Origin of the sequence: Streptomyces sp. NBC_00096 (assembly GCF_045041305.1) — a bacterium.
GTDB lineage: Bacteria > Actinomycetota > Actinomycetes > Streptomycetales > Streptomycetaceae > Streptomyces.
In genome coordinates this window covers 6,105,781-6,161,611 of record NZ_CP108221.1, presented here as the reverse complement: position 1 = coordinate 6,161,611, position 55,831 = coordinate 6,105,781, and the positions used below count along the sequence as shown (strand labels likewise).

Genomic DNA, 55,831 nt, shown 5'->3' with positions numbered 1-55,831 from the left:
ACGCTGTGCACCCTGGTGCTGGGCGTGGTGGCCGAACCGGCCATCGCGCACCTGCTGACCCCGGCGTTCGACTTCTTCGGGGTGCCGTCCGGGCTGACGCACGCGATCTCCTTCGTGGTGGCGCTGGCGCTGGCCACGTACCTGCACATGCTCTTCGGCGAGATGCTGCCGAAGAACGTGGCGCTGGCCGAGCCGGTGCGGACCGCACTGCTGCTGGGCCCGCCGCTGGTGACCCTGACCCGGGGGCTGCGACCGGTGATCTTCGCGATCAACGCCTTCGCCAACGCCCTGCTGCGCCTGCTGCGGGTGGAGGTCAAGGACGAGGTCGCGGCGACCTTCTCGGACGACGAGCTGGCCCGCATCGTCAAGGACTCCAGCAACGCGGGGCTCATCGACGACCGCGCGCGCGAGCGGCTGCACGACGCCCTGGAGCTGGGGCGGCGGCCGGTGACCGATGTGGTGCTGTCTGCGGACCGGGTGGTTCCGGCCCGCGAGGGCATCACGCCGGCCGGGCTGGAACAGCTGTCGGCGGAGTCGGGGTACTCCCGTTTCCCGATGATCGACGCGCAGCACCGGATCCTGGGATACCTGCACGTCAAGGACGCCCTGGACGCGGCGGAGCGGGACGAGCCGTTCCCGGTGACCGCACTGCGGCCGATCGCGCAGGTGCGGGCGGAGACCCCGCTGGACGACGTGCTGACCGCGATGCGGCGCAGTCGTACGCACTTGGCGGCGGTGCTCGGACCGGACGGGGCCATGACGGGCCTGGTCACGATGGAGGACGTGCTGCGCGAGCTGTTCGGCAGGCCGGCCTCGGCCTAGGCCGTCTCTTTCGGATCTTGCCGGGCCCGGTGCCCCGGTCCCGCCTGCGGGACCGGGGCACCGGGCGGTAACATCGCTCCCGCCATGGAGATGAATGCGTCTTACACCAGTTTCGTCGCGGTCGGCGACTCCTTCACCGAGGGCATGTCGGACCTGCTTCCCGACGGCTCCTACCGGGGCTGGGCCGATCTGCTCGCCGACCGCCTCGCCGCGCGCGAGCCCGGCTTCCGCTACGCGAACCTCGCGGTCCGCGGCAAGCTGATCGGGCAGATCGCCGGGGAGCAGGCTCCCGCGGCCGCCGCGATGGGCGCCGATGTGGTCACCCTGGTCGGCGGGCTCAACGACACCCTGCGGCCCAAGGTCGACATGGGCCGGGTCCGCGGACACCTGGAGGAGGCCGTCGGACTGCTGGCCCCCTCCTGCAAGACGCTGGTCCTGATGCGCTCCCCGGGCCGCAACGGCCCCGTGATGGAACGTTTCCGCCCACGCATGGAGGAGCTCTTCGTCATCATCGACGAGCTCGCCGCCCGCCACGGCGCCCTCGTGGTCGACCTGTACGGGTCCGCCGCGCTCGGCGATCAGCGGATGTGGGACGTGGACCGGCTGCACCTGACGGCCGAAGGCCACCGCAGGGTCGCGGAGGCGGTCTGGCAGACGCTGGGCCTGCCGCCCGAGGCGGACTGGCGCACCGAGCTCCCGCCCGCCGCCGTGCCGGGCTGGGCCGCCCGCCGCGCGCAGGACCTCAGCTTCGCGCGGCAGCACCTGCTCCCGTGGGTCGGCCGCCGCCTGACGGGCCGCTCCAGCGGGGACGGCCGTCCGGCCAAGCGCCCGGAGCTGCTGCCGCACGAGGCCCCGGCGGGCGACCACCCCGCCCAGGCCGACCCTTCCGGGCCCCGCCGGCTCTCGTAGCAAGGCACAATCCCGGACGGGGTCCCTACCTGCGTAAACACACAGCCGCGGCCCAAGTAGAATCCCTACACGTGACTGCCAAGCCCCGCATCCCCAATGTCCTGGCCGGCCGCTACGCCTCTGCGGAGCTCGCCGTCCTGTGGTCCCCCGAGTACAAGGTGACGCTGGAGCGGCGGCTGTGGCTCGCCGTGCTCCGCGCCCAGAAGGACCTCGGCATCGAGGTCCCCGACGCGGCCCTCGCCGACTACGAGCGCGTCCTTGAGACCGTCGACCTCGCCTCCATCGCCGAGCGCGAGAAGGTCACCCGGCACGACGTGAAGGCCCGCATCGAGGAGTTCAACGCCCTCGCCGGCCACGAGCACGTCCATAAGGGCATGACCTCGCGCGACCTCACCGAGAACGTCGAGCAGCTCCAGATCCGGCTCTCGCTGGAACTGGCCCGGGACCGTACGGTCGCCGTCCTCGCCCGCCTGGGCAAGCTGGCCGGCGAGCACGCCGAGCTGGTCATGGCAGGTCGCTCCCACAACGTCGCCGCGCAGGCGACCACCCTGGGCAAGCGCTTCGCCACCGCGGCCGACGAGCTGCTGGTCGCTTACGGCCGTCTGGAAGACCTGCTGACCCGCTACCCGCTGCGCGGCATCAAGGGCCCGGTCGGCACCTCTCAGGACATGCTGGACCTGCTCGGCGGCGACGCCGCGAAGCTGGCCGACCTCGAGCAGCGGATCGCCGCCCACCTCGGCTTCGGCCAGGCCTTCACCTCGGTCGGCCAGGTCTACCCGCGTTCGCTCGACTACGACGTGGTCACCGCCCTGGTGCAGCTGGCCGCCGCTCCGTCCTCGATCGCCAAGACGATCCGCCTGATGGCCGGCCACGAGCTGGTCACCGAGGGCTTCAAGCCCGGCCAGGTCGGTTCGTCCGCGATGCCGCACAAGATGAACACCCGCTCCTGCGAGCGCGTGAACGGCCTGATGGTCATCCTGCGCGGCTACGCCTCGATGACCGGCGAGCTGGCCGGCGACCAGTGGAACGAGGGCGACGTCTCCTGCTCCGTGGTCCGCCGGGTCGCCCTGCCCGACGCGTTCTTCGCGCTCGACGGCCTGATGGAGACCTTCCTGACGGTCCTCGACGAGTTCGGCGCCTTCCCGGCCGTGGTCGCCCGCGAGCTGGACCGCTACCTGCCCTTCCTCGCCACCACCAAGGTCCTCATGGGCGCCGTGCGGGCCGGGGTGGGCCGCGAGGCCGCCCACGAGGTCATCAAGGAGCACGCGGTGGCCTCCGCCCTCGCCATGCGTGAGCAGGGCGCGGAGCGCAACGAGCTGCTCGACAAGCTGGCCGCCGACGAGCGGATGCCGCTGGACCGGGCCCAGCTGGACGCCCTGATGGCCGACAAGCTGTCCTTCACGGGCGCGGCGGGCGACCAGGTCGCCGCGGTGGTCTCGCGCATCGAGGAGATCACCAAGGAGCACCCCGAGGCCGCGGGCTACACCCCGGGGTCGATCCTCTGACCCCCGGACACCCCCAGAAGTACTGAACGCCGCCCGCGACCGTGTCCTCCCGGACCTGATCGCGGGCGGTCTTCGCATGCTCCTCCGTGCCGAATTCCGCCGCCCCCTCAGCCGATCACCCGCACCGACTGAGGGCCGCCGACATAGGACACTCCGCGGCCGGGGACCAAGGTCGTGACGAAGGTGTTGCAGCTCGTGTCGAGGTAGATGCTCACGCGCTTGTTCGTCTCGTTGGTGACGTTGGTCGCCCGCACCTGGAGTGTGAGACAGACGTTGTCCGGCGGATTGGTGATGTCGAATTCCTGGCCGCCGGCACTGAAGTACCGGATCGTTCCCGATGCGGCCTGCGCATTGGTGGCCAGGCCCGTGACCAGCACGGCTGCAGTGCCAACCGTCAGGCTGAGCCTGCCCAAGCGTGCGAGTGCATGACGGAGACGCATGGAGAATTCCCTTCCTCGTAACCAGAGTTCGAGCCTCTTAACGATCACCCGTCCAATCGCTTCGCCGGAAGCCCATTCAGTCGAATGCAGCAAGAAGAATCGTTCACGTGTCCGGAGACACCGACCGAATGGACCCAAGCCCACCGTGCCCATGGGGCGGTGTCCGCTTCTGGGCGCTGCCCAACCCCCTTGGTCTCAACGCCCGCTCCAGGCCGTCGATCCGTCTACCATCCGAGGATGATCATCAAGCCGATCGAACTCGTGATATTCGACTGCGACGGGGTTCTCGTCGACAGCGAACGGATCGCCGCCCGTGTCCAGGTCGCCCTGGGAGCGGAGTTCGGCTGGCCGCTCACCGAAGCCGAGGTCGTCGACCGGTTCATCGGGCGTTCCTCCGCCTCCATCCGCGAACAGATCGCCGAACGACTCGGTGCCGATGCGGCCGCTCTCTGGTGGGAGCGGTTCGAGGAACTCCACCGGGAGGCGGTGGACTCCGGGCTGTCTCCGGTCGAGGGGCTGCCGGAGGCGCTCGACGTGATCGATCTGCCGACCTGTGTCGCCTCCAGCGGCTCGCACGAGAAGATGCGCCACACCCTCGGCCGCACCGGCCTCTACGAGCGCTTCGCCGGGCGTATCCACAGCGCGACCGAGGTCTCCCGCGGCAAGCCGGCCCCGGACCTCTTCCTGTACGCCGCACGGCGGATGGGTGTGGACCCCGCCGCTTGCGCGGTCGTCGAGGACAGCCGTCCCGGCGTCCAGGCGGCCCGCGCCGCCGGGATGCGAGCCTTCGGCTACGCCGGCGGGCTGACCCCCGCCTCGCAGCTCGAAGGCCCCGGAACCCTCGTCTTCCACCACATGCGCGAGCTCTCCGCCCTGCTCACCGGGTGATGCCCCCACGACCCACCGGCAGCCCGTAGCCGGCAGGCGGTCCGGTGCTAGGCCGCCTCTTTCGGATCTTGCCGGGCCCGCGACGCCTGGCAAGATCCGAAAGAGACGGCCTAGGCGTCGCGCCCTCGCACCGATATCCATCCGCCGATCACCGCGACCAGTGCCCACAGGGCGAGTACCCCGAGACCGGTCCAGGGAGCGAGGCCCGTCGACGTGTCCAGGCGCATCATCATCTGCCCCGCACGGTCCGGCAGGTACTGGGCGACGCCTTCGGAAGCCGCGCCGAGTACGAACGACACGATCAGGGTGAGGGGTATGAGCAGGCTCAGGACCACCGTGGCACTGCGCAGCACCGCCGTCAGCCCGGCCGCCAGCAGAGCCATCAGCGTGAGGTACGCGCCGCAGCCGAAGATCGCACGGTAGCTGCCCGGACTGCCCAGCTCCAGGGCATAGGGCCCCATGAACGCCTGTCCGGCGACGAAGGTGACCAGCGCGGTGAGCTGGCCGGTCAGGAAGGCGAGTCCGCCCACCACGGCCACCTTCGACAGGTAGAGCCGCGCACGGTTCGGCACCGCGGTCAGGGACGTGCGCAGGGCGCCGTTGTGGAATTCGGAGGAGAGCGCGGTGGCGCCGAAGGCGAAGGCCGCTATCTGGCCGAAGTTGAGGCTGTAGAAGGCTGCGAGGAGCGGGTCGTCCCCCATGCTGCCGGCCTCCGACTGGCCGATCATCGCGGCCGTCAGCGCCTGGATCCCCACCGTGACGGCGAAGACGGATATCAGCGCCCCGAAGGTGCCGCGCAGGGACCGTATCTTGATCCATTCCGAGTGCAGGACAGGGATGGTGGGCAGAGCGGTGCTCATGGGGAGGCCTCCTTGGAAAGGGTGGGAAGGGATGGGGAAGAGGTGGGTCAGCGGGTGGCGGCGAACTGCGCGCTGCCTGCGGTCAGATCGAGGTAGGCCTCCTCCAGCGAGGCCCGCTCGTCGACCAGTTCCAGCAGCGGGATGCCTTCGCGGGCGGCGATGGCGCCGAGTCGTTCGGCCTGTATGCCGTCCACCGTCCACCGCCCGCCTTCGGCGGTGACGAGTGCGAGGTCCTCCCGGGCCAGGGTTGCCCGGAGCCGGACCGGGTCGGTGGTGCGCAGCCGCACCCTCGGGGTGCTGCGGGCGTCGATGAACTCCTCCATCGGCATGTCGGCCAGCAGCCTGCCTTCCCCCAGCACGACCAGGTGGTCGGCGAGGATCGCGGTCTCGGTCATCAGATGGCTGGAGACCAGGACCGTGCGCCCCTCGGCGGCGAGGCCGCGCATGAGCTCGCGGATCCAGATGATGCCTTCGGGGTCGAGCCCGTTGGTCGGCTCGTCCAGGATCAGCACCTCCGGGTCTCCGAGCAGCGCGGCCGCCATCCCGAGGCGCTGGCGCATGCCCAGCGAGAAGGTCTTGATCCGGCGCTTCGCCGCCGGGGCTGTCCCCGACTGCTCCAGGACCGCCTCCACCCGGCTCATCGGGATGCGGTTGGCCGCGGCGAGGAGGCGGAGGTGGTCACGGGCGGTGCGCCCGCCGTGCGCTGACTGTGCGTCCAGGAGCGCGCCCACCCGGTGGAGGGGATCGGACAGTTCGGTGAACCGCCGGCCTCCGATGGTGGCCGTCCCGGAGGTGATCCGGTCCAGGCCGAGCAGCAGCCGCAACGTGGTCGACTTCCCGGCCCCGTTGGGCCCGAGGAATCCGGTCACGCGACCGGGCATGACATCGAAGGTGAGGTGGTCCACGGCCCGGGTCCGGCCGAATTCCTTGGTCAGTTCTCGGATCTCGATGCTGTTCATGCCTCAAGGTTCGCCGTCGGCCCCCTCCCTCTTCCTCCCCCGAGCGAGGGTTCCTTCTCCCCCACGTGGGGGAGCCGCCGCGCCTCCCCTGCCTGCAACGATGAGGGGATGCACCGACTGTTCCGCGCCGCGCTCCGACCAGTGACCTATTCACGCTGGGTGCATCTGTGCGCGCCCATCCTGATGCTGGCCGTATGGATGTTCATAGCGCCCGAGGCCCCGTGGGTGCCGCTGCTCATCGTCATACCGATGGGACTCCTGCCTTGGATGCGGCTGGCCGAGGGGCTCCAGGCGCAGTTCCTCCTCGCTCCGCCCGCGCGCAACGCCCAGGGCAACGAGGAAGCCGAGGAGCACAATTTCAGCACCATCGCCTCCAGGGGCTGGAGCGACCGCTGGCGGACCTTGATGTGGCTGGAGATACGGCTCGTCGTTTCGCTGGCCGCCATGGCCGCCACGGTGTGGCTGCCGGTGCTCACGGTCCAGCTGGTCACGACCGCGCTCGGCGGGACGGTCACCGAGGACAGGCTGGTGCCGGCCTCCCTCCCCTCCTGGGCGGCGTGGCTGCTGGCTCCGCTGCCGCTCGTCCTGTTGCTCGTCGCCGTGGTCCTGCTCGGCGACATGATCACTGCCATCGCCCGCCGACTGCTGGGACCCTCGCCGTCGGAGCGGCTGACCGCGCTGGAGGTGCGGACCGAGCAGCTGCTGGAACGCACCCGCATCGCGCGGGAGCTGCACGACTCGATCGGCCACGCGCTGACCGTGGCGGTCGTCCAGGCGGGGGCCGCGCGCGCGGCGGGCGACCCGGAGTTCACGGACCGCGCGCTGTGCGCGATCGAGGAGACGGGCCGGGCCGCGCTGGAGGACCTGGAGCGGGTGCTGCTCGTCCTGCGGGAGTCCAGCCAGCGGCCGTCCCAGCGGCCGACGCTGGCGGAGGCCGACCGGCTGTTCGAGTCGGCCCGCGCCTCCGGCGCCGTCGTCGACGCAGAACTGCTGGGCCCGCTGGAGCAGTTGCCCGGCCCGGTCACCCAGGAGGGTTACCGGATCCTCCAGGAGGCGCTCACCAATGTGCTGCGGCACTGCGGCCCCGTGCCGGTGCGGGTACGGATCGGCATGGTCGCCGACCGGCTGGACCTGGAGGTGACGAATCCGGTGCCGGACCGGCCCTCCGTCATGACCGGCAGCGGGAGCGGACTGCGCGGAATGCGGGAGCGTGCCGCACTGCTCGGCGGGGAGGCCGAGACCGGCCTGTACAAGGGGGGTTGGAGGGTGCGCGCGCGGCTCCCGCTGGAGCGAATACGCTGACCGGATGCCGGTTACCGTACTGCTCGTCGACGACGAACCCCTGGTGCGCGCGGGTCTGCGCGCCGTCCTGGACGCCCAGCCCGACATCGAGGTGGTCGGAGAGGCCGCCGACGGCGCCTCGGTCGTCCCGCTCGTGCGGCAACTGCGGCCGGACGTCGTCGCGATGGACGTCCGGATGCCGCTGCTCGACGGAATCGAGGCGACCCGGGCGATCCTGCGGTCAGTGGACTCGCCGCCCAAGATCCTCGTGGTCACCACCTTCGAGAACGACGAGTACGTCTACCAGGCGCTGCGGGCCGGCGCGAACGGATTCCTCCTGAAGCGGGCCCGCCCGTCGGAGATCGTGCACGCGGTACGGCTGGTGGCCGAGGGTGAGACCCTGCTGTTCCCCGCGGCGGTGCGGTCGCTGGCCGCCGAGTACGGAAACCGGCAGGCCCGGACGGTGCTGGAGCGGGCGGCGCTGACCGAGCGCGAGGAGGCCGTGCTCCGGCTGATGACGAAGGGCCTGACCAACATCGAGATCGCCCGCGAGCTGATCGTGGGCACGGAGACGGTGAAGTCCCACGTCAGCGCGATCCTGGCGAAGCTGGGTGCGCGGGACCGGACCCAGGCCGTGATCACAGCGTACGAATCGGGCTTCGTCGCCCCCGCCTGACGGCAGGCTCGGCGTCACCGGAAAGCATCCGGAAAGCATTCGGCCGGGTGCACTACGGACGTGTGGGAGGAAGGGCGGATTCCGGCCGATGGGGGGCCGCTTCTCGCCGTTGCCCCTGGTCCGCAGTACGATCCGGCTGACAAGCTCGCTAGCTGGGAGGACACACGTTGGGGCAGCTGACCGGCGGGGACCCCTCTCTGCTCCGGCGGATCAACTCCGCCGTGGTGCTACGGGCACTGCGCGCGGCCGAGTCGCCGACCCTCACCGACCTCACCCGGATCACCGGACTCTCCCGGCCCACCGTCGAGGGCGTCGTCGAGGGACTCATCGGCACGGGACTCGTCGTCGAAGCGGGTGCGGAGGAAGGCGCGCGGCGCCAGGGGCGCCCGGCCCGACGGTTCCGCTTCCGCGCGGAGGCGGGGCACCTGCTCGGCGTGGAGATCGGGGCGCACCGGGTCGCGGTGCTGCTGTCCGGGCTGGACGGGCGGGTGATCGGCGCCGGCACCAAGGAGGTCGCCGAGACGGCCTCCGCCGACGAGCGGCTCGAGCGGGTCCGCGGTGCGGTGGCGGACCTGCTGCGCCGGGCCGGGGTACCCCGGGACTCCCTGCGGGCGGTCGGCGTCGGCAGCCCCGGAATCGTGGAGGCCGACGGCACGGTCCGCCTCGGCACGGCCCTGCCCGGCTGGACCGGGCTGCCGCTCGGGGAACGGCTCCGCCGCTCGTTCCGCTGCCCGGTGCAGGTGGAGAACGACGCCAACGCGGCGGCGGTCGCCGAACACTGGAAGGGCGCCGCGACCGACACCGACGACATGGTCTTCGTGATGGCCGGACTCAGCCCCGGCGCGGGCTCCCTGATCGGCGGCCGCCTGCACCGCGGCTTCGGCGGGGCGGCCGGAGAGATCGGCGCGCTGCACCTGCTGGGCCGCGAGGTCACGCCGGAGAGGCTGCTGTCGACGACCGGTGAACCGCTGCACCCGCTGGACGAGCGGGCGGTCGCGGAGGTCTTCGCCATGGCCAAGCGCGGCGACGAGCGGGCCGTGGCCGCGGTGGAGCGGTTCATCCAGCGGCTGGTGCACGACGTGGCGGCGCTGGTCCTGGCGATGGATCCGGAACTGGTCGTCGTCGGCGGCTGGGCGGCCGGGATGGACGGGGTCCTCGACCCCCTGCGCCGGGAACTGGAGCGGTACTGCCTCCGCCCGCCGCGCGTGGCCCTGTCCCTGCTCGGCGAGGCGGCGGTGGCCACGGGGGCGCTGCGGCTGGCGCTGGACCACGTGGAGGAAGAGCTGTTCGCGGTGGAGAAGACCGTCACGACCCGCCGCCGCTGAGCCCTCCGGGGGCGGCACGCCTCACTCGCGGACCCGGCCGATCGCCTCCGATAGATCGGTCTTCCCGCGCCCCCGCCGCCGATCCCGTCCGGGGCGACCGTGGATTCCGCAGCGGCAGCTCCGCGCGTTCCGTGGAGGCCGCGCCCGGCCGCGCGGCCGGGCGGGCTCCACCCGCGTTCCGCGAACTGCCGCCGGACGGGCGTTGCCCCTGCCCGGCGGGGCCTTCGCGTGGTGGCGGGCCTTCTCAGCGGGTCAGGACGCCACGCGCGCGTCGTGCGTTATTTCGACGTCGCCCGAGTCGCCGAAGGTGAGGCGGCAGGTGTCGGCGCGGTAGGTGGCCACCGAGACGGCCGCCGTGCCCTGGACCGTGAAGTAGCGGGTGGTGACCAGGAGGACCGGGGCGCCGGGCAGGCGGTCCAGTTCCTTCGCGTCGTCGGCGCGGGCCGAGCCGAGCTCCACCGAGCGGTCCTGCCCGTCGAGCGTGAGCCGCTGCAGCTCGCGCATGACGGCGCGGGCGCGCGCCGGGCCGGCCGGGGCGTCGATCGCGGAGAGGCCCGGCACCGAGCCGGCCGGTACGTACAGCAGCTCGGCGGCGACGACCTGGCCCTGCTCGACGCGGGTCCGGCGCACCGCGAGGACCAGCTCGCCGGGGGCGGTTCCGAGGAGTTTCAGGACGGCGGCCGCCGGTACGGCCTCGGCCGCGTCCACGGGCTCCCACCCGTCGGTGCTCTCGCCGGGCCAGCTGTGCCGCGCGTTGCCGACGTCGACGCCCACGCGGGGCGGGGCGACGGTGGTGCCGACGCCGCGGCGGCGCTGCAGGCGGCCTTCGAGCTCCAGCTGCTCCAGGGCCTGGCGCAGGGTCGCCCGGGCGACGCCGAAACGGGCGGCGAGCTCACGCTCGTTCGGCAGGACCTCGCCCACGGCGAAATCCTGGTCGAGCGCCTCGCTGAGGACGGTCTTGAGGTGCCAGTACTTCGGCTCCGGCACCGATTCGAGCTGTGTGGTCCCCACCCTGACTCCTCCTGCAATCGCTGCACTCGCCGTGTTCCAGCGGCAGTTCCGCGCCTTTGTTTATTAAAGGTTCCTGCACTATGCCTGCGACGATAGGACGGCGCACCCCCTTGGTCAAGACCAATCCTCATCCCTTTGCCGGGCAGATCGGGCATATGTATCAAGCCGTTCACGGGATGTTCGCGGGGAGAAGTCCTGCCGCTGGGGGCTACCGGTCGGTAATCAGTCGGGAGACACTACTGACAACCCGTCTCACAGACGCCGATGCCGCCGACCCCTACGAGGAGCAGCATGACCGCCACGATCTCCTTCACGATCGATTCGCCGCTGGGCCCCCGCACCACCACCGCCGCCTACGAGCGCAAGGGCGCGGGCGAACCGCTCCTGCTGCTGCACGGCATAGGCCACCACCTCCAGGCCTGGCGCCCGGTGAGCGACATCCTGGCCGCCGAGTACGACGTGATCGCCGTCGACCTGCCCGGCTTCGGCGTCTCGGAGGCGCTGCCGCACGGGGTCCCGTACGACCTCGGCACCGTCGCCCCGGCGCTCGGCGCGCTCTGCGCCGCGCTCGGTGTCCTGCGTCCGCACGTCGCGGGCAACTCCCTCGGCGGGCTCCTCGCCCTCGAGATGGGCCGCGTCGGCCTGGCCCGCTCGGTCACCGCCCTCTCCCCCGCCGGGTTCTGGTCGCAGGGCGAGCGCCGCTACGCCTTCACCGCGCTGCGCGCGATGCGGGCCGGGGCCACCGCCCTGCCCCACTCCGCCGTGGAACGGCTCTCCCGCAGCGCCGCCGGCCGCGCCGCGCTCACGGGCAGCATCTACGCGCGGCCGGGACGCCGCTCGCCCGACGCCGTGACGGCCGAGACGGTCGCCCTGCGCGAGGCCACCGGTTTCACGCAGACCCTGGCCGCGGGCGGCTCCGTACGGTTCACCGAGGACCTGCCCGGCCTGCCCGTCACCATCGCCTGGGGCAGCCGTGACCGGCTGCTCCCGCGCCGCCAGGGCGTCCGCGCCAAGCACACCATCCCCGGCGCGCGCCTCGTCCGGCTCCCGGGGTGCGGGCACGTCCCGATGAACGACGACCCGGCCCTGGTCACCCGCGTCATCCTGGACACGATCCGCCGCACCCCATGATCTCTTGACGGATGGTCATTCGCGGGTCGACGGGTCGCCGCTCCTCGATTGACGGGTCGTCAATCACGGGCCGGCGGGCCGTCAATGGCGGTCCGCCCGCGAGTGGCCCCGGGCATCGGCGCTCATCAGTGTTCACGCATGGTTCGCGTGCCCGACGCGGGCGGTCCGGTGTGCGGCCGGTGTAGGGCGGCACACTGGTCCGGCCCGTCCCCGCCGGCCTCTGGAGACGCACCGATGGCCCCTCTGCCGCACACCCGACGCTCCCTGCTCGGCGGTTCCCTCGCCGTCCCGGTGGGCCTCGCCCTGTCCAGCGCCCTGACCGGCGCCCTGTCCACCCCCGCGTTCGCGGCCGCGCCCGCCTTCGCCCGCGCGGGCCGCCCGAACGCTTTCTGGGGCGTCCAGTCCGGCGAGATCACCGCCCACTCGGCCACCGTCTGGACGCGCTCCGACCGGCCCGCGCGGATGGTCGTCGAGACCTCCCCGAGCGAGTCCTTCCGCTACGCCGTCCGCCGCCACCGCGGTCCGCTGCTCGGCCCGGACACCGACTTCACCGGCACCACCACCCTGCGCGAACTCCCGCCCGGCCAGCAGATCCACTACCGGGTCGTGCTCGCCGACCCCGACGATCCGCGCCGCACCGGCGAGCCGGTGCGCGGCACCTTCCGGACCACCCCCGCCTCCCGCCGCCGCGACGTGCGGTTCCTGTGGTCCGGGGACCTCGCCGGCCAGGGCTGGGGCATCAACCCGGAGATCGGCGGCTACCGCGTCTTCGACGAAATGCGGCTGCGGGACCCCGACTTCTTCCTCTTCAGCGGGGACACCATCTACGCCGACGGGCCGATCCAGGCCTCGGTGCCGCTGCGCGACGGAACCCTCTGGCACAACGTGACCACCGAGGAGAAGGCGAAGGTCGCCGAAACCCTCGCCGAGTACCGGGGCAACTTCCGCTACAACCTGCTCGACGCCGGCCTGCGCGAGTTCAACGCCCACGTACCGGTCCTCGCCCAGTGGGACGACCACGAGGTGCGCAACAACTGGTACCCCGGCCAGATCCTCGACGACCCCCGCTACACCGAGAAGGACGTCGACACCCTCGCCGCCCGGGCCCGCCGGGCCTTCGGCGAGTACTTCCCCGTCACCGACCTGCGCGGCGGCCGCGCCGAGGGGCGGATGTACCGGGTGATGCGCCACGGGCCGCTGCTCGACGTGTTCGTCCTCGACATGCGCACCTACCGTGACCCGAACTCCCCCGGCCGCCAGACCGACGACCCCATCGGCATCCTCGGCGCCGAGCAGCTGGGCTGGATCAAGCGCGAGCTGTCTCGCTCCCGCGCCACCTGGAAGGTCATCGCCGCCGACATGCCGCTGGGCATCGTGGTGGCCGACGGGGCCACGGACTTCGAGGCCGTCGCCCAGGGCGACCCCGGCGCGCCGCTCGGGCGTGAACTGCAGATCGCCGAGCTGCTGCGCCACATCAAGCACCAGCGCATCACGGGCACCCTCTGGCTCACCGCGGACGTCCACTACACGGCCGCGAACCACTATGCGCCGGAGCGGGCCGCGTTCACCGATTTCGCCCCCTTCTGGGAGTTCGTCTCCGGCCCCATCGGTGCGGGCGGCTTCCCCGCCGGGCGGCTGGACGCCACCTTCGGCCCGGAGACGGCCTACGTCCGGTCCGCGCCCTTCGCCAACATGTCCCCGTCCGAGAACCCCCCGTACTACGGCGAGGTGGAGATCGACGGGGACGGCGGCGAGCTCACCGTCCGTCTGCGGCAGCAGGGCGGCGGCGTACTCTTCACGCGCACCCTGCGGCCCGGGCGGGTGGGCCAGTAGCGCCCGGTATCTGAAATCAGCCGGAAAACAGGGCGAAATCGGCCAGATGGATCCTTAACCAGTCGGTCACAGATCGTTCGTGATCACGCAACACCCCTGCGTCACAGTGGTCTGCATGACTGAGCGTATTGCTGCCTCCGCCCACCGTCCCCACCGCCACCACTGGCGCCGGGACGTCGTCGAGCTCGCCGCCCTCTTCTGCGCCGTGGCGGTCGCCGACGGCATCGCCAATCTCGTCGTGCACGGTCCGCGCGGTCCCGTGCTGCTCGTGGCCTCGGCCGTCGCGCTCCTGGTCACGGCGGCGTTCCACACCTGGTGGGCACGGCGTCACAGCCATGCGCCGCCGCCCACGGACACCGCGCACCCGCACACCGCGCCCGGGCAAGCCGCGCCCGCCGGCCCGGGCACGGCAGCGACCGCCGCCGCGGACACGGACGCCGCGCTCACCTCCGCCCTGTGGCGGATGCGGACGACCGTGCGCGACGAACCCGGCAGCCTCGCCGCGATCTGCACCGCCCTCGCCCGGAGCGGCGTGGACATCCTGACCCTCCAGACGCACCCGCTCCCCGAGGGCGGCACGGTGGACGAGTTCCTGCTGCGCGCCCCGCAGCAGCTGCCCTCCTGCGACCTCACCCGGGCCATCGCGGGCGCCGGCGGCCACAGCACCTGGATCGAGCGCGCCGACGCGCACGACCTGGTCGACACCCCGACCCGGGTCCTGGGCCTGGCCACCCGCACCGCGCTGGACGCCGCCGAGCTGCCGCTCGCGCTGCGCCAGCTGCTCGGCCGCTGCACCATCCACTCGATCCCGGCGACCACCCTCTCCGGGCGCCCCAACGCCGGCGCGGACGCCCCCGTCGAAGGCGTCCTGGAGGCCACGGTCATGCGGCTGCGCGACCCCTCCGGCGGGGCGATCACCATCGAGCGGCCCTACCTGCCCTTCACCCCGACCGAGTTCGCCCGCGCCCGGGCGCTCGTCGAGCTCGACGCCCGGCTCGGGCCCCGCGTCCCGCGCGGTCTGGACGTACTGACCCTGCCCGAGGGCAACGAGATCACCGTGCGCCGCGCCGACGGCTCCGACCTGGCCGCCGCCCGCGCCATGCACGACCGCTGCTCGGAGCGCACCCTCGGCCTGCGCTACCACGGCCCGGTCGCCGACGCCGACCGCTACCTCGGCCACCTGCTGAGCCCGCGCTTCGGCCGCACCCTCGCCGCGACCACCGCCTCCGGCAAGCTCGTGGCCCTCGGCCACCTGCTCTGGGACGGCGACGAGACAGAGGTGGCGCTGCTCATCGAAGACGACTGGCAGCGCCGCGGCATCGGCTCCGAGCTGCTGGGCCGGCTGATCGGGATGGCCGTCGAGGCCGGGTGCGACAGCGTGTACGCCGTCACGCAGGCCTCGAACACCGGCATGGTCGCGGCCATGCGCGGCCTCGGCCTCCCCCTCGACTACCAGATCGAGGAGGGCACCCTGGTGATCACCGCCCGGCTGGACGCGACCCCCGTCAGCTCCCGGCTGCCGTACGACCTCCCGCGCGAACCCCGCGGTCTGCCCCGCGCCCAGCACTGAGCCCGGGCCCCCGGCCGGGACCCGTCCCGGCCGGGACCCGTCCCGGCCGGGACCCAGAGCGGGACCGGGACCGGGACCTAGACCGGGACCTGGACCGGCTCCGACACCCGCTCCGGCGCCGGGTCGGGCACCCCGTCCAGGTCCGGCATCCGGTCCAGCTCCAGCACCCGGTCCTCGGCCCGCGCCATCGCCCGGTCCAGCGCCTGGTCCAGATCGGCCCACAGGTCGTCCACGTCCTCCAGCCCGACCGACATGCGCAGCAGCCGGTCGCTCACGCCCGAGGCGTGGCGGTCCCCCTCGGCCACGATGCGGTGGCTGATGGAGGCCGGGTGCTGGATGAGGGTGTCGACACTGCCCAGGCTCACGGCCGGGGTGACCAGCCGGACCGAGGCGATCACCTCGTGCGGGTCCCCGGCCGTCTCGAAGGCCACCATGGCGCCGCCGATCCGCGGGTAGTGCACGCGCAGGACCCGCGGATCGGCCGCGAGCCGCCGGGCGAGTTCCGCGGCGCTCGCGGAGGCCGCCCGTACCCGTACGGGGAGCGTCGAGAGCCCTCGTAGCAGCAGGTACGCGGCCAGCGGGTGCAGCACCCCGCCGGTCGCGAACCGCACCTGGCGCAGCTGCCGTGCGAACTCCTCGTCGCAGGCGACGACCCCGCCGAGGACGTCCCCGTGGCCGCCGAGGTACTTGGTGGCGCTGTGCAGCACCAGCCGGGCCCCGCTCTCGGCCGGCCGCTGCAGGACGGGCGTCGCGAAGGTGTTGTCGACCAGCAGCGGGACCTCCCCGCAGGCCTCCGCGGCGGCCTTCAGGTCGATCTCCGCGAGCGTCGGGTTGGCGGGCGACTCGATCATGACCAGACCGGTGTCCGGCCGGATGGCGCCGGCGATGCCCTCCGGGTCCACCCAGGTCACCCGTGTCCCCAGGAGCCCGCTGCTCAGCAGGTGGTCGCTGCACCCGTAAAGAGGTCGTACGGCGACCACATGACGCAGCTCCTTCATCCCCCGCACCAGCAGGCACGCCGTCAGCGCGGCCATCCCGCTCGCGAAGGCGACAGCGCTCTCGGTGCCTTCGAGCCGGGCCAGGGCCGTCTCGAACCGGGCGGTGGTCGGATTGTCCAGCCGGGAGTAGACCGGCGGGCCCTCGGGCCGGGCTCCGGTGGTGGCGAACGCATCGATGCGGGCGGCCTCCGCCCGGCTGTCGTACGACGGGTAAGTCGTCGACAGATCGAGCGGAGGCGCGTGCAGCCCGAGCCCGGCGAGGTCCTCGCGTCCGGCATGAACCGCTTCGGTGGCCAGTGACCGTCGTACGGTCGGGGCGTTGGTCTCCATGCGCCGTACTGTGCGCAGTGCGACGGCCGTGGCGGGAAATCCCCGTGCTACGTTCGGCCAATGTCCGAATCCGTCGCACTGGACCCGGTCGATCTGCAGATTCTGCGGCTCCTGCAGAACGACGCCCGGACCACGTACCGCGATCTGGCCGCCGAGGTCGGCATCGCCGCGTCCACCTGTCTGGACCGGGTCGCCCGGATGCGCCGCTCCGGGATCATCCTCGGCAACCGGCTCCGGCTGGATCCGGCCAAACTGGGACGCGGACTGGAGGCGCTGCTCCTCGTCCAGGTGCGCCCGCACCGCCGCGAGCTGATCGGCCCCTTCGTCGACCGGGTGCGTTCACTGCCGGCCTCGCGGGCCGTCTTCCATCTGACCGGACCCGACGACTACCTCGTTCACGTGGCGGTTTCCGATCCCGGCGAACTCCAGCGACTGGTGCTCGACGAGTTCACCTCGCGGCGGGAAGTCGCCCGGGTGGAGACCCGGCTGATCTTCCAGGAATGGGACTGCGGACCCCTGCTGCCTCCCACGTCAGCAGGCTGAGGCCTATTGCTGATGACGCGGGGCCGTCCGGCATAAGAAGATGTCCGCATGTCAGACATCCTCACCAGCCACAGCGCCGCACGGCTGCCCCGCCAGGTCGCCGATGCCTACGTCGACGACCTCATCGCCATCGACCCGATCACGGGCACCTACCTCGGTGTCCCCGCGAGCTCCGGCAGGCTCCCCGACCTCTCCCCCGCGGGCCGCGCGGCGGCCGCCGAACTCTCCCGCACCACCCTCGCGCTGCTCGACGCCGCCGAGCGGCAGCCGGGCGCCGACAGCGATGTCGAGCGCCGCTGCGCCCGTCTGCTGCGCGAGCGGCTGAACGCCGAACTCGCCGTCCACGAGGCCGACGAGGACCTGCGCGCGGTCAGCAACATCCACTCCCCCGCGCACGCGGTCCGCGAGGTCTTCACCCTGACCCCGGCCGACACGGACGAGGACTGGGCCGCGATCGCCGAGCGGCTGCGCGCCGTACCGGCCGCCTACGCGGGCTACCGCGAGTGCCTCGCGCTCGGCCTGGAACGCGGCCTGTTCGGCAGCCCCCGCCCCACCGCCACCTTCGTCGAGCAGCTCAGCGGCTGGGCCGGCGAGGGCGACGAGGAGGGGGACAAGGGCGGCTTCTTCACCGAGTTCGCCGCCGCGGGCCCCGACGCGCTGCGCGCCGAGCTCGACGAGGCCGCCGCCGCCGCGACCGCCGCCGTGGTGGAACTGCGCGACTGGATGCGGGACGTGTACGCCCCGGCGGTCGAGGGGCAGCCCGACCCGGTGGGCCGCGAGCGCTACGCCCGCTGGTCGCGCTACTTCAACGGCACCGACCTGGACCTCGACGAGGCGTACGCCTACGGCTGGTCGGAGTACCACCGGCTGCTCGCCGAGATGAAGACGGAAGCCGCCAAGATCCTGCCGGACGCCGGTCCCTGGGAAGTGCTGGCGCACCTGGACGAGCACGGCACCCACATCGAGGGCGTGGACGAGGTCCAGGCCTGGCTGCAGGGGCTGATGGACGAGGCCATCGAGAACCTCGACGGCACCCACTTCGAACTCGCCGAGCGGGTCAAGCGGGTGGAGTCGCGGATCGCCCCGCCGGGCGGTGCGGCGGCCCCGTACTACACGAACCCCTCGGAGGACTTCTCCCGTCCGGGCCGCACCTGGCTGCCGACGATGGGACAGACCCGCTTCCCCGTCTACGACCTGGTCTCCACCTGGTACCACGAGGGCGTTCCGGGCCACCACCTGCAGCTGGCGCAGTGGACGCACGTCGCCGACCAGCTCTCCCGCTACCAGGCGAGCGTCGGCCTCGTCAGTGCCAACGCCGAGGGCTGGGCGCTGTACGCGGAGCGGCTCATGGACGAGCTGGGCTACCTCAAGGACGCCGAGCAGCGGCTGGGCTACCTGGACGCCCAGATGATGCGCGCGACGCGGGTCATCGTGGACATCGGCATGCACCTGGGCCTGGAGATCCCGGCGGACTCGCCGTTCCACCCGGGCGAGCGCTGGACGGTGGACCTGGCGCAGGAGTTCTTCGGCCTGCACAGCGGCCGGCCGGGCGACTTCGTCGAGAGCGAGCTGACCCGCTACCTGTCGATGCCGGGCCAGGCGATCGGCTACAAGCTGGGCGAGCGCGCCTGGCTGCTGGGCCGCGACAACGCCCGGGCCGCGCACGGCGAGTCCTTCGACCTGAAGGCGTGGCACATGGCGGCGCTGTCCCAGGGGTCGCTGGGCCTCGACGACCTGGTGGACGAGCTCTCCAAGCTCTGAGCCGGACGACGGACCGGCGGCCACCCGAGGCGGCCGCCGGTCCGTTCGCTTCAGTCCGTTCCGGCCCCCGTGCGGTGGCGCACCACCGAGCCGCCGCGCTGCTTGACGATCTCCAGCTGGGTCTGCACCCGGGTCCGCAGGTCGGCGACGTGGCTCACGATGCCGACGCTGCGGTCGCGTTCGCGCAGCGAGTCCAGTACGTCGAGCACCTCGTCCAGCGCCTGGTCGTCCAGGCTGCCGAACCCCTCGTCGATGAAGAGGGTGTCGAGCCGCATGCCGCCCGCCTCGTCGGTGACCACGTCGGCCAGGCCCAGCGCGAGCGCGAGCGAGGCGAAGAAGGTCTCGCCGCCGGACAGGGTCGCGGTGTCCCGCTCGCTGCCGGTCCAGGCGTCGACCACGTGCATCCCGAGCCCCGAACGCCCCCGCCCGCCCGCCCGGGCATCGGAGTGCACGAGGGTGTAGCGGCCGCCGGACATGCGCAGCAGCCGTACCGTCGCCGCGGCGGCGACCTGCTCCAGCCGGGCCGCGAGCACGTACGCCTCCAGCCGCATCTTGCGCTCGTTGTCGGCGGAGGTGCCCGCGGTCAGTCCGGCGAGGCGGGCCACCCGCTCGTAGGCCTCGCGCAGCGGGCCCAGGGCGCGCAGTTCCCGCTCGGCCTGGAGGGAGAGCCCGTCGAGGTCCTTGCACCGGACCCGGGCCGCGTCCACGGCGGAACCTGCCGTACGAAGCTTCGCCGCGGCCCGGTCCGCGTACGCCCCGGCTTCCTGCGGCGCGGCCGGAGGCAGGGCTGCCGCCGCGGCGGTGTCGGCCTCGCCGAGGCGGTCCGACAGCATGGCCTCCTCCGCCTGCCAGGTGTCCATGCGGCGCTGGAGGGCGGTGCGTTCGTACTCCGGGAGCACCGCGTCGGCCGCCTCCTCGATGGTGTCGAAGCCGGCCTTGAAGGCGGCGTCGGCCAGCTGCCCGTCGGCCTCCTTGAGCCGCGCGGCGGTGGCTTCGGCCCGGCGCAGCGAGGTGGCGGCCGCGGTGACCATGCGGACCCGGTCCTCCAGTACTCCGGCGCGGGCCGCGACACTGGGCGAGTCCGCCCGCACCCGCGCCAGCTCCGTCTCCAGCGAGGCCTGTTCCCGGTCGAGGCCCTCGCGGCGCGAGGCCCTGGCGGCGGCCCGGACCTCGGCGCCCTGCGCTTCGGAGCTGCGCACGGCGTGCTCCCGCTCGGCGCGGGCGAGCCGCTCCCGGGCGGTGTGCAGTCCGGCGGCCGCGGCGTGGGCCTCGGCGTGACGGGAGCTCAGTTCGGAGGTGAGTTCCAGGAGTTCGGCGGTGGTGGCGTCCCCCGCGGCGGTGGCGGCCTCGGCGCGGGCCTGCCGCAGGGCGGCCAGCCTCCGCTCGACGCCCGCCCTGCCCTCCTCGGCCAGCTCGAAGCGGGCGTGCGCCGCGTCCTCGGCGGCCCGGTCGACGTGCCCGGGGGCCGGGCGGGCCGGAGCGGGGTGCTCCGCGGCGCCGCACACGGTGCACGGCTCGCCCGCCACCAGGGCGGCGGCCAGCTCGGCGGCGATCCCGCGCAGCCGGGTCTCCTTGAGCTCCAGCCAGCTCTCCCGGGCGGCGGTCGACTCCTCGCGCGCGCCGAGCAGTTCGCCCGAGGCCCGCTCCGCCTCCACGTCGAGGGCGTCGCGCCGCCGGGCGGCGTGCAGGTGCAGCCGAGCGGGCTCCAGCTTGCCGGCGAGCTGCTCGGCCAGGCTCGCGGCCTGCTGGGCGGCGTCCGCCCGCCCGGCCAGTCCGGCCCGGGTCTCCTCCCACCGGCCGAGCCACTCGGCGGTCTCCTGCTGCTGTTCCTCGGCGGCCCGGGACTCCCGTTCCAGGTCGGCCCGTTCGCGGCCGATCTCGGCGCTGCGCTGCTCGGAGCGGCGGGCGGCTCCGAGTGCTCCGAGGGCTTCGCGCAGCTGCTGCTCGACCTCCGCCAGCTGCTCGGTGCCCGCCCCGGCCAGCGGCGGCGGCAGCTCCGCCCGGGCCACGGACTCCGCGTGCGCGGCGGCCATGTGGGCACCGGCGGCGGCTCCGCGCAGCTCCAGGGCGGGGGCGACGAGGGCCCCGCGCCGGGCCCGGTCGAGCAGCGCCCGCACCCGCTCCCGCTCCGGACCCGCCTCGGCGAGCAGGGCCGCCCGGCGCGCGGTCTCCGCATGCCGGCGTTGCAGCCGGTCGAGCTCCCGCTCCTCCTCGGCGGCCCGCCGGGCGGCGGCGTGGCGCCCCTCGACGGCGGCGAGGGCGTACTCGGCGACCGTGAGCCGCTCCCGGGCGGAGCAGCGCGCGACGGCGGCCCAGGCCCGGATCGCCCCGGCCAGCCCGGGGTCGCCCGGCTGGTGCCGGGGCAGCGGCCACGCCCGCAGGTCGGCGGCGTCACCGGCGGCCTGGGCGAGGCGCTGGGCGGTGTGCAGGACCTGCTCGTCACCGGCACGGACCTTGGCCTCGGCGGTCCGGCGCCGCTCGCCGAGCAGGGTCTCGACGGCGGCGAAGCGGCGGGTGTCGAACAGCCGGCCCAGCAGCCGGCCGCGCGCCACCTCGTCGGCCCGCAGGAAGCGCGCGAACTCCCCCTGCGGCAACAGCACGACCTGGCAGAACTGCTCGCGGCTCATGCCGAGCAGCTGCTCGATCTCCTCGCCGATCTCCTGGTGGGAACGGCTCAGCGGGCTCCAGTGTTCCCCGTCGTACTCGCGCAGCCAGCTCTGCGCCTTGTCCTTGGTGGTCCCGGTGCCGCGCTTCTTGGGCCGGTCCTGCTCGGGGCGCCGGGTGATCTCCAGGCGCCGCCCGCCGGCGGTGAGTTCGAGGGTGACCTCGGTCGGGGTGTCCGCGGCCGCGTGGTCGCTGCGCAGGCTGGTGCCGGGGGCCTGGCGGGAGCCGGGGACCGAACCGTAGAGGGCGTAGCAGACGGAATCCAGGACGGAGGTCTTGCCCGCCCCGGTGGGGCCGTGCAGCAGGAAGATCCCGGCGCCGGAGAGGGCGTCGAAGTCGATCTCCTGCGGTTCGGCGAAGGGTCCGAAGGCGGTGACGCGCAGCCGGTGCAGCCTCATCGGTGGGTCTCCTGCCGGCCGTCGTCCACCCGTACGTCGTCGAAGGCGCCCTGGAGCACCGCCCGTTCCGCCTCGTCGGTGAAACCGCAGCCGCGCACGTGGGCGACGAAGTCCTCGGCGATCTCCTGGTCGCTGCGCCCCTTGAGGCGCTGTGCGTAGGAGCCGCCGCCGTCCTCGGTGCGGCCCTCGGGGTCGAAGGCCAGGCTGAGGGTGTGCGGGAAGCGGGCGGCGAGCCGGGCCATGGGGTCTTCGGGCCGGACGGGGTCGGTGAGGGTGGCTTCCAGCCAGCAGTCTTCGTAGCGTGCGTACGCGCTCCCGGAGAGCAGCTCCTCCAGCGGTCCCCGGAGCCGGGCGAGGGCGCGCGGCACCGGGTTGTCGACGCGCTCGGCGCTCACGATCTCGCCCTGCGCGCCCAGTTCGACGAGCCACATGGTCTTGCGGTGGTCGGCCTCGGAGAAGGAGTAGGCGAGCGGGGAACCGGAGTACCGGACCCGCTCGTTGATCGTCTGGCAGCCGTGGAGGTGGCCGAGTGCCACGTAGTCGACCCCGTCGAAGACGCCGGCGGGCACGGCCTCGACCCCGCCGACGGCGATGTCGCGCTCGCTGTCGCTGGCCTGCCCGCCGGTGACGAAGGCGTGGGCGAGGACGACGGAGCGGGTGCCGGGCGCCCGGCCGGCCAGGTCGGCCCGGATCCGGTCCATGGCCGCGCCCAGGACGGCCTCGTGGCTGACCTTCCCGGCCCCGAAGTCGTCCTTGACCAGCGCGGGCTCCAGGTACGGCAGCCCGTACAGCGCCACGTCACCGTGTACGTCGGCCAGCACCACGGGGTCGGCGCACCCGGCGGGGTCGGTCCGCAGGTGGATCCCGGCCCGGCCGATCAGTCCGGCCCCGACGCCGAGGCGGCGGGCGGAATCGTGGTTCCCGGAGATCATCACGGTGGGCACGCCGAGGTCGGCGAGCCGGTGCAGGGCCCGGTCGTACAGGGCGACGGCGGGCAGCGGGGGCACGGCGCGGTCGTAGACGTCACCGGCGACGAGGACGGCGTCGACCTCGTGCTCGCGGACGGTCGCCACGAGGTGGTCGATGAAGGCGGCCTGGGCGTCGAGCAGGTTCACGCGGTGGAAGGACCGGCCGAGGTGCCAGTCGGAGGTGTGCAGGAACTTCACTCGCCGGCCCCGCCGCGCATACCGTCTCCCCCTGCGAATGAACCCTGCGAACGAACCTGCCGAACGAAGCCGACCGAACAAAGCCGGCCGACCGAAGCGGCCGACCGAAGCCTGAACCCCTCTACGCTAACGCTTCCCCGGCGCCCCCCGGGCCGCCCCGGGCACTCAGGGCGCGTACGTCTCCCCGCCCAGCGTGAGGGTGGCGCTCCCGGCGGTGCTGTCGGCGAGCCAGGCCTCGAAGGCCGGCAGGTCGGCCTCGGGGAGGGCGACCTCGATCTCCACGGCGGCCCCGTAGCGCACGTCGACCACGGTCCGCCCGGTGGACCGCAGGTCGTTCTCGGCCTTGCCGGCCCGCTGGTGGTCGACGGTGACGGTGGCCAGCCGGTAGCGGTGGCGGGTGACGGTGCCGAGCGCGTCGAGGGCTTCGCCGACGACCCCTCCGTAGGCGCGGATGAGCCCGCCCGCGCCGAGTTTCACGCCGCCGTAGTAGCGTGTGACGACGGCGACCGCGTAGCGGATGTCCCGGCGCGTCAGCATCTGCAGCATCGGCACCCCGGCGGTGCCGCCGGGCTCGCCGTCGTCGCTGGCCTTCTGGACGGAGGCGTCGGCTCCGATGACGTAGGCGAAGCAGTTGTGCGAGGCGGTGGGGTGCTCCTTGCGGATCCGTGCGACGAACTCCTGCGCCTCCCGCTCGGTCGCGGCGGGTGCGAGCGCGCACAGGAACCGCGAGCGGTTGATCTCGGACTCGTGCACGCCCTCACGGGCCACGGTCACGTACTGGTCTGCCTTCACCCGTCCACCCTACGGGGAATCCGACATGCGTCTTTTACGTTGATCAGCCTGGAAGCGGTCATCAGACCGCAGCCATCGGACAAGCACATCGCAGCAGCAGGAGGCGGCACACGTGTACGGCGATCCGGCAACCATCCGCAAGGTCCTCACCGAGCTCGGCGACACCTGGGCCGTGGTGGGCCTGTCCAACAACCGGGACCGGGCCGCGTACCGCGTGGCCGAGGTGCTCCAGCGGTACGGCAAGCGCGTGGTTCCCGTGCACCCCAAGGCCGAGACGGTCCACGGCGAGCAGGGCTACCCCTCGCTGGAGGCGATCCCGTTCAAGGTGGACGTGGTGGACGTCTTCGTGAACAGCGCCCTGGCCGGTGCGGTCGCGGACGAGGCCGTCGCCAAGGGTGCGGAAGCGGTCTGGTTCCAGCTGAACGTGATCGACGAGGCCGCCTTCGAGCGCACGCGCACGGCCGGACTGGACATGATCATGGACCGCTGCCCGGCGATCGAGATCCCCGCGCTCTGAGGCCCTCCGAGACCGGGGAAGCGCGGCCGGTCAGGCGTGACCCGTCAGGTGTGGCCGGTCAGGCGTGGCCGGTCACCGGCGGGATGGAGACCGCCATGGTCATCTCCATCGGGGCGGAGCCCTCGTTGCGGTAGGCGTGCGGGGCGTCCGCCTCGAAGGAGACGGCCCCTCCGGCCGGTACGGCGTACCGCTCGGCGGCGACCACCAGTGTCAGCTCCCCCTCCGTGACGTGCAGCATCTCGAAGGTGCCGGGCGGATGCGGGTCCGAGTCGGTCCCCTCGCCCGGCTCCAGGCGGTAGGTCCACATCTCCACCGGACCGCGCCGGTCGTCGCCGAGCAGCATGCGGGCGCCGCTCCCGCCTTCGGTGGACCACATCCGCACCCCCTGGCCCGGCAGCACCACCTGCACCCGCGGCCCGCGGTCGTAGTCGAGCAGGGTGGTGATGCTGACGCCGAGCGCGTCGGCCAGTTTGACCGTCGTGCCGACACTGGGGTTCGTACGGGCCTGCTCGATCTGGATGATCATGCCGCGGCTCACCCCCGCGCGGGCCGCGAGGGCCTCGAGCGTGAAGCCTCGCTCCGAGCGCCAGCGCTTGAGGTTCCGGCCGAGCGCCTGGGTGAGCTGTTCGAGGTCCGACACCGTTCTGTTCACTCCGCCCACTCGTCCACTCGTCCGCTCATCCACTCGTCCGCCTGCCCACCGATCCGCTCAGTCCAATATTTTGGATGACAGGGTCCAACAGGCTGAACTAAGGTGCGGTGTACTCCACCATGTACCCCACCGTTCAGCGCACTGTACTGCGAGGCCTGCCATGACCGCCCTGTTCGCCCTGGCCACAGCCGTCCTCTGGGGCCTCGCCGACTTCGGCGGCGGGCTGCTGACCCGCCGGATACCGGCCCTCACCGTGGTGGTCGCGTCCCAGGTCCTGGCTGTCCTCGCGCTCGGCGCGGTGGTGCTGGGCACCGGCGCCTGGCGGGAGGCCGGACCGCAGCTGTGGTTCGCGGTCGGGGCGGGCGTGGTCGGGCCCGTCGCGATGCTCAGCTTCTACAAGGCACTCGCCCTCGGCCCGATGGGCGTGGTCTCCCCGCTCGGATCGATCGGCGTCGTGGTGCCGGTCACCGCCGGACTACTGCTCGGCGAACGGCCCGGCATCGGCCAGTTCGCCGGTATCGCGGTGGCGGTCGCGGGCATCGTCCTGGCGGGCGGACCGGAGCTGCGCGGCGCTCCCGTGCAGCGGCAGGCGGTCGTCCTCACCCTCGTCGCGGCCTTCGGCTTCGGCGCGGTGATGGCCCTGATCGCCCCCGCCTCCTCGACCGTGCCCGGCCTGTTCCTCGCCCTCTTCGTGCAGCGCGTCACCAACGTCACCGTCGGCGGCGCCGCCCTGTGGGTGCGGACCCGGCGCGGCACCCCGGCCCTCCCGGCGGACGCGGGCGGCATGCGGCTCCTGTGGGGGCTGCTGCCGGCGCTCGCCTTCGTCGGGCTCGCCGATGTCGCGGCGAACGGCACGTACTCCGTCGCCGCCCAGCACGGCCCGGTCACCGTGGCCGCCGTGCTCTCCTCGCTCTACCCGGTGATCACCGCACTGGCCGCGTTCGTCGTCCTCAAGGAACGCCTGCGCACCGTCCAGGCGGCGGGCGCCGGCCTGGCCCTGGCGGGCACGGTCCTCCTGGCGGCGGGCTAGGCCGTCCCTTTCGGATCTTGCCGGCCGGCGGGCCGGCCGTCTCCGGGAAGCGGGGTGCTTCAGGCCGCACGCCGGACGTGCAGGTGCCCGTCCAGGGGGAAGGCGGGCGGAGCCGCCGGAAGGGTCCGTTCCAGTGCGAAGCCGGTCTTCTCCGCGACCCGGCAGGACGCCGCGTTGTCCACCTGGTGCAGCAGCTCGATCCGCTCCAGGCCGTCGGCCGCGAGGGTCTCGAACGCCCAGGCCGTGACCGCCCCGAGGGCCCGGGAGGCCACGCCCCGGCCCCGGGCGGAGGCCACCGTCCAGTAGCCGGCCTCCGCCGCACCCGGACCGGCGCCGGTCCGCTTCAGCACCGCGCCGGCCACCAGCAGGCTCCCGTACGGGGCTTCGCGCGGGGTCTCGTACACGGCGAAGGTCAGCCGCTCGCCGCTCTCCCAGCCGGGCCGCTGCGCCGCCAGCCACCGCTCCGCGTCCCCGACTCCGTCGATGTGGTCCGTCAGCCAGTGCCGCATCGCGGGATCCCGGTACGCCCTGGCCAGCGCCCCGGCGTCGCCGGGCTCCCACGGCCGCAGCAGCAGCCCGGCCGCGGACGGGGTCGCCCCGACCCTGAGCACGGTGCTCACTCCGTCTCCGCGAGATCAGCCAGATCCGCCAGCGCGCGCAGCTGTTCCGGCGTCACCCCGTCGGGGATCGGCACCGGCGCCGGGGTGCGCAGCGGCGGCTGCCAGCCGGTTCCGGGCTCCCAGCGGCGTACGATCCGCGCCGGTGCCCCCGCCACCACGGCGTGGTCGGGCACCTCGCCCCGTACGACGGCCCCCGCGGCCACCACGACGTTGCGGCCCAGCCGCGCCCCGGGAAGGATCACCGACCCGGTGCCCAGCCAGCAGCCCGGGCCGATCTCCACCGGGGCACTGCGCGGCCACTGCTTGCCGACGGGCTCGTGCGGGTCGTCGTAGCTGTGGTTCGTGGAGGTGATGTACACCCCGGGACCGCAGAAGGTGTCGTTGCCGATCGTGATCCGGGTGTCGGCGATGACGTGGCTGTCCCGGCCGATGACCACGCCGTTGCCGAGCACGAGCACCGGCTCGGCACCGAGGTCGAGGTCGGGCATCATCCCGGCGGTGAGCGTGACCTGTTCACCGATGATGCAGTGGTCGCCGAGCCTGATCCAGGGCGCGCCGAAGACGGTGCCCTGCGGGAAGGCGAGCCGCGTACCGTGCCCGATCGCGCCGAAGCGCAGCCCTCCCGGGGTCTGCGCGGTGACCGCGCCGGCCCGCTGCATCCAGCGCCAGCCCGCGTGCGCGGCCCGGCCGGCGAGCCGGCGGCGCAGGGCCGTCAGGGATGAGAACGTGTTCTGGTTCTTCGCCACCGGGTCACCGTAGCGCGCCGGGCGCCCGGACCGCTCCGTGATCTTCACCCCATTCCCGGGGGACGGTTGGCGTGGCCTACGGTGCCGGTAGCGCGACACGTACCGACGGAGGAAGAGAACACATGACGCAGCAGGCGGCCCAGGCACTCGTGGCGGGTGTCGGCGGGAAGAACCCCGAGATCGACCCCACGGCGTTCACCGCCCCCACTTCCGTCGTGGTCGGGGACGTGCGCCTCGGCGCGGGCGCGAGCATCTGGTACTCGGCGGTGCTCCGCGCGGACTGCGGTCCGATCGTCCTCGGCGCCGACAGCAACGTGCAGGACAACTGCACCGTGCACGTGGACCCCGGCTTCCCGGTCTCCATCGGCGAACGCGTCTCCATCGGCCACAACGCCGTCGTGCACGGCTGCACCGTCGAGGACGACTGCCTCATCGGCATGGGCGCGACGGTCCTGAACGGTGCGGTGATCGGCGCCGGCTCGCTGGTGGCGGCCCAGGCGCTGGTCCCGCAGGGCATGATCGTGCCGCCCGGTTCGCTGGTGGCGGGCGTCCCGGCGAAGGTGCGGCGCGAGCTGACCGAGGAGGAGCGCGAGGGCATCAAGGTCAACGCCCTCATGTACACCGAGCTGGCCAAACAGCACCGCGCCTCGGTGACCCCGGACGCGTGACGGACCCTCCCCCCCCGGCGGCCTCCCCCAGTGGCCCCTGCCCCGCCTGCCTTCCCCCGCCGGCCCACGGCCGGCGGGGGAAGGAGCCCGCTCAGTCCTTGAGTGCGGCCGGAGCCGCCGATGCCTGCTCCGCGATCACGGCGCCCTCGGCGCGCGCCGCCGCGGCCGCCTTCTTCATCCGGCCGCGCACCACCATCGTCACCCCGAGCCCGAAGAGCAGCGCCAGCGCGAGCGCCACCCACGAGAACCCCTTGAGCCACGGCTCGGCCACGATCCCGATCGAGTAGATGAGGGCCGTCGTGCCGCCCGCCCACAGGATCCCGCCGAGCACGTTCGCGATCAGGAACCGCCAGTACGGCATGTGCAGGACGCCCGCCAGCGGACCGGCGAAGATCCGCAGCAGCGCCACGAACCGCCCGAAGAAGACGGCCCACATGCCCCACCTGTCGAAGGAGCGCTCGGCCACGGCCACCTGGTCCGGCCCGAAGTGCTTGGGGAAGCGCCGTCCCAGCCGCTCCAGCAGCGGCTTTCCGCCCTTGCGCCCGATCGCGTAGCCGATGGAGTCGCCCACGATGGCGCCGGCCGTCGCGCAGATCCCCAGCGCCACGGGGTCGATGTGCCCCTGCTGCGAGGCCAGCAGCGCGGCGCTGACCAGGACGATCTCTCCCGGCAGCGGGATTCCGAGGCTCTCCACCCCGATGACGAGCCCCACGAGGACGTAGATGCTGACCGCCGGAATCGTCTCCAGCCATTCCTGGATGTGCACCGGTACGTCCTCCCGAGTTCTCCGCCCGGCCCGCCCCCTGTGACAGGCCGAACAAGCAGCCTATCCGGTCGCCACCACAGCCTTTGCCCGCAGCGGGAGTTCGCGCGAGGAACGGCCCGCGAACACTTCGCGCCGCCCGGTGCCCACCACCCAGGCGTCCCGCTCCGGATCCCAGGACGACAGCGTGCGCGCGTCGATGTCCAGGGCGACCCGCTGCGCCTGTCCGGGCCCGAGCGTGAGCCGCCGGTAGCCGGCCAGGGACCGCACCGGCTGCTGCAGCGTCAGGTCCGGGGACGGGCCGACGTACACCTGGGCCACCTCGGTGCCCTTGCGGCGGCCGGTGTTGCGGACGGTGAACTCCACGCGGAGCCCGCCGCTCCGGCCGTGGGCACCGCCCGGCCGGACCACCAGCTTCTCGTACTCCCAGGTCGTGTACGAGAGCCCGTGCCCGAAGGCGAACAGCGGCGCCACCTGCTGCGCGTCGTACCAGCGGTGGCCGACGTGGACGCCCTCGGAGTACTCCTGCCGCCCGCCCACCCCCGGATAGCGCATCGGATCGCCGCCGACCGGGGTCGCGCGCTCGTCGGCCGGGAAGGTCTGGGTGAGGCGGCCGCCCGGGTCCGCGTCGCCGAAGAGCACGTCGGCGGTGGCGACCGCGCCCTCCTGGCCCGGGTAGTACATCTGCAGGACCGCTCCGGTCCGCGGGAGCCACGGCATCGTCGTGCCGGAGGAGGTGTTGAGCACCACGGTGGTGCGGGGATTGGCGGCGGCGACGGCCTCGATCAGCGCCGCCTGGCCGCCCGGGAGCCCCAGCGAGGTGCGGTCGCTGCCCTCGGTGGCGTCCTCGTAGGCGAACAGCACCACGCTGCGGGCCGCCCCGGCGGCCTCCACCGCACCGGCGAGGTCGGCGGCCCGGGTCGCCTTCGTGGTGTGGCGCAGGCGCAGCCGCTGCCCCGCCGACCCGCCCTCGGCGAAGACGGCGAGCCGGTGTTCGCCCGCCTTCAGCACGAGGCTGCGCCGGCGCACGCTGAACCCGTCGGGCGCGGCGCCGAGGAGTCCGCCCGCGAACTGCTCGGCCACCCCCTGGCGCACGGGGAAGAGCTCCTCCCCGTCGAGCCTGACCGCCGGCCGTTTCCCGGTGTAGTGGACGAGCAGGGTCCATTCGTCGTCCGCCGCCAGCCGGAACGTTCCCTCGAAGCTCCAGGTCCGCCCGGCCTCCACCCTCCGGTCGTCGGGACCGGCGGAGGGCGTCAGCAGCCCGGCCGGGAGCGGGCGCCCGTACACGTCCTCGCCGAGCGCGTAGCTCACGGTGGCGCCGTTCCCGGCCCGCCGCCGGATCGCGTCGAGCGGGGCGGCGGCCGCGTCCGGAACCACGTGGGCGCTGCCGCCGCCGCTGACGAAGGGGGTCTGCCCGGTGGGCCCGATGACGGCGATCGAGCGGGCGGCGGCTCCCGCCAGCGGCAGGGTGGCGCGCTCGTTGCGCAGCAGGACCGCTCCGGCGACGGCGACGCGCCGGGCGGTGGCCGCCCCGGCGGCGGCGTCCCGGGCGGGCCGCGCGGCCGGGTGCTCCGCGAGCAGCCCGAAGCGGTCCATCGTGGCCAGGATCCGGCGGACCGCGAGGTCGACCGCGCTCTCGTGGACGGAGCCGCCGCGCACCGCCTCGCGCAGCGGGGCGCCGTAGTGGGTGCCGCCGGGCATCTCCATGTCGAGGCCGGCGCCGATCGAGGCGACGGTGCTGTGGGTGGCGTCCCAGTCGGACATCACCCAGCCGTCGAACCCCCAGCGGCCGCGCAGCAGTTCGTCGAGGAGGGGCTTGCTCTCGCAGGCGTAGACGCCGTTGACCTTGTTGTAGGCGCCCATCACGGCGCCCGCGCCGGCGGCCACGGCGGACTCGAAGCCCCGTAGCTCCGTCTCGTGGAGGGTCTGTTCGGCGGCGATCACGTCTACGGTGTCGCGGCCCGTCTCCTGGTTGTTGAGCGCGAAGTGCTTGACGGTGGCGATGAGTCCCTCGTCCTGGATGCCCCGGACGACCTCGGCGACCAGGTCGGCCGTCAGCTTCGGATCCTCCGAGAACGTCTCGAAGTTCCGTCCGGCGTACGGGGTGCGGATCAGGTTGACCATCGGCGAGAGCAGGACGTCCTGGCCCAGCGCGCGGCCCTCGCGGCCGATGACCCGGCCGTACTCGCGGGCGAGCGCCGGGTCGAAGGCGGAGGCGAGCAGTACGGGCGCGGGCAGCGCGGTGGCGGGCCTGGCGACGCGGACTCCGGCCGGACCGTCGGCGAGGCGCAGCGCGGGGATGCCGAGGCGCGGGATGCCCGGCACGTAGCCGGCCTGGCCGAGCGGGTCCGGGTCCGGGCCGCCGTGCAGCAGGACGGTCTTCTCCTCCAGCGTGAGCTTCGCCAGGAGCGCGTCGATCCGGGCGGAGCCGCCGGCCCCGGCCCCGGCCGCGGCGGCGGCGGCGGCCTTACGGGGCTGCGCGCCGGGCGGCGGCGCCGGTACGCAGCCGGCCGCGCCCGCCGCGCCCAGTGCGACGCCCACCGCCCCGAGCAGGCGCATCGCCCGGCGTCTGGACACGGCCTCGCTCATGGGCGCTCCCTGCGGCGTGGGCATCGGCGGCGGTCGGCGGGAGCGGCCCGCGCCGGACCGCTCCCGCCGCCACTGTGCGCCGCCCGCCGCGCGGGCCCGCTTGAGGCGCGCCACCGCGGAGCCGAGGTTCAGCCCTGCGGCGGCGGCTGCCCGAGGTCGGCCTCGCGGCGGGGCTCGTCCTGGAGCTGGACCCGCGCCTCGGTGCGGTGACCGCGCTCGATGTAGTCCCGTACGACGGCCTCGACCGCGTCCTGGGGCGATCCGATCCCGGCGAGGACCATCACCTCCACCACGAGCTCGGCGTCGAGACTGATGCTGATCTTGGCTCGGCCTGCCACGGGGTCCCCTCCCTGCGTCGTGGGCGGGACTCTAGGCCGTCTCTTTCGGATCATGTCGGCCGGGCCCGCGGCGTCTCGCCCTGCCGGGCGGTCTCAGGCGTTGGGGCGCAGGGTCCACACGACGGTCATCTCGCCGGTCACGGCCTCGTCCTCGCGCTGGATCGCGATGGTGACGGGGAACTCGGGGCGGCCGCCCGCGTCGAGTTCGGCGACGACCTCGGCGGCCGGACGGCCGAGGGTGGCGGTGGCGGTCACGACGCCCTTGGCGAGCTTCTTGTAGCCGATCTCGGCCTTCACCGCGAGCGGCACGGCGCGCGAGAGCTGGTCGCCGAAGGCGGCCAGGACGATCGCACCGCTCGCGGACTCGGCGAGGGTGAACATGGCGCCTGCGTGCGGGCCGCCGAGGTGGTTGTGGAAGTCGGGCTGGTCCGGAAGCCGCACGACCGCGCGCTCGGGGGTGGTCTCCAGGAACTGGAGGTTCAGGGTCTTGGCCATCGGCACGGTCGCGGCGAGCAGTTCGCCCACGTTCATCTGTTCTGCGCTCATGGAAGGCGATGTTACCCGCCAGTAAGCGGCATTGGCCATACCTGTACGGGGGCGGCCGTGGCTCCGGACCCGGGCTCCCACTATCGTTACCGGCCATGTGGCCAGGACAGCAGCAGCCGCCCGGGGGCGAACCAAACCCTCAGGACGCGCATCAGAACCCGTACCAGCAGCAGCCGGGAACGCCGAACCCGTACCAGCAGCAGCCGCCGACGGCGCCGTACGGTGAGCCGCAGCCCGGCTACGGGTACCCGCAGCAGCAGCCCGCCCCCCAGGCGTGGGGCCAGCAGCCCGCGACCGTTCCCGTACCCCAGTGGGGCGGCACTCCGCCGCCCCCTCCGCCGCGCGGCGGAAGCCCGTTCTCGACCAGGACCGTGGCCATCGTCGCGGTCTCGGCCGTCGTCGTGGCGGCCGCCACCACCGGGTGGTTCGTCATGAACCGGGACGGCAAGACCTCCGACCAGGCGGACGACAAGCCGACCGGCTCCCCCTCCGCCCCGGCCTCCCCCAGCGTGCCCGCCCCGGCGAGCTCGGGCGCCAACCCGCGCGGCGGCGCCGACGCCAAGCCGGTCATCCCGGGCTGGAAGGTCGTCATCAACCCCAAGTACGGCACGGCCTTCGACGTGCCGCCGGACTGGAACGTCCTGTCCTCGGGCATGTCCATCGGATTCGAGGACGACGCCAAGAACGACGGATCCGCCCTCGTCATGATGTCCGCACCCGCCTTCCTCAAGGAGGACTGGTGCAAGGTCGACGCCAACAAGGACGGCAAGGAGGAGTCCACCTCGCTGGCCGCCTCCGGCACCAAGGGCGGCATGGGGGCCAAGGACACCGCCGAGGCCGCGCGCAACGAGGCCGGCAACTGGGTCTTCGCCGGGTACGCGCAGAAGGCGCCCAAGGGCACCACCAAGGTCTCCGAGCCGAAGGAGTACACGACCTCCTCCGGGCTCAAGGGCCACATGGCGACCGCCACCGTGAGCGGCCTGCCGAAGGAGAACAAGTGCTCCTCCGACGGCAAGTCCGTGGCCTTCAGCTTCACGACCGCCAAGGGTGACATCTCCACCTGGGTCCTCTACGGCGCCGCGGGCGTCCAGGGCGAAGTGAGCCAGGAGACCTACGAGAAGATCCTGAGCAGCGTCCGCCTCAACGCGGGCTGATCTCCCGCACCATCCCTCCCGGGCCGCTTATCCGTTTGGATTCCCGGCCCGGGACGGGGATAGTCCGGGGGTGAGCTCTCCCCCCTCCCTCTCCCCCGTTACGTCCCGTTCGTCCTCGTCCTCCCCCCGGCGCCGCCGGCCGGAGTGGGCCGGCCGCAACTACACCCTCCTGACGGGTGCGGCGGTCGTCACGAACCTCGGAAGTCACGGAGCGCTCATCGCGGCCGCCTTCGCGGTGCTCGACGCCGGCGGTTCCGGCGGCGACGTCGGTCTGGTGGCCGCCGCCCGCACCCTGCCGCTCGTCCTCTTCCTGCTCATCGGCGGGGCCATCGCCGACCGGATACCCCGCCACCGCGTCATGGTCGCGGCCAACGCCCTGAACTGCGTCTCACAGGCCGCCTTCGCCGTCCTGGTCCTGGCCGGCGACCCGCAGCTGTGGCAGATGATGCTGCTCACCGCGCTGTGCGGCACCGGCACGGCCTTCTTCAACCCGGCCGCCGAGGGCATGCTGCTCTCCAGCGTCTCCGGCGAGCACGCCAACCGCGCCTTCGCCCTCTTCCGCATGGCGATGAACGGCGCCGGAATCGGCGGAGCGGCCCTCGGCGGAGCCATGATCGCCACGATGGGCCCCGGCTGGGTCCTCGCCGTGGACGCGGCCGCCTTCGCCGTCGCCGGAGCCCTGCGGGCCTTCCTCGACGTCGGCCACGTGTCCGACCGTGCTCCCGGCGGGGGCCTGCTGGCCGATCTGCGCGAGGGCTGGGTGGAGTTCAGGAGCCGCCCCTGGCTGTGGAGCATCGTGCTGCAGTTCTCCGTGGTCGTCGCGGTCGTCGGCGCCGCGGAGGCGGTCTACGGTCCCCTGGTCGCCCGGGACCGACTGGGCGGCCCGGCCCCCTGGGGCCTGGCCCTGGCCTTCTTCGGCCTCGGCACCATCGGCGGGGCCGTCCTGATGATGGCCTGGAAGCCGCGCCGCCTGCTGCTGGTCGGCACCCTGTGCGTGTTCCCGCTGGCCCTGCCCTCGGCCGGGCTGGCGGTGCCGCTGCCGGTGTGGGGCCTGTGTGCGGTGATGTTCGTGAGCGGCACCGCCATCGAGGTGTTCGGCGTGAGCTGGATGACGACGATGCACCAGGAGATCCCGGAGGAGAAGTTCTCCCGGGTCTCCGCCTACGACTGGTTCGGCTCGGTCTCGATGCTCCCCCTGGCCACGGCGGTGGCCGGCCCGGTCGAATCCGCCATCGGCCGCACCCCGGCCCTCTGGTCCTGCGCGGCCCTGGTCATCACGGTGACGGCAGCCGTCCTCCTGGTCCCGGACGTTCGCCACATGACCCGCAAAACAGCCGCCGACAAATCCAGCCCCGCCGGCGCCTGAGGCGAGCACCGACGCCGGCAAATCCAGCCCCGCCGGCGTTTGAGGCGCGGGGTCTGGGGCGGAGCCCCAGGAGCCCCGGGCGCAGCCCGGGCTCGGCGGGTCCGGGCGCAGCCCGGGGAACGGTGGAAGGGCGGGTAGGGGACCCGGCCCCGCGCAGCGGCACACCGCAACCAGGGCCGGGGCCGACCGGAACCAGGGCCGGGGCCGGCCGGAACCGGGACCCCTCAGCCGAGGCTGAACGCCCCCTCCGGCGGCTCGGGCGAAGCCACCGCATCCGCGTCGGACACCGGCCCCACCCCCCGCACCAGCCGCCGCAACGCCACCCCCACCTCCACCCTGGCGGGAAACGCATCCCCCGCGCACGCCCGGGAAAGCCCCGTCACCGGCAGCTCCCGCTCCGAAGCCAGGAGCACCGCGTTCCCGAACCGCCGCCCCCGCAGCACCCCCGGCTCCGCGATCAGCGCCAGCTCCCCGAACACCGCCCCGAAGTTGGCGAGCTGCCCCCGCAGGAATTCGAAGGGCGCCCCGTCGGCCAGGTTCGCCGCGTACACCCCGCCCGGCCTCAGGACCCGCGCCACTTCCCGCGCGTACTCCACCGAGGTCAGCGAGGCCGGCACCCGGGATCCCCCGAAGACATCCGCCACCACCACGTCCGCGCTCGCGCCGGGCGCCGCCGCCAGCCAGGCCCGCGCATCGGCGGTGTGCACGGTGATGCCGCTCCCCGCCGCCACCGGCAGGAACTCCGCGACCAGCGCCACCAGCCCGGCGTCGAACTCGACCACGTCCTGCCGCGACCCCGGCCGGGTCGCCGCGGCGTACCGGGGCAGGGTCAGTGCGCCTCCGCCCAGGTGCAGCAGGTCCAGCCCGGCCCCCGGCTCGCCCACGCAGTCCAGTACGTGCGCGAGCCGGCGCGCGTACTCGAACTCCAGGTGCTCCGGGACGTCGAGGTCCACGTACGACTGCGGCGCCCCGTCCACGGTGAGCAGCCAGGCGCGCTCCCGGTCGATGTCCGGCATCAGCTTGGCGGTGCCCTGGGCCACGTCCCGGATCACCGGGATCTGTTCGTCACTCACCGCACCATTGTCGGTCCGTCCGCCGGTCAGGTCGTCCGCCACCGGAGGACGACGACCGCAGAACGGCAACCGGAGAACGGCCACCGCGCCCCGAGGACGGCGACCGGAACCGTGAGCCCCGAGGGCGTCCGGCCTACCCCCAGGTCTCCGCCGCCGTCGCCGCGTGATCGGCGGCCTGCTCCAGCCCCGCCCGCGCGGCGGGATCGCGCCGGGCCGGGTCCAGCACGTTGCGCCCGAAGACCTTCCGGGCCGCGGCCGACGGGGTGATCAGCAGGACCTTCGCCCCGGCCTCGCGCAGCCGCGCGGCCTGCGCCGCCGGGGAGGGGATCAGCCCGGCCCCCATGGTGACCGGCGCGAGGATCACCACGCGGGCGTAGCCGGCGGCGAGGTCGGCGTTGGTGGCGGAGCGTACCCCGCCGTCGATGAACTTCCGCCCCTCGACCGTCACGGGCGGCCACACCCCGGGTACGGCGCAGCTCGCCGACACGGCGTCGACCAGCCCGGCCCCGCTCCCCCGCTCGAAGGCGGTGAGTTCGCCGGTCAGCGCGTCCACGGCGGTGACGACGAAGCGCCGCTCGGGCCACTCGTGGGAGACCAGCCGGGCCTGCAGCACCTTGCGGCGGGCCGCCTCCGTCTCGGTTTCGGCGGCGAGCGCGAGGGCGCCGACCCGGCGGCGGTAGGCCTTCGCGTCTCCCGAACGCACCATCGCGACGGCGTACTTCGCGATCAGCGACGCCCCCAGCTTCGCGGGGAGTTCCCCGCCGGGGTCGCCGAGCTGGCGCTCGTACAGCTCCTGCGGGGTGAGCAGTCCGGAGGCGAGCTGCGCGCCGACGACGGAGCCGGCCGAGGTCCCGACGACGAGGTCGGCGCCGAACAGGTCGACGCCCGCGCGGGCGAGCCCGTACAGTATCCCGGCCTCCCAGCCCACGCCGGTCAGCCCGCCGCCGCCGAGCACCAGCGCGGTGCCCTTGCCCTCGCTCGCGCCGCTGCCCTCGCCCCTGCCCTCGCCCCTGCTCCCGCCCCTGCCCTCGCCGCCCATGAACCGCTCCCTCCCCGCACGCACGCCAGTGGTGACGGCAGTCTCGCGCAAGCCGACCACCGTCACCACAGCGGGGCACCGCCGGTGTCCGGCTACCCGACCCCGGTCACCGTCCCCGCGCCGACTGTGCGCCCGCCCTCACGGATCGCGAAACCGAGTCCGCTCTCCAGCGGCACGTCCCGACCGAGCTCCACGGTCATCGTGACCGTGTCCCCCGGCCTGGCCACGCCCGCCTCGCCCAGGTCCACGTCCCCCACCACGTCGGCGGTCCGGATGTAGAACTGCGGCCGGTAGCCGGAGGCCACCGGCGTGGTGCGGCCGCCCTCGCGGGCGGACAGGACGTAGACCCGCGCGGTGAAGCGCCGTGTCGGTACGACGCTGCCCGGCGCGGCCACCACGTCCCCGCGGCGCACCGCGTCGCGCGGCACCCCGCGCAGGAGCAGCGCGACGTTGTCCCCGGCCTCGGCGGATTCCATCGGCTTCCCGAAGGTCTCCAGTCCGGTGACCACGGACTCCACGGTCTCTCCGGCGCCCCCGAGCAGGCCGACGCGGTCGCCCGTGCGCACGGTGCCCCGCTCCACGGCTCCGGTGACGACGGTCCCCCGACCGGTGATGGTGAGGACGTTCTCCACCGGCATCAGGAAGGGCGCGTCCGTGTACCGCACGGGCATCGGCACGTACGTGTCCACGGCGTCGAGCAGGGCCTCGATCGACGAGGTCCAGCGCGGGTCGCCGTCCAGCGCCCCGAGCCCGGAGACCCGTACGACCGGGGCGGTGTCCCCGCCGTAGCCGTTCGCGCTCAGCAGCTCGCGGACCTCCAGCTCGACCAGGTCGGTGAGCTCGGGGTCCCCGGCGTCGGCCTTGTTCAGCGCGACCACGATGTGGTCCACGCCGACCTGCCGGGCCAGGAGGACGTGCTCGGCGGTCTGCGGCATGACCCCGTCGAGCGCGGAGACCACGAGGATCGCCCCGTCGAGCTGGGCGGCGCCCGTGACCATGTTCTTGACGTAGTCGGCGTGCCCGGGCATGTCCACGTGGGCGTAGTGCCGGGTGTCGGTCTCGTACTCGACGTGGGTGAGGTTGATGGTGATGCCGCGGCGGGCCTCCTCGGGGGCCCGGTCGATCCGGTCGAACGGCACGAAGGAGGCGCCGCCGCGCTCGGCGAGTACCTTGGTGATGGCGGCGGTCAGGGTCGTCTTGCCGTGGTCGACGTGACCCATGGTGCCGATGTTGAGGTGCGGCTTGGTGCGCACGAAGGCCGTCTTGGCCATGATGTCTTCCCGTGTGGTCCGGAGCTGGAAACGCGGGACCCCCTGAGCGAACCGACCCTCCCCCTGCGGGGTCCGCCGGACGATCCGGGAAGGGTCAGCTTCGTGCGCCGCCGAATGCGGGTGCGCCCGCGGCGAGTTCTGCGGGGAAGGCAGCCTTCGGCGCGTCCGCGACTGCGGACGGCGCTGCGGGGAAGGCGTACCTGGACATGCCGCCGATCCTGCCGGACGGGGCTCGGACCGTCGAACGATTATTCGCGAACCGCCCCGTGCTCAGAGGTTCTTGAGCGCCTCGCGCACCGAGAGCGGGGACAGCGAGCCGCGCTCGGCGGCCACGAAGGCGCGCACCGCCCCGGGGTCCGTCTTGGCGTACTCGCGCAGGCACCAGCCGATGGCCTTGCGGACGAAGAAGTCGGGGTGGGCGCCCTGGCGGCGGCAGTACGCGAAGAGCCGCCCGGCGTCGGTCGCGGACTTGTACGTGAGCTGGTGGAGGAGGGCGGTGCGGGCCACCCAGAGGTCCTCGTCCCCGATCCACTCGTCCATGACGGGGGCGAGCGCCGGGTCCGCCGCCACGAGCGGGCCGACCGTGTGCGCGGCGAGCGCGTCGACGGTGTCCCACCAGGGGACGGTGACGATCAGGTGCCGGACGACGGGCAGGAAGCCGGAGGAGCAGCGGGAGACGTGCCGGCGCAGGTAGTCGGCGGCGAAGTACCGGTACTCACGCTCCGGAAGGTCCCAGCAGCGCAGTGCGAGCGCCGCGCAGTCCGCTTCGGACGGTTTCGGGGTGTCCTTGGTCACGGCCCTGGACAGCTCGCGCCGCAGCGGGGTGCGGATCCCGAGGAAGGGCGCGACGTCCTTCATGTACGCGGCCATGTGCCCGGCCTGCTCCGCGTCGGCCGCGGCGCCGAAGGACTCCCTGAGGCGCGTTTCCAGCAGCTCGGCGAGTTCGCTGCGCGGAACCCTCGGACGCCGCTGGTCGTTCGACTGCATGAGGCCCAGATTACGGCGCCCGGCCACGGGGGTCGGCTAGTCTCCCGGAATGTCCCTCCTCCTCGCGCCGTGGACCCGGCTCTCGCTGCTCGTCGTGCTGCTCCTCGCGGCCGGCGTCTGCGTCGTGCTGTACGAGCCCCAGCGCCTGCTCTCGGAGGGCTGGCCCCCGGGACTCCCGGTGGGCACCGCGGTCCTGCTCTTCGCCGCGGCGTACGGGGTGTGCACGGCGGCCCTGGTACCGCGCCCCCTGCTGAACCTGGCCGCCGGTGCCCTCTTCGGGACACAGTTCGGCCTGGTCGCCGCGGTCGCCGGGTCGGTAGCCGGCGCCGGGATCTCCTTCGGCCTCGGCCGGATGATGGGCCGCGAGGCCCTGCGTCCGCTGATCCGCGGGCGCTGGCTGCGGGCGGCCGACGACCAGCTGGCCCGGCACGGCTTCCGCTCGATGCTGGCGGTCCGGATCTTCCCCGGCCTGCCCTTCGCGGTGGCCAACTACGCCGCCGCGCTGTCCCGCTGCGGCTGGCTGCCCTTCCTCCTCGCCACCGCGATCGGCGTGATCCCGAACACCGCCGCGTACGTGGTCGCGGGCGCCAGCGCCGCCTCCCCGACCTCTCCCGCCTTCCTCGCCTCGTTCGGCTTCATCGCCCTGTCCGCGGTGGGCGCGGGGGTCGTCGCCTGGCGCAAGCGGCACCGGCTGGTGCCCGCGGGACAGCCCGGTGGACAGCCCTCCGTGCAGCCCACCGGGCGTCCCGCGCGGCCCGCGGGTGGTCCCGTACGGCACGCGCCCGCACGGGAGCTGGCGCCCGTACACCCCCCTGTGGTCACGGCCGCACCCCACGGGCCCTAGCATCGGACCCGAACTGCCCGACGATCACAAGGACGAGCGCACCCCGACATGAGCTGGTTCGAATCCCTAATCCTCGGTCTCGTCCAGGGGCTTACGGAGTTCCTCCCGATCTCCTCCAGTGCCCACCTGCGGCTGACCGCGGCATTCGCCGGCTGGACCGACCCGGGAGCGGCCTTCACCGCCATCACGCAGATCGGTACCGAGGCCGCGGTCCTCATCTACTTCCGCAAGGACATCGCGCGGATCATCTCCACCTGGTTCCGCTCGCTGTACACCACGGCGCTGCGCTCCGAGCAGGACGCCAAGATGGGCTGGCTGGTGATCGTCGGCTCGATTCCGATCGGTGTCCTCGGCCTCGCCTTCAAGGACCAGATCGAGGGTCCGTTCCGCGATCTGCGGCTGATCGCCACCACCCTCATCGTGATGGGCATCGTGCTCGGCGTGGCGGACCGGCTGGCGGCGCGCGACGAGGAGGGCGGCCGGCACCGCGCCATCCGCGAGCGCAAGACCCTGAAGGAACTGGGCGTCAAGGACGGCCTGATCTTCGGTCTCTGCCAGGCGATGGCCCTGATCCCGGGCGTCTCCCGCTCCGGTGCGACGCTCTCCGGCGGTCTGCTGCTGGGCTTCACCCGCGAGGCGGCGGCCCGCTATTCCTTCCTCCTCGCCATCCCGGCCGTGCTGGCCTCGGGCCTGTTCGAGATCAAGGACGTGATGGAGGACCCCGGCCACATCTCCTGGGGTCCGACGATCTTCGCGACGGTCATCGCCTTCGTCGTCGGCTACGTGGTCATCGCCTGGTTCATGAAGTTCATCTCGAGCAAGAGTTTCATGCCCTTCGTGATCTACCGGATCCTGCTGGGCATCCTGCTCTTCGCCCTGATCGGCATGGGTGTCCTCAGCCCCCATGCCGGTGAATCGGCCGGCTAGTGCCGTGACCGGGAGGCACTGGGCACCTTGATCACCAGCGCCGCTCACCGCTTCGCGTGAATCGGAGGCCGTTCGGGAACGTTCCCGGGCGGCCTCCGCGTCGTTGTGCAGGAGAGACCTGAAGGCGAACAGCAGGGGGTGTCCCATGGGTCGAGTGGTGCTGGAGCGGTTTCCGGCCGGAAGTCCGAGGGGGAGTTGGCCCGCCGAGGAGTACGCGGCGCAGCGGATGCGCGAGGGCGTGCCCGCGGAGGTGGTGATGGACCTGGCCAGCGACGCGTACCTGGTCGTGGTCCGGCCCCGGGAGGCGCGTTCCGGTCACTGATCGGTTCGGGGCGGATCGGGCCGCGCACGCCCCTTGGCCTCCACGCTCCGCACCCGCACACTGACCCGATGACGCAGCGTGTGGACCTTGCGGGCGTGATGGACCGGCTGGCGATCGACGAGGTGGTCTCGGGGTACGCGGTGGCCGTGGACGACGGCGACTGGGCGGCCTACCGCGCGCTGTTCGCCCCGGGCGGGCGGGCCGACTACAGCTCGGCCGGCGGGATCGAGGGCCCGGCCGGGGAGGTCGCGGACTGGCTCGCGGAGACGATGAAGCTGTTCCCGGTGCGCCAGCACCTCATCGTCAACCGGCTGACCACGGTGGCCGACCTGGGCGGCTCCCCCGGCGACACGGCGCAGGTGCGGGCGGACTTCCTCAATCCGATGCGGCTGGCCGGTGACGATTTCGACGGCACCGTCACCGCGCCCAACTTCGTCGCGGCGGGACGCTACACCTTCGCCCTCGTCCGCACCCCCCGGTCCGGCTGGCGGCTCTCCGGGGTCACCGTCCACGAGAAGTGGCGGCACATGTCGTTCTGACGGGCCGGTCTGCCACAACAGGCCGGCCTTCCGGCCGGCGGGCGCGTGGCCGGGCCCGCAGGGCTGTTCCACACTGGAAGCGGAGGCCCCTCATGGTGCTGACGGTCTCGAAGCGGATCCCGTGGTGGCGGGCGGCGGCGGCCGTCACCGCGGGAGCGCTGCCGTGCCTCGCCTTCCCCGCCCCCGCGCTCTGGTGGTTCGCCTACGTCGCCCTCGTGCCCTGGATGCTGCTGCTGAGGTCCGCCCCCACCGGCCGGCGTGCCGCCCTGGAGGGCTGGCTCGGCGGCGCCGGGTTCGTCTTCGCCGTGCACCACTGGCTGCTGCCCAGTCTGCACGTGTTCCTGTTCGCCCTGGCCGCGCTGCTGGGCCTGCTCTGGATCCCCTGGGCCCTGCTGGTGCGGGAGTTGCTCGGCGGGACCCCGGGCGGGGGCCGGGCCACGGCCGCGCTGGTCCTCGTACCGGCGGGCTGGCTGCTGTCGGAGCTGGCCAGGTCCTGGCAGGGGCTGGGCGGGCCGTGGGGGCTGCTCGGGGCCAGTCAGTGGCAGGTGCCGCCCGCCCTGCGGCTGGCTTCGGTGGGCGGGGTCTGGCTGGTCGGCCTGCTGGTCGTGGCGGTGAACTGCGCGGTGGTGCTGCTGGTTTCGGTGCCGGGGGCGCGGGCCCCGGCGGTGGCCGGGGTGACGGGCTGCGCGGTGCTGACGGGGGTGGTGTGGCTGTGGGCGCCCCGCCCGGAGGTCTCGGGGGTGCTGCGGGTGGCCGTCGTACAGCCGGGCCCGGTCGCCGACGCCCCGGACGCCGCGGAGCGGCGGTTCGCCCTCGGGGAGCGGCTGACCGGGACCCTGGCGGGGCAGCGCCCTGACCTGGTGGTGTGGGGGGAGAGCAGTGTCGGCGAGGATCTGACGGCCCGCCCGGACCTGGCCCGGCGGCTCGCCGCCCTGTCGGCACGGGTCGGGGCGCCGCTGCTGGTCAACGTGGACGCCCGGGCCGCCGACCGGCCCGGGATCCGCAAATCGGCCGTGCTCGTCGGTCCCGGGGGCCCGACCGGCGACCGGTACGACAAGATGCGCCTGGTGCCCTTCGGGGAGTACGTACCGGCCCGGGCGCTGCTGGGCTGGGCCACCTCGGTCGGCAAGGCTGCGGACGAGAACCGGGTCCCGGGGAGCGCACCGGTCCTGATGGATCTGCCCGGCCGGGCGGACGTCCGCCTGGGCCCGCTGGTCTGCTTCGAGTCGGCATTCCCCGACATGAGCCGCCACCTCGTCCGCGAGGGCGCCGCCGTGCTGATCGACCAGTCGGCCACGTCCAGCTTCCAGGACAGCTGGGCCCCGGCCCAGCACGCCTCCCTGTCCGCGCTGCGCGCCGCCGAGACCGGCCGGCCCGAGGTCCACGCGAGCCTCACCGGCATCAGCGAGGTGCACGGCCCGTCCGGCGGGCGGATCGGGCCCGCCCTGTCCACCTCGGCGAGCACGGCGCGGGTGTACGAGCTGCCCCTGGCCACCGGCACGACCCTCTACGTCCGCTTCGGGGACTGGCCGGTGGGGGCGGCGCTGGCCGCCCTGGCCGCCTACTGCGCGGCCGCGGGCGCCCGCTCCGCCCGGCCCGGGATTCGGCTCAGGACGCCTGTTCCAGAGCCGAGTCCACCACCCGCTCGCACAGTTCGTGGGTCAGCAGCGCGTCGCGGGCGCTGAGGGTCGTGCCCGCGGCGACGGCCTCCAGGAAGGCGTCCACGACCTGTTCGATGCCGCGCTGGCGGGCCACGGACACCCAGTCCCCGCGCCGCCGGACCGTGGGCTGGCCCTTGTGGTCGATGATCTCCGAGAGGTTGACGACCTGGCGCTTGGTGTCCTGCCCGGAGACCTCCAACACCTCCTCGGTGGAACCGGAGAGCCGGTTCATGATGCCGAGCGCGGTGAAGCCCGCGCCCGACAGCTGGAGCACGACCTGGCTCATGAGGCCGTCGCGCACCACGGCCCGCACGTCGACGGCGTCGGCCTCGCCGGGCAGCAGGAAGCGCAGCGTGTCGACGACGTGGATGAAATCGTCCAGGACGAAGGTCCGTACGTCCTCGGGCAGCCCCACCCGGTTCTTCTGCATGACGATCAGGTCGCGCGCGTGGTCGGCGCACTGCGCGTAGCCGGGCGCGTGGCGGCGGTTGAAGCCGACGGCGAGCGAGACCCCGCGCTCCTCGGCCAGTTCGACCAGGCGCCGCGATTGCGCGAGTTCGTAGGCGATCGGCTTGTCCACGTACGTCGGCACGCCCGCCTCCAGCAGCCGTTCCACGATCTCGGGGTGGACGGCGGTCGGGGCGTGCACGAAGGCCGCGTCGAGCTTCTGCGCGAGCAGGGAGTCGAGGTCGGTGTGCAGGCGGTCGGCCGGGACGTGGTGGTGCGCGGCGACCCGTTCCAGCGTGGCCGGGGTCCGGGTCTGCAGGTGCAGTTCGAGCCCTGGGCGGGTGGTGAGGACGGGCAGGTACGCCTTCTGCGCGATGTCGCCGAGTCCGATACAGCCGACCTTCACCGGGAGCCTCCAGGTTTGTTCCTCGTGGGAGTACGCAGCCTAATCGGTGGTGACCAGGCCCGTGTTCGACCAGGATGGGGCCCATGACCCTCAGCACCGGATCCCACCGCACCGAACCCTCCACCACGGCCGACGAGCGCAGCATGCTCGACGGCTGGCTCGACTACCACCGTTCCACCCTGGCCTGGAAGTGCGAGGGGCTTTCCGACGGGCAGCTGCGCACGACCCCTCTGCTGCCGTCCGCGCTGAGCCTGCTGGGGCTGGTGCGGCACATGGCGGAGGTGGAGCGGTACTGGTTCCGGGAGATCATGCTGGGCGAGGACCTGCCCGAGCTGTACAGCACCCGGGAGGACCCGGACGGGGACTTCCACTTCGGGGACGGTGACACCTGGGCCGAGGCCGAACAGGTGTGGCAGACCGAGGTCGAGCTGGCCCGGCAGGCCGCGGCCGGCCGCTCCCTGGACCTCGTCTCGAAGGCCGAAAGCCACCACCGGGGCGAGGTGTTCAGCCTGCGCTGGATCTACACCCACATGATCGAGGAGTACGCGCGCCACAACGGCCACGCGGACCTGCTGCGGGAGCACCTCGACGGCGCCACGGGCGAGTAGTCCCGCCGCGCCGGTCCGGCGGGGGTCCCCCGGGCCGGTCAGCGGGCGAGTAGCCGTCACCCGTGCGGGGTGAATATCGGCTCCGGGTTTTCGCAACGGGGTCTTCGCACAGCAGAGTTGCGCGGGTGCATCCAACCCGAACCACGACAAAGCTGCTGCTCGGCGTCGCCTGTGCGGTCTCGGCCGTCTCCGGCTGCGTGAACGTGACCCCGGCCCCCGTGCGGCCGGCCGCCGCTCCCGGCCCCTCGGGGGCCCCGCCCCGGTACGAGCCCCGCGGCGGGCAGGGGGCCGCGCCGGTGGTCGTCCAGGCACCCGCCCTGGAGGCGCTGAAGGCGGTTCCGGCGCGGCCGGCCGGACCGGCGCCCTCGGCTTCCGGCCGGCACTCCGCACCGCGGTCCGGCGCCCCGGCCGCGGGCTCCGGGACGGCCCTGGCGGACTCCGGTGACGGGGACTCGCGGGCCGCGGCCCCGGTCCCGGAGATCCCGGCGCCGCGGCAGCCCGGCGAGCACCGGGAGCACTCCGACGGGCGGCCGGGCGGGCACCGCTCCCACCACCCCCGCTCCGGGGGCACGGAGGTGCCGGACGAGCTGGTGCGGGACCTGCCGGTGCGGCCGGCGGATGTGTGCGCGCTGGGCCGACGGCACGGGCGCTGGCATCCGGACAGCCCGGAGGCCCGTATCTGCGCGGGCGTCCAGGGCGGCTGACGGCCCGGACCGGGCCCTCCACCGGCACCGGCCGCGACCCCGGTCCCGCTCACGGACCCGGTCCCGCTCCCGGACCGGCTACCGGTTCTGCTCCCGGACCGGCTACTGGTTCTGCTCCGGGAACGGCCTGGGGCCCTCGACCGGTTCCGCCGCGAGCCGCCGCTCCAGCCGGGCGATGGCCTCCCGTACGCCGTTGCCGTACCCGTCGTCGGCCAGCGCCCCGGTGGCGGCGCGGGCCCGCGCCAGATGGATCCGGGCCGCCTCGGGGCGGCGCAGCTTCACGTAGTCGGCGGCCAGGTTCAGGTGCAGCGACGGGTAGAAGACCCGGACGGCCGGCGGGGGGCCGGGGCCGTCGGCGGCGGTCAGGGCCCGCAGGTCCCAGGCCAGCTCCTCGGCGGGGTCGTCCTGGGCGTCGGCCAGGTAGTGCGCCAGCGTGCAGCGGTGCAGGGAGTCGCCCTCCTCGCCGATCTCGGACCAGATCTCGGCGAGCCGGTTGCGGGCCTCCTCGCGGTCACCGGCGTGCAGCAGGATGACCGCTTGGCCGATCCTGGTCATGACGGCGTCCTCGGACGCCTCCTGCTGCTCCGTCAACGCGGCCTCCGGCTTGCGCTCCGTCGGACCTGCTCCGGTCCGGTCATCACGACGCTAGCCGGAGGCACGGGCAATGCCGCCTAGGCGCGGTCGGGCATCAGCCCAGGTCCGGGATCCGCCAGTCGATCGGCGCATGGCCCTGGGCGGCGACGGCCTCGTTGATCTGGGTGAAGGGCCGGGAGCCGAAGAACTTCTTGGCCGACAGCGGGGAGGGGTGGGCCCCCTTGACGACCGCGTGCCGCTCCTCGTCGATCAGCGGGAGCTTCTTCTGCGCGTACGCCCCCCACAGGACGAAGACGGCCGGGTCGGGGCGGTCGGCCACCGCGCGGATCACCGCGTCGGTGAACTTCTCCCAGCCCTTGCCCTTGTGCGAGTTGGGCTCGGCCTCGCGGACCGTGAGCACCGCGTTGAGCAGCAGGACGCCCTGCTCGGCCCACGGCATCAGGTATCCGTTGTCCGGGACGGGGGTGCCCAGCTCGGCGTGCATCTCCTTGTAGATGTTGCGCAGCGAGGGCGGGGTCTTCACGCCGGGCTGCACGGAGAAGCACAGGCCGTGGCCCTGGCCGGCGCCGTGGTAGGGGTCCTGGCCGAGGACCAGGACCTTCACCTGGTCGAAGGGCGTGGCCTCCAGGGCCGCGAAGACCTGCTCACGGGGCGGGTAGACCGGCCCGTTCGCCCGCTCCTTCTCGACGAACTCGGTGAGCTCTTTGAAGTAGGGCTGGTCCAGCTCCCCGCCGAGGACGGGGAGCCAGGACTCGGGCAGCATCTGGGTCACGGCAACAACCTCCGGTACACGTTCCCGAGGGCTTCACGCCCTCGACCTCGCGCAACTGCTTCGCGCGACAGGACGAGAACCTACCGGGGGCCACTGACAACGCCGTGGCCGGGCGGCACCGCCGGGGCGGCTACCAGCTGGGCTTGCGGTGCAGTTCCCACACCTGCATGACGGTCTGCGGGTCCAGGGCCCGCTCGGCGCCGGCGATGTCCTCGCGCGCGGCGACGTACAGCTTGCCCTGCCACAGCGGGAGCAGCCGGACGTCGTCGGCGAAGATCTGCTGGGCCTGCTCGAACTCGTGGACGCCGGCCGACCGGTCGCTCTCGCGGCGGGACTTGGGCAGGAGGTCGTTCAGGATCACGGGGGGCTCGTAGGGGGTGCCGACCGCGTTGTCCTTGCCGACGAACGGCGCGATGAAGTTGTCCGGGTCCGGGAAGTCGGGGAACCAGCCGCGGCCGAAGACCGGGTACTCGCCCTTCTTGTAGCCCTCCTGGAAGGCCTTCCAGGGCTGGCCGCGCAGGGTGATCTTGAAGAGGTTGGTCTCGTCCAGCTGGCGCTTGAGCTCGGTGAACTCGTCGGCGGTCGAGGCGCCGTAGCGGTCGGTGGTGTACCAGAAGGTCAGCTCAACCGGCTGGGTGATCCCGGCGTCCTTCAGGGTCTTCTTGGCCTCCGCCACGTTCGGCTGGCCGTACATGTCGTAGAAGGGCGTGCGGTGCCCGACGACGCCCTTGGGGACCATCGAGTACAGCGGCTCCGCGGTGCCCTGGTAGACCTTGGCGACGAGCGCCCCGCGGTCGACGATCTGGGCGATCGCCTTGCGCACGGCGACCTTCGCGACCTGCGGGTCCTTGGGGTTGAAGACCAGGTAGCGGATCTCCGCGCCGACGTTCTCGACGACCTGGACGCCCGCGTTGTGCGATTCCGGGGTCTGCAGGTCCTTGATCTCGGGGGCGGACAGGCCGCGGTAGGTCGCGTCGATCTCCTTGCCCTTGAGCGCCGCGACCATCTTCTTGGAGTCCGCGAAGTAGCGGATGGTGACGCCGTTGTTCTTGCGGTCGGCGAAGCCGTTGTAGCCCTCGTTGCTGTTCAGGACCGCCTCGCCGCCCTCTTTGTAGGACTCGAGGGTGTACGGGCCGGAGCCGGTGACCTTGTCGCCCTCGCGCAGCTTGTCGGCCGGGTACTGCTTCGGCGAGACCAGCGAGGCGGCCGGGGAGCCGAGCACGAAGGGGAAGGTGGCGTCCGGGGTGTTCAGGTGGAAGACCACCGTCTGCGCGTCCGGCGTCTCGATCTTGTCCAGGCTGCCGAAGAGGGCCTTGGGGCCGGACGGGGCGTTGATGGTCCGGATCCGGTCCAGGGAGTGCTTGACGGCCTTGGCGTCGAGCGGCTCGCCGTCGGAGAACTTCAGGCCCTTGCGCACGATGCAGCGGTACGACTCGTTCCCCGAGTCGGTGAACTCGCAGCTCTGGGCGGCGTCGGGCTGGGGCTTGGTGGCACCCGTGGGGAACGCCAGCAGGGTCTGGTAGACGTTCCGGTACAGCTCCCAGGAACCGTCCCAGGCCGCGGCCGGATCGAGAGTGGTGGGTGCGCTCGTCGTTCCGACGACAATCCGCTTCGCGCCGTCGCTGCCGTCGTCCGAGAACAGGCCGCATCCGGAGAGCAGGGATATGGACGCAAGGGCCGCAGAGATCTGCAGGCATCTGGTCCGGTTGAACACGTGCACGCTCCTCGATCAGCCAGGGGTGCGGCAGACCCTACCGCAGTGCATCACGAATCCAATGGGCACGTTTCGTGCGGCACTTGACCGAATAAGTGCCTATTCGGTACGCATTTGCCTCCTCTCGGGAGGCAAATGCGTCCGATTATCGGTTAATGCACTCCGGCATTGAGGAACATACCCCCGTCAACGACAAGAGTTTGCCCTGTGATCCATTCCGCTTGTGCAGATGTGAGGAACGCGGCCGCCCCTCCGATGTCCTGCGGGACCCCGAGCCGGCCCAGCGGATAGGCCGCCGCGGCCTCCGCCTCGCGGCCCTCGTAGAGGGCCTGCGCGAACCTCGTCTTGACCACCGCGGGCGCGATCGCGTTGACCCGGACCCCCGGCGCCATCTCGTGGGCGAGCTGGAGGGTCAGGTTGATCATCGCGGCCTTGCTCATCCCGTACGCCCCGATGAAGGGCGAGGCGGAGACGCCGGCGATGGAGGCGATGTTGACGATCGCGCCGCCGTTCTCCTTCTGCCAGGCGTGCCAGGTCCGCTGGGCGAAGCCGAGGGCCGAGACCACGTTGGTCTCGAAGACCTTGCGGGCGACACCCAGGTCCAGGTCCGCGATCGGCCCGAAGACCGGATTGGTCCCCGCATTGTTGATCAGGAAGTCGACGCGGCCGAAGGCCTCCATCGTGCGCTCCACGGCGGCGGCCTGGTGGGCCTCGTCGTGCGCCTTGCCCGCGACCGCGATCACCCGGTCCGCGCCGAGCCGCTCCACGGCCTCCTTGAGGGCCTCCTCGCCCCGCCCGGTGATGCAGACCCGGTCGCCGCGCGCCACCAGTGCCTCGGCGATGCCGTAGCCGATGCCCCGGCTGGCCCCGGTGATCAGCGCGACCCTGCCGCTGTCCGTTCCTTCGTACGTCATGACGTGCTCCCTGCTTCTCGTCAGCTGAGCGGGCCGCCGGCCACGTACATGACCTGGCCGGAAACGAAGCCGGCGTCCTCGCCGGCGAAGAAGGCGATGGCGTTGGCCACGTCGTCCGGGCGGCCGACGCGCTGCACCGGGATCTGGGTGGCGGCCGCGGCCTGGAAGTCCTCGAAGTCCATGCCGACCCGGGCGGCCGTGTGCGCGGTCATCTCGGTGACGATGAAGCCGGGGGCGACGGCGTTCGCGGTGATGCCGAACTTGCCGAGCTCGATGGCCAGCGTCTTGGTGAAGCCCTGCAGACCGGCCTTGGCCGCCGAGTAGTTGGCCTGGCCGCGGTTGCCCAGCGCCGAACTGCTGGAGAGGCTGACGATCCGGCCGAACTTGGCGGCCACCATGTGCTTCTGACAGGCCTTCGACATCAGGAACGCGCCGCGCAGGTGCACGTTCATCACGGTGTCCCAGTCGCTGTCGCTCATCTTGAAGAGCAGGTTGTCGCGCAGCACACCCGCGTTGTTGACCAGGATGGTCGGGGCGCCGAGCAGGCTCGCCACGCGCTCGACGGCCGCCTCCACCTGCGCGCCGTCCGAGACGTCGCAGCCGATCGCGACGGCCTTGCCGCCGGCCGCCGTGATCGTCTCCACGGTGTCCTTGCAGGCCGCCTCGTCCAGGTCGAGTACGGCGACGGCCCGTCCTTCGGCGGCCAGGCGTACGGCCGTGGCCGCGCCGATGCCCCGGGCCGCCCCGGTCACGATCGCGACGCGCTGCTCGGTGGTGGACATGCTGGATCTCCTCGCCCTAGGAAAGCGGCCCCTCAGGGGTGAGCAACCGCTTAGTAGCTTCAGCTGAGGAGACGCTAGGAGCCCTGGCACCCGGTGTCAACGGCAGCCCTCCGCAGCCCCGCGGGCGCGGCCCGGCCCGACGGCTGCCGGACCGGGCCGGCGACTACCGGACCAGGAGGTCCAGCAGCCGCTCCACCTCCACGGCGGGATCGGCCGTCAGGCCGGTGTGCACCGGTCCCGGCTGCACGACGGTGCTCCGCGGCGCGATCAGCCACCGGAACCGCCGCCCCGCGTCGTCGCCGGACGCCTGCCCGGCGGACTCGCCGCCCGTGCAGACTCCCTCGACCCCCCGCAGGGCCGCCCGCACCCCGGCCACGTCGGCCCCCGGATCCAGCGCGAGGAGCTTCGCCTCGTCCAGGAGCGTGCGCGCGGCGACGTAGGAGTGCGCCCTGCAGTAGACGATCACGCCGGCGTTGAAACACTCACCGCGTTCCATCCGGGGCACCACACGCACCAGTGCGTATTCGAACACGTCGCGCTTGGTCACTCGTTGCCGCTCTTCGTCTTCCGGGGCCGGGGGTCGAGGCGGTCGGCGAGCCAGCCGGGCGGACCCGACCGGGCCTTCACCTCGGCCTCCATCGTGATCCTCTCGTGGATCGTGGCCGCGCGCGGCAACAGGACGTCCACATAGGCGCGCCGCAGCGCATCGGTGGAGTCGAAGCCGGGCTCGTCGACCAGCCACTCGTCGGGCACGTCGGCCGCGACCTCGGTGAGCAGCTCCCGCGTCACGAGGGGCGCGAGCTCGGCGGCCGCGGCGGCGATGTCCGGGCCGACCGGGGCCAGCACGTGGTCCGAGGCGTTGTACGGCTTGGCGGCGGCGCTCTGCGCGGTGGGCCAGTTGTGGTGCCAGATCATCGTGGCTCCGTGGTCGATGAGCCAGACGTCCCCGTGCCAGACCAGCATGTTCGGATTGCGCCAGGACCGGTCGACGTTGTTGATCAGCGCGTCGAACCAGACCACGCGCCCCGCCTCCGCGGGGTCCACCCGGTACGCGAGCGGGTCGAAGCCGATCGAGCCGGGAAGGTAGTCCATCCCGAGGTTGAGCCCGCCGCTGGCCTTGAGCAGCTCCTGGACCTCCTGGTCGGGCTCGCCGAGCCCGATGACCGGGTCGAGCTGCATCTGCACCAGCCGCGGGACGCGCAGCCCCAGCCGCTGGGCCAGGCGCCCGCAGATGACTTCGGCGACCAGGGTCTTGCGGCCCTGGCCGGCACCGGTGAATTTCATGACGTACGTACCCAGGTCGTCGGCCTCGACGATGCCGGGGAGCGAGCCGCCCTCCCGCAAGGGTGTGACGTAACGGGTCGCGATCACTTCTGTGAGCATTTTCCCAGGCTAGCGGGCAGACGTGCGTCACGATCCAAGGTTTTTCCCGAACGGCTGCTCGGCTCGGCCCCGTACGGCGGCCACCGCGCGGGCCAGCTCCGGCGCGTGCGCGGCGAACGGCCCCAGGTCCGTGGCCCGGACGAACGCCGGATGGTCCCGGTGCTCCGCCAGGCGGTCCAGTGCGCGCAGGCCGCTGTAGCTCTCCGGTCCGTACGGTCGTACGGTCCCGGCGGGCAGGGCCGATCCCCCGGCTACGGCCTCGAGCGTCTCCTCGAAGAGGGCCTGGCAGGCCCGGATCCCCCGCAGCATCACCTGGTGGTGGCGGTCGTCGGGGCCGATCGGGAAACGCCGGTCCGCCAGGACCCGTCCGGTGTCTATGCCCGCTTCGACCTCGTGCAGCGTGGCCCCGTACTCGGTGTCGCCGCGCAGCAGGGCGAAGAGGAGCGCGACCGAGGGCAGACCCCGGTGGCGCGGGAGGAGGCCGTTGTGGATGTTGAGGATGCGCAGGCCCAGGGAGAGGACGGGTGCGCGGAGGATCCGATGGTTGTTCAGGGACCAGACGATGCCGTCCGTGGAGGCTCCGGCAAGGTCCGCGGCCCGTGTGTTGACGTCGGCGCAGAGGTGCGTGGCGCCCGCGGCGTCCAGCGGATCCCCGCTGCAGACGAGGTCGACGGCGTACCCCCGAGCGGCCGCGTGGACGACCGCACGCCGCAGCAGGGCTCCGTCACCGATGAAGATCATGCGGGGACCTCTTTCCGGGCGGCTTCCACGTGGGCACACACGTGGTCGAGGGTGACGTCGCGGACGAGGGATTCGAGCCGGCTCATGAACCAGCGTCCCTGGGCTTCGGTGAGGAGGTCGCCGGAGACGGCGGCGAGCATCTCCACGAGGGCCAGGGAGTCGCCGCCCAGGAGCTGGAACTCCGCGCCCGCCGTGAGGTCCGCGGCGTCCACCCCGAGGATCCCCGCCCAGTGACGGGCGACCCGGTCCCGGATCGCGGTCGGGCCCGGCGTCGCCGGATCCGCTTCCGGCCCGCCCGCTCCGAAGGGGTCGGGCAGCGCGTCGAGGTCCGCCTTGCCGCTGACCGAGCTGGGGATGCCGGCGACGATGGTGATCCGCGCCGGGACCAGATGGGCGGGCAGCCTGTGGGCGAGCTCCGCGCGCAACACCGCGGCCAGGTCCGGGTCGCCCGCCCGCTGCGCCTCCGGGGCCGTCGCCATCACCGGACCGCCCGGGGTCGCCGCCACCACGTACGCGCACAGCACCGGCGTGGTCGTACCGGGGCGGCTGCGCGCCGCCACGACGGCGCGGCTCACCGCGGGGTGCGCCTCCAGCGCGGCGACGATCTCGGCGGGCTCCACCCGGTGCCCGGCGATCTTGAGCTGCCCGTCGACGCGCCCCGCGAACTCCACCGCCCCGCCGGGCAGCCTGCGCCCGAGGTCGCCCGTGCGGTAGACGCGCACGCCGTCGGGGCGGGTGCCGAACGGAGAGGTGGTCCCGTCGGGGGCACCGAGGTATCCGCGGGCCACCTGGAGCCCGCTGACGACGATCTCACCGGTCCGGCCGTGGTCCTCCTCCCCCGTGCCGATCACCCGGCCGTCCTCGGCCACCAGCTCGACCCGGGTCGAGGAACCGGCGGTGCCGAGGGGGATGGTGGCCGTCGTCTCGCTGCCGTCCACGACGTGCGCGAGGCAGGCCACGGTGGCCTCGGTGGGCCCGTAGCCGTTGACGACCCGGCAGTCCGGGCCGAAGGCAGCCCGGGCCGAGCGCACGGCGGCGGGCGTCAGCGGCTCGCCACCGAGCAGCAGGGTGCGTACGGCTCCCCGGTCCCCGAAGAGCACGAGGTGCGAGGGGGTGAGCGCCAGGGTATCGGCGCGGTGGTCGTGCACGAGACGCCGCAGGGTCGCCCGGGAAGGGGCCCCGGGAGCGAGCACGGTGGTCGCGCCGGCGGCGGGCGGCAGGAACAGTGCGAAGCAGGAGATGTCGAAGGCGTAGGAGGAGGCGAAGCCGAAGCGGGTGTCCTCGTCGATCCGGCAGACGTCGCTCATCCAGCGGACGAATCCCGTCAGGCCGCCGTGCTCGATCCGCACCCCCTTGGGACGCCCGGAGGAACCGGATGTGTGCATGACGTACGCCAGGTCCCCGGGCCCGGGGGCCGGGGGCAGCGCCCCGACCGCCGTGCCGGGCGAGTCGAGGACGTCCTCGGTCAGGATCAGCGGGCACGGTACGGACACCGTCAGCGCGTCGGCGAGGTGGCGTTGGGTCAGGCACAGCCTGGCGCCGCACTCCTGGAGGACTTCCTTGATCCGCTCGCCGGGGTGGGCGGGGTCGAGTGGCACGTAGGCGGCGCCCGCCTTCAGGATGCCCCAGAGGGCGGTGACGCCCGCCGGCGACCGGTCCACGATCAGTCCGACGAGGTCCTCACGGACGATGCCGCGAGCGGCCAGTTCGCGGGCGACGGCGTCGGAGCGGCGATCGAGTTCCGCGTACGTGACCTCCCCCTCGGGCCCGTCGAGGGCGACCGCGTGGGGTGTACGGGCCGCTTGCGCGCGGAGCAGGTCGACCACGGTGGATCCGGTGGACCCGGTGAGCCCTGCGGTCTCTGTGGTCCCTGCGGGCTCTGTGGTCCCTGCGGTCTCTGTGGTCCCTGCGGTCTCTGTGGTCCCGGTGGTGGGCAGGACCGGTCGGGGCGGGGCGGTCTGGGACCGGGCCGTCAGAAGCGGGGCCAGTGACGGTGACGGGGACGGCTCGGGCGTGAGGCGGGCCAGGGCCCGGTCCAGGAAGCGCTCCGCGCGGGCCTCGAGATCGGGGCCGCCGCGTACCCCCATCGTCAGCTCGGTCCCCGCGGGTGTCTCGGCCGCGACGAACGAGACGGGTACCAGGGGCGCGTGGACGGGCAGGGCATAGGCCGTCGTGGCCGTGAAGCCCCCTCCGCTGTAGTCCTCCGGGGCCAGCCGGCCCAGGTGGGACACGACGGCCGAGGCGAGGTGACGGTCGGCGCGGCCGGTGGCCGCCTGGCCGGCGCGCAGCAACAGGGCGGACGCGGCGAGCGGCAGCGGGGCGAGGGCCGACTCGAAGCCGGAGGCGAGTTCACGGCCGTCGGCGAGGGCCCGCAGCAGGGTGAGGTGCGGGCCGGTCCAGTCGTCGCCGGGGTTCAGGTCGAGGAAGAGCGGCAGCGTCAGGTTGCCGGTGGCGGTGACGCCGGGGCGGTGCCTGCGCAGGTCGACCGGGACCATGACCCGGCCGGGCCGGCCGGAGGCGTCGGTGACGGCCTGGGCGAGGCGGGCCGTGAAGGCCGAGTGGTGACCGGGCAGGGTCCTGCGCAGCCACAGGGTCCGCGAGGGCCCGGCCGGGGGGCGGCCGAGGGGCGAGGGGCGGTCGGGCGGCCGCGTGGGACGGCGGTCGCCGGCGCCGAGCCGGCGCAGCAGTCCCCGGTCGGTGTCGGGTGCCAGGGCGGGTCGCGCCGGGTCACCGCGCAGCGCCCGGAAGACCTCGCGTACCCAGATCAGGGCACCGTGCCCGTCCATCAGGGCGTGCGAGACGCTGAACACCAGCGTGGTGCGGGTGCCCGGCGCCGCGCCACCGTCGGCGGCGGACGGGGCGGCGCCGGGCACCACCAGTACCTCGCAGCCGGGCGGGTCCGTCCGCCGCGCGGGGCCGTACAAGAGGGCGGCCGTGTCCGCCGTCGAGACCTCGAAGGCCGCGGCGGAGCGGACGTCGGCGTACCGGACGCGGGGCAACGGCCCGTCGGCGTGCCACAGCGGACCCCGCCGGGCCAGCCTGGAGCCGGGGACGGCTTCGGCGGCCCGGGCCACCGCCGCCCGGAGGCGGCCGGGATCGGGCAGGCCCTCGCCTTCGACGAGGATGCGCAGGGCCATGGCGCCGCGGGCGTGCCCGGCGGCGAGGTAGAGCCGCTCGGTGGGCGAGACGGGGCGCCGGTAGAGGTGGGCGGCGGCGGGTGGGGGACGGTTCATCGCGGGGTTCCTCCTCGCT

Annotated in this window: 54 protein-coding genes (2 of these 54 running past the window's edge); 24 read left to right on the top strand and 30 right to left on the bottom strand. The window is 73.3% G+C overall.

Annotated elements, in window-relative coordinates:
- The 3 genes from OG904_RS27335 to purB form a co-directional block, all read left to right on the top strand.
- On the top strand, positions 1 to 822 hold the 3' portion of the coding sequence (locus OG904_RS27335; protein WP_405495365.1) for a hemolysin family protein. The gene continues 198 nt to the left of window position 1, outside the view; 822 of the gene's 1,020 nt are visible here — the last part of the coding sequence; its start codon lies beyond the left edge, outside the window; it ends in the stop codon at positions 820 to 822.
- Positions 823 to 906: 84 nt separating this feature from the next.
- Positions 907 to 1,731 carry an SGNH/GDSL hydrolase family protein gene (locus OG904_RS27330; protein ID WP_405495363.1) on the top strand — a complete coding sequence of 275 codons (825 nt, stop codon included), beginning with the start codon at positions 907 to 909 and terminating at the stop codon, positions 1,729 to 1,731.
- A 71-nt stretch (positions 1,732 to 1,802) separates the two neighbouring features.
- On the top strand, positions 1,803 to 3,236 hold the full coding sequence (gene purB / locus OG904_RS27325; protein ID WP_328297436.1) for an adenylosuccinate lyase: 1,434 nt from the start codon (positions 1,803 to 1,805) through the stop codon (positions 3,234 to 3,236).
- Between the two features lie 107 nt (positions 3,237 to 3,343).
- Here purB and OG904_RS27320 read toward each other — a convergent pair whose 3' ends face one another.
- Entirely contained in the window at positions 3,344 to 3,649 is a 306-nt protein-coding gene (locus tag OG904_RS27320; protein WP_405495361.1) for a hypothetical protein, read from the bottom strand.
- Positions 3,650 to 3,913: 264 nt separating this feature from the next.
- On the opposite strand from OG904_RS27320, the gene OG904_RS27315 reads away from it, so the two are divergent.
- Entirely contained in the window at positions 3,914 to 4,564 is a 651-nt protein-coding gene (locus OG904_RS27315) for an HAD family hydrolase (RefSeq protein WP_405495359.1), read from the top strand.
- A 110-nt stretch (positions 4,565 to 4,674) separates the two neighbouring features.
- On the opposite strand, the gene OG904_RS27310 is transcribed toward OG904_RS27315, so the two are convergent.
- Both OG904_RS27310 and OG904_RS27305 read right to left on the bottom strand, forming a co-directional pair.
- A complete protein-coding gene (locus OG904_RS27310; protein WP_405495357.1) occupies positions 4,675 to 5,424 on the bottom strand; it encodes an ABC transporter permease in 750 nt (249 codons plus the stop codon).
- Positions 5,425 to 5,471: 47 nt separating this feature from the next.
- Entirely contained in the window at positions 5,472 to 6,383 is a 912-nt protein-coding gene (locus OG904_RS27305) for an ATP-binding cassette domain-containing protein (RefSeq protein WP_405495355.1), read from the bottom strand.
- 108 nt (positions 6,384 to 6,491) lie between these two features.
- Here OG904_RS27305 and OG904_RS27300 point away from each other — a divergent pair, with 108 nt between their 5' ends.
- The 3 genes from OG904_RS27300 (at position 6,492) to OG904_RS27290 (ending at position 9,665) form a co-directional block, all read left to right on the top strand.
- Positions 6,492 to 7,685, top strand: coding sequence for a sensor histidine kinase (locus OG904_RS27300; RefSeq protein ID WP_405495353.1), 1,194 nt, complete (start codon positions 6,492 to 6,494; stop codon positions 7,683 to 7,685).
- Between the two features lie 4 nt (positions 7,686 to 7,689).
- Positions 7,690 to 8,340, top strand: a complete 651-nt coding sequence (locus tag OG904_RS27295) for a response regulator (RefSeq protein WP_405495351.1) — start codon at positions 7,690 to 7,692, stop codon at positions 8,338 to 8,340.
- A 167-nt stretch (positions 8,341 to 8,507) separates the two neighbouring features.
- A complete protein-coding gene (locus OG904_RS27290; RefSeq protein ID WP_405495349.1) occupies positions 8,508 to 9,665 on the top strand; it encodes an ROK family transcriptional regulator in 1,158 nt (385 codons plus the stop codon).
- Positions 9,666 to 9,917: 252 nt separating this feature from the next.
- On the opposite strand, the gene OG904_RS27285 is transcribed toward OG904_RS27290, so the two are convergent.
- A complete protein-coding gene (locus OG904_RS27285; protein WP_405495347.1) occupies positions 9,918 to 10,676 on the bottom strand; it encodes a GntR family transcriptional regulator in 759 nt (252 codons plus the stop codon).
- A gap of 291 nt (positions 10,677 to 10,967) precedes the next feature.
- Between OG904_RS27285 and OG904_RS27280 the strand changes: the two genes are divergently transcribed.
- The 3 genes from OG904_RS27280 to OG904_RS27270 all read left to right on the top strand — a co-directional run bounded on the left by OG904_RS27280 (position 10,968) and on the right by OG904_RS27270 (position 15,210).
- A complete protein-coding gene (locus tag OG904_RS27280; RefSeq protein ID WP_405495345.1) occupies positions 10,968 to 11,807 on the top strand; it encodes an alpha/beta fold hydrolase in 840 nt (279 codons plus the stop codon).
- Between the two features lie 234 nt (positions 11,808 to 12,041).
- Positions 12,042 to 13,640 (top strand): alkaline phosphatase D family protein, encoded by a 1,599-nt coding sequence (locus OG904_RS27275; protein ID WP_405495343.1) that lies wholly within the window; start codon positions 12,042 to 12,044, stop codon positions 13,638 to 13,640.
- 115 nt (positions 13,641 to 13,755) lie between these two features.
- Positions 13,756 to 15,210 carry a GNAT family N-acetyltransferase gene (locus OG904_RS27270; RefSeq protein ID WP_405495341.1) on the top strand — a complete coding sequence of 485 codons (1,455 nt, stop codon included), beginning with the start codon at positions 13,756 to 13,758 and terminating at the stop codon, positions 15,208 to 15,210.
- Between the two features lie 77 nt (positions 15,211 to 15,287).
- On the opposite strand, the gene OG904_RS27265 is transcribed toward OG904_RS27270, so the two are convergent.
- Positions 15,288 to 16,538, bottom strand: coding sequence for a trans-sulfuration enzyme family protein (locus tag OG904_RS27265; protein ID WP_405495339.1), 1,251 nt, complete (start codon positions 16,536 to 16,538; stop codon positions 15,288 to 15,290).
- Between the two features lie 60 nt (positions 16,539 to 16,598).
- Here OG904_RS27265 and OG904_RS27260 point away from each other — a divergent pair, with 60 nt between their 5' ends.
- Positions 16,599 to 17,081, top strand: a complete 483-nt coding sequence (locus tag OG904_RS27260) for an Lrp/AsnC family transcriptional regulator (RefSeq protein WP_405495337.1) — start codon at positions 16,599 to 16,601, stop codon at positions 17,079 to 17,081.
- Between the two features lie 48 nt (positions 17,082 to 17,129).
- The gene (locus tag OG904_RS27255) at positions 17,130 to 18,842 is read left to right on the top strand and encodes a DUF885 domain-containing protein (RefSeq protein WP_405495335.1); all 1,713 of its coding nucleotides are present in this window, start codon (positions 17,130 to 17,132) and stop codon (positions 18,840 to 18,842) included.
- A gap of 50 nt (positions 18,843 to 18,892) precedes the next feature.
- On the opposite strand, the gene OG904_RS27250 is transcribed toward OG904_RS27255, so the two are convergent.
- The 3 genes from OG904_RS27250 to OG904_RS27240 form a co-directional block, all read right to left on the bottom strand.
- Positions 18,893 to 21,904, bottom strand: coding sequence for an AAA family ATPase (locus tag OG904_RS27250; RefSeq protein ID WP_405495333.1), 3,012 nt, complete (start codon positions 21,902 to 21,904; stop codon positions 18,893 to 18,895).
- Positions 21,901 to 23,070, bottom strand: coding sequence for an exonuclease SbcCD subunit D (locus OG904_RS27245; protein WP_405495331.1), 1,170 nt, complete (start codon positions 23,068 to 23,070; stop codon positions 21,901 to 21,903). The genes OG904_RS27250 and OG904_RS27245 overlap by 4 nt, the downstream gene beginning before the upstream one ends.
- A 165-nt stretch (positions 23,071 to 23,235) precedes the next feature.
- Entirely contained in the window at positions 23,236 to 23,862 is a 627-nt protein-coding gene (locus tag OG904_RS27240; protein WP_405495329.1) for a YigZ family protein, read from the bottom strand.
- Positions 23,863 to 23,974: 112 nt separating this feature from the next.
- Between OG904_RS27240 and OG904_RS27235 the strand changes: the two genes are divergently transcribed.
- Entirely contained in the window at positions 23,975 to 24,379 is a 405-nt protein-coding gene (locus OG904_RS27235; RefSeq protein ID WP_405495327.1) for a CoA-binding protein, read from the top strand.
- Between the two features lie 58 nt (positions 24,380 to 24,437).
- Here OG904_RS27235 and OG904_RS27230 read toward each other — a convergent pair whose 3' ends face one another.
- Positions 24,438 to 25,019, bottom strand: coding sequence for a helix-turn-helix domain-containing protein (locus tag OG904_RS27230; protein WP_405498301.1), 582 nt, complete (start codon positions 25,017 to 25,019; stop codon positions 24,438 to 24,440).
- Between the two features lie 172 nt (positions 25,020 to 25,191).
- Between OG904_RS27230 and OG904_RS27225 the strand changes: the two genes are divergently transcribed.
- Entirely contained in the window at positions 25,192 to 26,061 is an 870-nt protein-coding gene (locus OG904_RS27225; RefSeq protein ID WP_405495325.1) for an EamA family transporter, read from the top strand.
- 59 nt (positions 26,062 to 26,120) lie between these two features.
- Here the strand turns inward: OG904_RS27225 and OG904_RS27220 are convergent, their stop codons facing one another.
- Positions 26,121 to 26,681, bottom strand: a complete 561-nt coding sequence (locus OG904_RS27220; RefSeq protein WP_405495323.1) for a GNAT family N-acetyltransferase — start codon at positions 26,679 to 26,681, stop codon at positions 26,121 to 26,123.
- Entirely contained in the window at positions 26,678 to 27,427 is a 750-nt protein-coding gene (locus tag OG904_RS27215) for an acyltransferase (protein WP_405495320.1), read from the bottom strand. The genes OG904_RS27220 and OG904_RS27215 overlap by 4 nt, the downstream gene beginning before the upstream one ends.
- A gap of 122 nt (positions 27,428 to 27,549) precedes the next feature.
- Here OG904_RS27215 and OG904_RS27210 point away from each other — a divergent pair, with 122 nt between their 5' ends.
- Complete coding sequence (locus tag OG904_RS27210) at positions 27,550 to 28,095, top strand: gamma carbonic anhydrase family protein (RefSeq protein ID WP_405495318.1); 546 nt, start codon at positions 27,550 to 27,552, stop codon at positions 28,093 to 28,095.
- A gap of 91 nt (positions 28,096 to 28,186) precedes the next feature.
- On the opposite strand, the gene OG904_RS27205 is transcribed toward OG904_RS27210, so the two are convergent.
- The 4 genes from OG904_RS27205 to OG904_RS27190 all read right to left on the bottom strand — a co-directional run bounded on the left by OG904_RS27205 (position 28,187) and on the right by OG904_RS27190 (position 32,331).
- Positions 28,187 to 28,861, bottom strand: a complete 675-nt coding sequence (locus OG904_RS27205) for a DedA family protein (protein WP_405495316.1) — start codon at positions 28,859 to 28,861, stop codon at positions 28,187 to 28,189.
- 60 nt (positions 28,862 to 28,921) lie between these two features.
- On the bottom strand, positions 28,922 to 31,447 hold the full coding sequence (locus OG904_RS27200; protein ID WP_405495314.1) for a beta-glucosidase: 2,526 nt from the start codon (positions 31,445 to 31,447) through the stop codon (positions 28,922 to 28,924).
- Positions 31,448 to 31,575: 128 nt separating this feature from the next.
- Entirely contained in the window at positions 31,576 to 31,728 is a 153-nt protein-coding gene (locus OG904_RS27195; RefSeq protein WP_405498299.1) for a DUF2191 domain-containing protein, read from the bottom strand.
- A gap of 150 nt (positions 31,729 to 31,878) precedes the next feature.
- Entirely contained in the window at positions 31,879 to 32,331 is a 453-nt protein-coding gene (locus OG904_RS27190; protein ID WP_405495312.1) for a DUF4442 domain-containing protein, read from the bottom strand.
- A 95-nt stretch (positions 32,332 to 32,426) separates the two neighbouring features.
- On the opposite strand from OG904_RS27190, the gene OG904_RS27185 reads away from it, so the two are divergent.
- Both OG904_RS27185 and OG904_RS27180 read left to right on the top strand, forming a co-directional pair.
- Complete coding sequence (locus OG904_RS27185; protein WP_405495310.1) at positions 32,427 to 33,485, top strand: hypothetical protein; 1,059 nt, start codon at positions 32,427 to 32,429, stop codon at positions 33,483 to 33,485.
- A gap of 70 nt (positions 33,486 to 33,555) precedes the next feature.
- Positions 33,556 to 34,851, top strand: a complete 1,296-nt coding sequence (locus OG904_RS27180) for an MFS transporter (RefSeq protein WP_405495308.1) — start codon at positions 33,556 to 33,558, stop codon at positions 34,849 to 34,851.
- 224 nt (positions 34,852 to 35,075) lie between these two features.
- Here the strand turns inward: OG904_RS27180 and OG904_RS27175 are convergent, their stop codons facing one another.
- From OG904_RS27175 to OG904_RS27160, 4 genes are all read right to left on the bottom strand, one after another.
- Positions 35,076 to 35,867 (bottom strand): spermidine synthase, encoded by a 792-nt coding sequence (locus tag OG904_RS27175; protein ID WP_405498297.1) that lies wholly within the window; start codon positions 35,865 to 35,867, stop codon positions 35,076 to 35,078.
- A 190-nt stretch (positions 35,868 to 36,057) separates the two neighbouring features.
- On the bottom strand, positions 36,058 to 37,014 hold the full coding sequence (locus OG904_RS27170) for a patatin-like phospholipase family protein (RefSeq protein WP_405495306.1): 957 nt from the start codon (positions 37,012 to 37,014) through the stop codon (positions 36,058 to 36,060).
- 41 nt (positions 37,015 to 37,055) lie between these two features.
- Positions 37,056 to 38,234, bottom strand: coding sequence for an elongation factor Tu (tuf, locus tag OG904_RS27165; RefSeq protein WP_405495304.1), 1,179 nt, complete (start codon positions 38,232 to 38,234; stop codon positions 37,056 to 37,058).
- A 270-nt stretch (positions 38,235 to 38,504) separates the two neighbouring features.
- Complete coding sequence (locus OG904_RS27160) at positions 38,505 to 39,221, bottom strand: DNA alkylation repair protein (protein ID WP_405495302.1); 717 nt, start codon at positions 39,219 to 39,221, stop codon at positions 38,505 to 38,507.
- A 49-nt stretch (positions 39,222 to 39,270) separates the two neighbouring features.
- On the opposite strand from OG904_RS27160, the gene OG904_RS27155 reads away from it, so the two are divergent.
- The 5 genes from OG904_RS27155 (at position 39,271) to lnt (ending at position 43,538) form a co-directional block, all read left to right on the top strand.
- The gene (locus OG904_RS27155; protein WP_405495300.1) at positions 39,271 to 40,065 is read left to right on the top strand and encodes a TVP38/TMEM64 family protein; all 795 of its coding nucleotides are present in this window, start codon (positions 39,271 to 39,273) and stop codon (positions 40,063 to 40,065) included.
- A 48-nt stretch (positions 40,066 to 40,113) separates the two neighbouring features.
- Positions 40,114 to 40,992, top strand: a complete 879-nt coding sequence (locus tag OG904_RS27150; protein WP_405495298.1) for an undecaprenyl-diphosphate phosphatase — start codon at positions 40,114 to 40,116, stop codon at positions 40,990 to 40,992.
- Positions 40,993 to 41,137: 145 nt separating this feature from the next.
- A complete protein-coding gene (locus tag OG904_RS27145; RefSeq protein ID WP_243339660.1) occupies positions 41,138 to 41,314 on the top strand; it encodes a hypothetical protein in 177 nt (58 codons plus the stop codon).
- 68 nt (positions 41,315 to 41,382) lie between these two features.
- Positions 41,383 to 41,853, top strand: coding sequence for a nuclear transport factor 2 family protein (locus OG904_RS27140; RefSeq protein ID WP_405495296.1), 471 nt, complete (start codon positions 41,383 to 41,385; stop codon positions 41,851 to 41,853).
- A gap of 92 nt (positions 41,854 to 41,945) precedes the next feature.
- The gene (gene lnt / locus OG904_RS27135; protein ID WP_405495294.1) at positions 41,946 to 43,538 is read left to right on the top strand and encodes an apolipoprotein N-acyltransferase; all 1,593 of its coding nucleotides are present in this window, start codon (positions 41,946 to 41,948) and stop codon (positions 43,536 to 43,538) included.
- On the opposite strand, the gene OG904_RS27130 is transcribed toward lnt, so the two are convergent.
- On the bottom strand, positions 43,462 to 44,367 hold the full coding sequence (locus tag OG904_RS27130; protein ID WP_405495292.1) for a Gfo/Idh/MocA family protein: 906 nt from the start codon (positions 44,365 to 44,367) through the stop codon (positions 43,462 to 43,464). The two genes, lnt and OG904_RS27130, sit on opposite strands and share 77 nt — an antisense overlap.
- Before the next feature lie 83 nt (positions 44,368 to 44,450).
- Here OG904_RS27130 and OG904_RS27125 point away from each other — a divergent pair, with 83 nt between their 5' ends.
- Both OG904_RS27125 and OG904_RS27120 read left to right on the top strand, forming a co-directional pair.
- Positions 44,451 to 44,975: a DinB family protein gene (locus tag OG904_RS27125; protein WP_405495290.1), complete on the top strand. Its 525-nt coding sequence runs from the start codon at positions 44,451 to 44,453 to the stop codon at positions 44,973 to 44,975.
- Positions 44,976 to 45,100: 125 nt separating this feature from the next.
- Positions 45,101 to 45,679: a hypothetical protein gene (locus tag OG904_RS27120; RefSeq protein WP_405495288.1), complete on the top strand. Its 579-nt coding sequence runs from the start codon at positions 45,101 to 45,103 to the stop codon at positions 45,677 to 45,679.
- Positions 45,680 to 45,781: 102 nt separating this feature from the next.
- On the opposite strand, the gene OG904_RS27115 is transcribed toward OG904_RS27120, so the two are convergent.
- The 10 genes from OG904_RS27115 to OG904_RS27070 form a co-directional block, all read right to left on the bottom strand.
- Positions 45,782 to 46,270, bottom strand: coding sequence for a hypothetical protein (locus tag OG904_RS27115; protein WP_405495286.1), 489 nt, complete (start codon positions 46,268 to 46,270; stop codon positions 45,782 to 45,784).
- Between the two features lie 97 nt (positions 46,271 to 46,367).
- Positions 46,368 to 47,036 (bottom strand): uracil-DNA glycosylase, encoded by a 669-nt coding sequence (locus tag OG904_RS27110; RefSeq protein ID WP_405498295.1) that lies wholly within the window; start codon positions 47,034 to 47,036, stop codon positions 46,368 to 46,370.
- 139 nt (positions 47,037 to 47,175) lie between these two features.
- Positions 47,176 to 48,759 (bottom strand): ABC transporter substrate-binding protein, encoded by a 1,584-nt coding sequence (locus OG904_RS27105; RefSeq protein ID WP_405495284.1) that lies wholly within the window; start codon positions 48,757 to 48,759, stop codon positions 47,176 to 47,178.
- Positions 48,760 to 48,911: 152 nt separating this feature from the next.
- On the bottom strand, positions 48,912 to 49,673 hold the full coding sequence (locus tag OG904_RS27100; RefSeq protein ID WP_405495282.1) for an SDR family oxidoreductase: 762 nt from the start codon (positions 49,671 to 49,673) through the stop codon (positions 48,912 to 48,914).
- 20 nt (positions 49,674 to 49,693) lie between these two features.
- On the bottom strand, positions 49,694 to 50,455 hold the full coding sequence (fabG, locus tag OG904_RS27095; protein ID WP_405495280.1) for a 3-oxoacyl-ACP reductase FabG: 762 nt from the start codon (positions 50,453 to 50,455) through the stop codon (positions 49,694 to 49,696).
- 163 nt (positions 50,456 to 50,618) lie between these two features.
- The gene (locus tag OG904_RS27090) at positions 50,619 to 51,002 is read right to left on the bottom strand and encodes a DUF3037 domain-containing protein (protein WP_405495278.1); all 384 of its coding nucleotides are present in this window, start codon (positions 51,000 to 51,002) and stop codon (positions 50,619 to 50,621) included.
- Positions 50,999 to 51,838 (bottom strand): HipA family kinase, encoded by an 840-nt coding sequence (locus OG904_RS27085; RefSeq protein ID WP_405495276.1) that lies wholly within the window; start codon positions 51,836 to 51,838, stop codon positions 50,999 to 51,001. Before OG904_RS27085 ends, OG904_RS27090 begins: the two co-directional genes overlap by 4 nt.
- A gap of 27 nt (positions 51,839 to 51,865) precedes the next feature.
- The gene (locus OG904_RS27080) at positions 51,866 to 52,579 is read right to left on the bottom strand and encodes a formyltransferase family protein (protein WP_405495274.1); all 714 of its coding nucleotides are present in this window, start codon (positions 52,577 to 52,579) and stop codon (positions 51,866 to 51,868) included.
- A complete protein-coding gene (locus OG904_RS27075; protein WP_405495272.1) occupies positions 52,576 to 55,812 on the bottom strand; it encodes a non-ribosomal peptide synthetase in 3,237 nt (1,078 codons plus the stop codon). The genes OG904_RS27080 and OG904_RS27075 overlap by 4 nt, the downstream gene beginning before the upstream one ends.
- Positions 55,809 to 55,831, bottom strand: the final stretch of a protein-coding gene (locus OG904_RS27070; RefSeq protein ID WP_405495270.1) for an NAD-dependent epimerase/dehydratase family protein. 1,228 nt of this gene lie beyond the right edge of the window; 23 of the gene's 1,251 nt are visible here — the last part of the coding sequence; its start codon lies beyond the right edge, outside the window; it ends in the stop codon at positions 55,809 to 55,811. Before OG904_RS27070 ends, OG904_RS27075 begins: the two co-directional genes overlap by 4 nt.

Bases quoted from the DNA above. Each gene is read 5' to 3' on its own strand.
- OG904_RS27260 (WP_405495337.1), top strand. From the start codon at position 16,599: ATGTCCGAATCCGTCGCACTGGACCCGGTCGATCTGCAGATTCTGCGG.
- OG904_RS27305 (WP_405495355.1), bottom strand. From the start codon at position 6,383: ATGAACAGCATCGAGATCCGAGAACTGACCAAGGAATTCGGCCGGACC.
- OG904_RS27225 (WP_405495325.1), top strand. From the start codon at position 25,192: ATGACCGCCCTGTTCGCCCTGGCCACAGCCGTCCTCTGGGGCCTCGCC.
- OG904_RS27310 (WP_405495357.1), bottom strand. From the start codon at position 5,424: ATGAGCACCGCTCTGCCCACCATCCCTGTCCTGCACTCGGAATGGATC.
- OG904_RS27190 (WP_405495312.1), bottom strand. From the start codon at position 32,331: ATGAGCGCAGAACAGATGAACGTGGGCGAACTGCTCGCCGCGACCGTG.
- tuf (WP_405495304.1), bottom strand. From the start codon at position 38,234: ATGGCCAAGACGGCCTTCGTGCGCACCAAGCCGCACCTCAACATCGGC.
- OG904_RS27295 (WP_405495351.1), top strand. From the start codon at position 7,690: ATGCCGGTTACCGTACTGCTCGTCGACGACGAACCCCTGGTGCGCGCG.
- OG904_RS27175 (WP_405498297.1), bottom strand. From the start codon at position 35,867: ATGCCGGACATCGACCGGGAGCGCGCCTGGCTGCTCACCGTGGACGGG.
- OG904_RS27185 (WP_405495310.1), top strand. From the start codon at position 32,427: ATGTGGCCAGGACAGCAGCAGCCGCCCGGGGGCGAACCAAACCCTCAG.
- OG904_RS27155 (WP_405495300.1), top strand. From the start codon at position 39,271: ATGTCCCTCCTCCTCGCGCCGTGGACCCGGCTCTCGCTGCTCGTCGTG.
- OG904_RS27270 (WP_405495341.1), top strand. From the start codon at position 13,756: ATGACTGAGCGTATTGCTGCCTCCGCCCACCGTCCCCACCGCCACCAC.
- OG904_RS27265 (WP_405495339.1), bottom strand. From the start codon at position 16,538: ATGGAGACCAACGCCCCGACCGTACGACGGTCACTGGCCACCGAAGCG.
- OG904_RS27330 (WP_405495363.1), top strand. From the start codon at position 907: ATGGAGATGAATGCGTCTTACACCAGTTTCGTCGCGGTCGGCGACTCC.
- OG904_RS27275 (WP_405495343.1), top strand. From the start codon at position 12,042: ATGGCCCCTCTGCCGCACACCCGACGCTCCCTGCTCGGCGGTTCCCTC.
- OG904_RS27300 (WP_405495353.1), top strand. From the start codon at position 6,492: ATGCACCGACTGTTCCGCGCCGCGCTCCGACCAGTGACCTATTCACGC.
- OG904_RS27210 (WP_405495318.1), top strand. From the start codon at position 27,550: ATGACGCAGCAGGCGGCCCAGGCACTCGTGGCGGGTGTCGGCGGGAAG.
- OG904_RS27125 (WP_405495290.1), top strand. From the start codon at position 44,451: ATGACCCTCAGCACCGGATCCCACCGCACCGAACCCTCCACCACGGCC.
- OG904_RS27280 (WP_405495345.1), top strand. From the start codon at position 10,968: ATGACCGCCACGATCTCCTTCACGATCGATTCGCCGCTGGGCCCCCGC.
- OG904_RS27255 (WP_405495335.1), top strand. From the start codon at position 17,130: ATGTCAGACATCCTCACCAGCCACAGCGCCGCACGGCTGCCCCGCCAG.
- OG904_RS27200 (WP_405495314.1), bottom strand. From the start codon at position 31,447: ATGAGCGAGGCCGTGTCCAGACGCCGGGCGATGCGCCTGCTCGGGGCG.
- fabG (WP_405495280.1), bottom strand. From the start codon at position 50,455: ATGTCCACCACCGAGCAGCGCGTCGCGATCGTGACCGGGGCGGCCCGG.
- OG904_RS27150 (WP_405495298.1), top strand. From the start codon at position 40,114: ATGAGCTGGTTCGAATCCCTAATCCTCGGTCTCGTCCAGGGGCTTACG.
- OG904_RS27140 (WP_405495296.1), top strand. From the start codon at position 41,383: ATGACGCAGCGTGTGGACCTTGCGGGCGTGATGGACCGGCTGGCGATC.
- OG904_RS27075 (WP_405495272.1), bottom strand. From the start codon at position 55,812: ATGAACCGTCCCCCACCCGCCGCCGCCCACCTCTACCGGCGCCCCGTC.
- OG904_RS27110 (WP_405498295.1), bottom strand. From the start codon at position 47,036: ATGCTGCCCGAGTCCTGGCTCCCCGTCCTCGGCGGGGAGCTGGACCAG.
- OG904_RS27160 (WP_405495302.1), bottom strand. From the start codon at position 39,221: ATGCAGTCGAACGACCAGCGGCGTCCGAGGGTTCCGCGCAGCGAACTC.
- OG904_RS27100 (WP_405495282.1), bottom strand. From the start codon at position 49,673: ATGACGTACGAAGGAACGGACAGCGGCAGGGTCGCGCTGATCACCGGG.
- OG904_RS27315 (WP_405495359.1), top strand. From the start codon at position 3,914: ATGATCATCAAGCCGATCGAACTCGTGATATTCGACTGCGACGGGGTT.
- OG904_RS27195 (WP_405498299.1), bottom strand. From the start codon at position 31,728: ATGGTCCTCGCCGGGATCGGATCGCCCCAGGACGCGGTCGAGGCCGTC.
- lnt (WP_405495294.1), top strand. From the start codon at position 41,946: ATGGTGCTGACGGTCTCGAAGCGGATCCCGTGGTGGCGGGCGGCGGCG.
- OG904_RS27085 (WP_405495276.1), bottom strand. From the start codon at position 51,838: ATGCTCACAGAAGTGATCGCGACCCGTTACGTCACACCCTTGCGGGAG.
- OG904_RS27250 (WP_405495333.1), bottom strand. From the start codon at position 21,904: ATGAGGCTGCACCGGCTGCGCGTCACCGCCTTCGGACCCTTCGCCGAA.
- OG904_RS27080 (WP_405495274.1), bottom strand. From the start codon at position 52,579: ATGATCTTCATCGGTGACGGAGCCCTGCTGCGGCGTGCGGTCGTCCAC.
- OG904_RS27145 (WP_243339660.1), top strand. From the start codon at position 41,138: ATGGGTCGAGTGGTGCTGGAGCGGTTTCCGGCCGGAAGTCCGAGGGGG.